This window comes from Microvirga tunisiensis (assembly GCF_009296175.1).
In the GTDB taxonomy this organism is placed as follows: domain Bacteria; phylum Pseudomonadota; class Alphaproteobacteria; order Rhizobiales; family Beijerinckiaceae; genus Microvirga; species Microvirga tunisiensis.
The window spans coordinates 1-56,090 of the sequence record NZ_VOSK01000016.1 but is presented as its reverse complement, the minus strand read 5'-3'; the positions used below and the strand labels follow the sequence as shown (position 1 = coordinate 56,090).

The 56,090-nt window shown below is 63.0% G+C and carries 52 protein-coding genes, 1 tRNA gene and 1 pseudogene; 28 read left to right on the top strand and 26 right to left on the bottom strand.

What is annotated here, in order from left to right:
- Positions 1-126: 126 nt before the first annotated feature.
- The 5 genes from FS320_RS07495 to FS320_RS07475 all read right to left on the bottom strand — a co-directional run bounded on the left by FS320_RS07495 (position 127) and on the right by FS320_RS07475 (position 2,496).
- A tRNA-Ser gene (locus FS320_RS07495) sits at positions 127-217 on the bottom strand.
- A gap of 385 nt (positions 218-602) precedes the next feature.
- The gene (locus FS320_RS07490) at positions 603-866 is read right to left on the bottom strand and encodes a hypothetical protein (RefSeq protein ID WP_338105304.1); all 264 of its coding nucleotides are present in this window, start codon (positions 864-866) and stop codon (positions 603-605) included.
- Between the two features lie 125 nt (positions 867-991).
- Positions 992-1,291: a hypothetical protein gene (locus FS320_RS07485; RefSeq protein WP_152710463.1), complete on the bottom strand. Its 300-nt coding sequence runs from the start codon at positions 1,289-1,291 to the stop codon at positions 992-994.
- Between the two features lie 268 nt (positions 1,292-1,559).
- Positions 1,560-1,802: a hypothetical protein gene (locus FS320_RS07480; protein WP_152710462.1), complete on the bottom strand. Its 243-nt coding sequence runs from the start codon at positions 1,800-1,802 to the stop codon at positions 1,560-1,562.
- 211 nt (positions 1,803-2,013) lie between these two features.
- Positions 2,014-2,496, bottom strand: a complete 483-nt coding sequence (locus FS320_RS07475) for a YidB family protein (protein WP_152710461.1) — start codon at positions 2,494-2,496, stop codon at positions 2,014-2,016.
- 446 nt (positions 2,497-2,942) lie between these two features.
- Between FS320_RS07475 and solA the strand changes: the two genes are divergently transcribed.
- Both solA and FS320_RS07465 read left to right on the top strand, forming a co-directional pair.
- Positions 2,943-4,082, top strand: a complete 1,140-nt coding sequence (gene solA, locus FS320_RS07470) for an N-methyl-L-tryptophan oxidase (RefSeq protein WP_152710460.1) — start codon at positions 2,943-2,945, stop codon at positions 4,080-4,082.
- A 31-nt stretch (positions 4,083-4,113) separates the two neighbouring features.
- Positions 4,114-5,232, top strand: a complete 1,119-nt coding sequence (locus FS320_RS07465; protein ID WP_152710459.1) for a branched-chain amino acid ABC transporter substrate-binding protein — start codon at positions 4,114-4,116, stop codon at positions 5,230-5,232.
- A gap of 69 nt (positions 5,233-5,301) precedes the next feature.
- Here FS320_RS07465 and FS320_RS07460 read toward each other — a convergent pair whose 3' ends face one another.
- From FS320_RS07460 to FS320_RS07450, 3 genes are all read right to left on the bottom strand, one after another.
- Positions 5,302-5,748, bottom strand: a complete 447-nt coding sequence (locus FS320_RS07460; RefSeq protein WP_152710458.1) for a hypothetical protein — start codon at positions 5,746-5,748, stop codon at positions 5,302-5,304.
- 151 nt (positions 5,749-5,899) lie between these two features.
- Entirely contained in the window at positions 5,900-6,184 is a 285-nt protein-coding gene (locus FS320_RS07455) for a hypothetical protein (RefSeq protein ID WP_152710457.1), read from the bottom strand.
- Positions 6,185-6,290: 106 nt separating this feature from the next.
- Positions 6,291-7,076: a Crp/Fnr family transcriptional regulator gene (locus tag FS320_RS07450; protein ID WP_152710456.1), complete on the bottom strand. Its 786-nt coding sequence runs from the start codon at positions 7,074-7,076 to the stop codon at positions 6,291-6,293.
- Positions 7,077-7,430: 354 nt separating this feature from the next.
- Here FS320_RS07450 and FS320_RS07445 point away from each other — a divergent pair, with 354 nt between their 5' ends.
- The 7 genes and pseudogenes from FS320_RS07445 to FS320_RS07420 all read left to right on the top strand — a co-directional run bounded on the left by FS320_RS07445 (position 7,431) and on the right by FS320_RS07420 (position 13,543).
- Positions 7,431-8,891 (top strand): amidase, encoded by a 1,461-nt coding sequence (locus FS320_RS07445; protein ID WP_152710455.1) that lies wholly within the window; start codon positions 7,431-7,433, stop codon positions 8,889-8,891.
- Between the two features lie 177 nt (positions 8,892-9,068).
- Positions 9,069-9,824 carry an oxygen-dependent tRNA uridine(34) hydroxylase TrhO gene (gene trhO, locus FS320_RS07440; protein WP_152710454.1) on the top strand — a complete coding sequence of 252 codons (756 nt, stop codon included), beginning with the start codon at positions 9,069-9,071 and terminating at the stop codon, positions 9,822-9,824.
- A complete protein-coding gene (locus tag FS320_RS07435; RefSeq protein ID WP_152710453.1) occupies positions 9,817-10,029 on the top strand; it encodes a SlyX family protein in 213 nt (70 codons plus the stop codon). Before trhO ends, FS320_RS07435 begins: the two co-directional genes overlap by 8 nt.
- Positions 10,030-10,365: 336 nt before the next feature.
- Complete coding sequence (groES, locus tag FS320_RS07430) at positions 10,366-10,680, top strand: co-chaperone GroES (RefSeq protein WP_152710452.1); 315 nt, start codon at positions 10,366-10,368, stop codon at positions 10,678-10,680.
- A gap of 54 nt (positions 10,681-10,734) precedes the next feature.
- Positions 10,735-12,360, top strand: coding sequence for a chaperonin GroEL (gene groL / locus FS320_RS07425; RefSeq protein WP_152710451.1), 1,626 nt, complete (start codon positions 10,735-10,737; stop codon positions 12,358-12,360).
- A gap of 107 nt (positions 12,361-12,467) precedes the next feature.
- Positions 12,468-12,829, top strand: a pseudogene (locus FS320_RS46995) (LD-carboxypeptidase); the annotation flags it as partial.
- A 69-nt stretch (positions 12,830-12,898) separates the two neighbouring features.
- Positions 12,899-13,543: a S66 peptidase family protein gene (locus FS320_RS07420; protein WP_420846711.1), complete on the top strand. Its 645-nt coding sequence runs from the start codon at positions 12,899-12,901 to the stop codon at positions 13,541-13,543.
- 14 nt (positions 13,544-13,557) lie between these two features.
- Here the strand turns inward: FS320_RS07420 and FS320_RS07415 are convergent, their stop codons facing one another.
- Positions 13,558-14,334: a hypothetical protein gene (locus FS320_RS07415; protein WP_152710450.1), complete on the bottom strand. Its 777-nt coding sequence runs from the start codon at positions 14,332-14,334 to the stop codon at positions 13,558-13,560.
- Positions 14,335-14,871: 537 nt separating this feature from the next.
- Between FS320_RS07415 and FS320_RS07410 the strand changes: the two genes are divergently transcribed.
- Together FS320_RS07410 and FS320_RS07405 are read left to right on the top strand one after the other, a co-directional pair.
- A complete protein-coding gene (locus FS320_RS07410; RefSeq protein ID WP_152710449.1) occupies positions 14,872-15,960 on the top strand; it encodes a TRAP transporter substrate-binding protein in 1,089 nt (362 codons plus the stop codon).
- A 168-nt stretch (positions 15,961-16,128) separates the two neighbouring features.
- Positions 16,129-17,127, top strand: coding sequence for an LLM class flavin-dependent oxidoreductase (locus FS320_RS07405; RefSeq protein WP_152710448.1), 999 nt, complete (start codon positions 16,129-16,131; stop codon positions 17,125-17,127).
- A gap of 148 nt (positions 17,128-17,275) precedes the next feature.
- Here the strand turns inward: FS320_RS07405 and FS320_RS07400 are convergent, their stop codons facing one another.
- From FS320_RS07400 to FS320_RS07390, 3 genes are all read right to left on the bottom strand, one after another.
- Positions 17,276-18,118, bottom strand: coding sequence for an ABC transporter permease (locus FS320_RS07400; RefSeq protein WP_152710447.1), 843 nt, complete (start codon positions 18,116-18,118; stop codon positions 17,276-17,278).
- Positions 18,115-19,062, bottom strand: a complete 948-nt coding sequence (locus FS320_RS07395; RefSeq protein WP_152710446.1) for an ABC transporter permease — start codon at positions 19,060-19,062, stop codon at positions 18,115-18,117. The genes FS320_RS07400 and FS320_RS07395 overlap by 4 nt, the downstream gene beginning before the upstream one ends.
- A gap of 302 nt (positions 19,063-19,364) precedes the next feature.
- Positions 19,365-20,846 carry an ABC transporter substrate-binding protein gene (locus FS320_RS07390; RefSeq protein WP_152710445.1) on the bottom strand — a complete coding sequence of 494 codons (1,482 nt, stop codon included), beginning with the start codon at positions 20,844-20,846 and terminating at the stop codon, positions 19,365-19,367.
- A gap of 200 nt (positions 20,847-21,046) precedes the next feature.
- Here FS320_RS07390 and FS320_RS07385 point away from each other — a divergent pair, with 200 nt between their 5' ends.
- Positions 21,047-21,334 carry a DUF2218 domain-containing protein gene (locus tag FS320_RS07385; RefSeq protein ID WP_152710444.1) on the top strand — a complete coding sequence of 96 codons (288 nt, stop codon included), beginning with the start codon at positions 21,047-21,049 and terminating at the stop codon, positions 21,332-21,334.
- 237 nt (positions 21,335-21,571) lie between these two features.
- Here the strand turns inward: FS320_RS07385 and FS320_RS07380 are convergent, their stop codons facing one another.
- The 3 genes from FS320_RS07380 to FS320_RS07370 all read right to left on the bottom strand — a co-directional run bounded on the left by FS320_RS07380 (position 21,572) and on the right by FS320_RS07370 (position 25,628).
- Entirely contained in the window at positions 21,572-22,321 is a 750-nt protein-coding gene (locus tag FS320_RS07380; protein ID WP_152710443.1) for an SDR family oxidoreductase, read from the bottom strand.
- 207 nt (positions 22,322-22,528) lie between these two features.
- Complete coding sequence (locus FS320_RS07375; protein WP_152710442.1) at positions 22,529-24,001, bottom strand: aldehyde dehydrogenase family protein; 1,473 nt, start codon at positions 23,999-24,001, stop codon at positions 22,529-22,531.
- 13 nt (positions 24,002-24,014) lie between these two features.
- On the bottom strand, positions 24,015-25,628 hold the full coding sequence (locus FS320_RS07370; RefSeq protein WP_152710466.1) for an ABC transporter ATP-binding protein: 1,614 nt from the start codon (positions 25,626-25,628) through the stop codon (positions 24,015-24,017).
- A 133-nt stretch (positions 25,629-25,761) separates the two neighbouring features.
- Between FS320_RS07370 and FS320_RS07365 the strand changes: the two genes are divergently transcribed.
- Entirely contained in the window at positions 25,762-27,189 is a 1,428-nt protein-coding gene (locus tag FS320_RS07365) for an aldehyde dehydrogenase family protein (protein ID WP_162002873.1), read from the top strand.
- A 72-nt stretch (positions 27,190-27,261) separates the two neighbouring features.
- Here FS320_RS07365 and FS320_RS07360 read toward each other — a convergent pair whose 3' ends face one another.
- Positions 27,262-29,370, bottom strand: a complete 2,109-nt coding sequence (locus FS320_RS07360) for a sensor histidine kinase (RefSeq protein ID WP_152710440.1) — start codon at positions 29,368-29,370, stop codon at positions 27,262-27,264.
- A 158-nt stretch (positions 29,371-29,528) separates the two neighbouring features.
- Here FS320_RS07360 and FS320_RS07355 point away from each other — a divergent pair, with 158 nt between their 5' ends.
- Both FS320_RS07355 and FS320_RS07350 read left to right on the top strand, forming a co-directional pair.
- On the top strand, positions 29,529-31,340 hold the full coding sequence (locus FS320_RS07355) for an ABC-F family ATP-binding cassette domain-containing protein (protein ID WP_152710439.1): 1,812 nt from the start codon (positions 29,529-29,531) through the stop codon (positions 31,338-31,340).
- A 639-nt stretch (positions 31,341-31,979) separates the two neighbouring features.
- Entirely contained in the window at positions 31,980-32,945 is a 966-nt protein-coding gene (locus tag FS320_RS07350) for a DUF6454 family protein (protein ID WP_152710438.1), read from the top strand.
- 402 nt (positions 32,946-33,347) lie between these two features.
- Here the strand turns inward: FS320_RS07350 and FS320_RS07345 are convergent, their stop codons facing one another.
- Positions 33,348-33,563 (bottom strand): dodecin, encoded by a 216-nt coding sequence (locus FS320_RS07345; RefSeq protein ID WP_152710437.1) that lies wholly within the window; start codon positions 33,561-33,563, stop codon positions 33,348-33,350.
- A 195-nt stretch (positions 33,564-33,758) separates the two neighbouring features.
- On the opposite strand from FS320_RS07345, the gene FS320_RS07340 reads away from it, so the two are divergent.
- Positions 33,759-34,289, top strand: coding sequence for a DUF4142 domain-containing protein (locus FS320_RS07340; RefSeq protein WP_152710436.1), 531 nt, complete (start codon positions 33,759-33,761; stop codon positions 34,287-34,289).
- A gap of 80 nt (positions 34,290-34,369) precedes the next feature.
- Here the strand turns inward: FS320_RS07340 and FS320_RS07335 are convergent, their stop codons facing one another.
- Positions 34,370-35,386, bottom strand: a complete 1,017-nt coding sequence (locus FS320_RS07335) for a fumarylacetoacetate hydrolase family protein (protein WP_152710435.1) — start codon at positions 35,384-35,386, stop codon at positions 34,370-34,372.
- Positions 35,387-35,459: 73 nt separating this feature from the next.
- Between FS320_RS07335 and FS320_RS07330 the strand changes: the two genes are divergently transcribed.
- The 5 genes from FS320_RS07330 (at position 35,460) to FS320_RS07310 (ending at position 40,882) form a co-directional block, all read left to right on the top strand.
- Positions 35,460-36,548 (top strand): TRAP transporter substrate-binding protein, encoded by a 1,089-nt coding sequence (locus FS320_RS07330; protein ID WP_162002874.1) that lies wholly within the window; start codon positions 35,460-35,462, stop codon positions 36,546-36,548.
- Between the two features lie 201 nt (positions 36,549-36,749).
- Positions 36,750-37,253 (top strand): MarR family winged helix-turn-helix transcriptional regulator, encoded by a 504-nt coding sequence (locus FS320_RS07325; protein ID WP_152710433.1) that lies wholly within the window; start codon positions 36,750-36,752, stop codon positions 37,251-37,253.
- A complete protein-coding gene (gene maiA / locus FS320_RS07320; protein ID WP_162002872.1) occupies positions 37,250-37,876 on the top strand; it encodes a maleylacetoacetate isomerase in 627 nt (208 codons plus the stop codon). The genes FS320_RS07325 and maiA overlap by 4 nt, the downstream gene beginning before the upstream one ends.
- A gap of 87 nt (positions 37,877-37,963) precedes the next feature.
- Positions 37,964-39,079: a 4-hydroxyphenylpyruvate dioxygenase gene (gene hppD, locus FS320_RS07315; RefSeq protein WP_152710432.1), complete on the top strand. Its 1,116-nt coding sequence runs from the start codon at positions 37,964-37,966 to the stop codon at positions 39,077-39,079.
- A gap of 501 nt (positions 39,080-39,580) precedes the next feature.
- Positions 39,581-40,882 carry a porin gene (locus FS320_RS07310; protein ID WP_152710431.1) on the top strand — a complete coding sequence of 434 codons (1,302 nt, stop codon included), beginning with the start codon at positions 39,581-39,583 and terminating at the stop codon, positions 40,880-40,882.
- Positions 40,883-41,122: 240 nt separating this feature from the next.
- Here the strand turns inward: FS320_RS07310 and FS320_RS07305 are convergent, their stop codons facing one another.
- Together FS320_RS07305 and FS320_RS07300 are read right to left on the bottom strand one after the other, a co-directional pair.
- Positions 41,123-42,004: an alpha/beta fold hydrolase gene (locus FS320_RS07305; protein WP_152710430.1), complete on the bottom strand. Its 882-nt coding sequence runs from the start codon at positions 42,002-42,004 to the stop codon at positions 41,123-41,125.
- Between the two features lie 46 nt (positions 42,005-42,050).
- Entirely contained in the window at positions 42,051-44,093 is a 2,043-nt protein-coding gene (locus FS320_RS07300; RefSeq protein ID WP_152710429.1) for a lytic transglycosylase domain-containing protein, read from the bottom strand.
- 191 nt (positions 44,094-44,284) lie between these two features.
- Here FS320_RS07300 and dapA point away from each other — a divergent pair, with 191 nt between their 5' ends.
- The 3 genes from dapA to FS320_RS07285 are packed head-to-tail and all read left to right on the top strand — an operon-like array spanning position 44,285 to position 46,230.
- A complete protein-coding gene (gene dapA, locus FS320_RS07295) occupies positions 44,285-45,169 on the top strand; it encodes a 4-hydroxy-tetrahydrodipicolinate synthase (RefSeq protein ID WP_152710428.1) in 885 nt (294 codons plus the stop codon).
- 6 nt (positions 45,170-45,175) lie between these two features.
- Positions 45,176-45,649, top strand: coding sequence for an SsrA-binding protein SmpB (gene smpB, locus FS320_RS07290; protein WP_152710427.1), 474 nt, complete (start codon positions 45,176-45,178; stop codon positions 45,647-45,649).
- Positions 45,650-45,699: 50 nt separating this feature from the next.
- The gene (locus FS320_RS07285) at positions 45,700-46,230 is read left to right on the top strand and encodes a glycine cleavage system transcriptional repressor (protein ID WP_152710426.1); all 531 of its coding nucleotides are present in this window, start codon (positions 45,700-45,702) and stop codon (positions 46,228-46,230) included.
- A 57-nt stretch (positions 46,231-46,287) separates the two neighbouring features.
- Here the strand turns inward: FS320_RS07285 and FS320_RS07280 are convergent, their stop codons facing one another.
- From FS320_RS07280 to rpoZ, 6 genes are all read right to left on the bottom strand, one after another.
- Positions 46,288-46,935, bottom strand: a complete 648-nt coding sequence (locus FS320_RS07280; protein ID WP_152710425.1) for a LabA-like NYN domain-containing protein — start codon at positions 46,933-46,935, stop codon at positions 46,288-46,290.
- 242 nt (positions 46,936-47,177) lie between these two features.
- Positions 47,178-47,762, bottom strand: a complete 585-nt coding sequence (gene pyrE, locus FS320_RS07275; protein WP_152710424.1) for an orotate phosphoribosyltransferase — start codon at positions 47,760-47,762, stop codon at positions 47,178-47,180.
- 70 nt (positions 47,763-47,832) lie between these two features.
- Entirely contained in the window at positions 47,833-48,540 is a 708-nt protein-coding gene (locus tag FS320_RS07270; RefSeq protein WP_152710423.1) for an HAD family hydrolase, read from the bottom strand.
- Positions 48,541-48,564: 24 nt separating this feature from the next.
- On the bottom strand, positions 48,565-49,266 hold the full coding sequence (locus FS320_RS07265) for a gamma-glutamyl-gamma-aminobutyrate hydrolase family protein (protein WP_152710422.1): 702 nt from the start codon (positions 49,264-49,266) through the stop codon (positions 48,565-48,567).
- 8 nt (positions 49,267-49,274) lie between these two features.
- Positions 49,275-51,446 (bottom strand): RelA/SpoT family protein, encoded by a 2,172-nt coding sequence (locus tag FS320_RS07260; protein ID WP_152710421.1) that lies wholly within the window; start codon positions 51,444-51,446, stop codon positions 49,275-49,277.
- Between the two features lie 183 nt (positions 51,447-51,629).
- Positions 51,630-52,037 carry a DNA-directed RNA polymerase subunit omega gene (gene rpoZ, locus FS320_RS07255; protein ID WP_152710420.1) on the bottom strand — a complete coding sequence of 136 codons (408 nt, stop codon included), beginning with the start codon at positions 52,035-52,037 and terminating at the stop codon, positions 51,630-51,632.
- A gap of 407 nt (positions 52,038-52,444) precedes the next feature.
- Between rpoZ and fabD the strand changes: the two genes are divergently transcribed.
- From fabD to fabF, 4 genes are all read left to right on the top strand, one after another.
- Entirely contained in the window at positions 52,445-53,392 is a 948-nt protein-coding gene (gene fabD / locus FS320_RS07250; RefSeq protein WP_152710419.1) for an ACP S-malonyltransferase, read from the top strand.
- A 12-nt stretch (positions 53,393-53,404) separates the two neighbouring features.
- On the top strand, positions 53,405-54,142 hold the full coding sequence (gene fabG, locus FS320_RS07245) for a 3-oxoacyl-[acyl-carrier-protein] reductase (RefSeq protein ID WP_152710418.1): 738 nt from the start codon (positions 53,405-53,407) through the stop codon (positions 54,140-54,142).
- A 234-nt stretch (positions 54,143-54,376) separates the two neighbouring features.
- Positions 54,377-54,613: an acyl carrier protein gene (locus tag FS320_RS07240; RefSeq protein ID WP_009764365.1), complete on the top strand. Its 237-nt coding sequence runs from the start codon at positions 54,377-54,379 to the stop codon at positions 54,611-54,613.
- Positions 54,614-54,681: 68 nt separating this feature from the next.
- On the top strand, positions 54,682-55,944 hold the full coding sequence (gene fabF, locus FS320_RS07235) for a beta-ketoacyl-ACP synthase II (RefSeq protein WP_152710417.1): 1,263 nt from the start codon (positions 54,682-54,684) through the stop codon (positions 55,942-55,944).
- Positions 55,945-56,090: the final 146 nt, after the last annotated feature.

The window sequence follows — 56,090 nt, the reverse complement described above, 5'->3', positions numbered from 1 at the left end:
TGAAGGCTCGCCGGAAAAGCACGGATCAGAAGGAGCAACCGAGAGCCCAAGGTGGGAAAAGCGGTGGGGACGGCCACCATGCAAACCAAAATACTCTAAAAGGTTCAAGTGCTTAGGCAAGGCAAATGGCGGAGACGGAGGGATTCGAACCCTCGATACCCTTTTGAGGTATGCTCATTTAGCAAACGAGTGCCTTCAGCCGCTCGGCCACGTCTCCAGGCGAAAAGACCGGATCTGAGATCCCGCTTCGCAGGTGGCGCAATAGACGCGAACAGGGTCTTTTCGTCAAGGTCCAAAATGGCCCGATCGCATCAGTAGCAGAGGGAAAAGCCGCCCCAGGCACGCGATGGGCGGGTTTCACCAGAACAGATGGGACACGGCGAGACTCGCAAGCCCGATGCCGGAAAGGAAGACCGGAAACCACTTCGGACATGAGCACTTTGCTTCGTTGAATTCCACCCCGTTCCTCCAATCGGTCGCTGAGCCGAGCCCATCAAAGCGGTTGCCGGCCCAGGAGGGAAGGGGGGTGGGTGGTGAAATATGAGCCGGTGAGCCCAAATGCAGGGCATCATGAGTGCCTAGGGAGCGTCACCCCGCTTCGCTCATGTCGCGGGCGCGATCTCGGCCGTCTCGTAGAGATGCCGGATCTCCTCGAAGCTGCGGATGGCCGGGGCCGACCGCCTGACGATGACGGCACTCAATTGCCTGAACTTGTCGTCGGCCCAATCTTCGACGACCAGGGTGATGGCATCCCGAAGCGGCAATGCCGCGATCTTGCACGCCATGGTCATGCCCGCCGATCGCTCGAAGGGTCGGCTTAGTGCGAGTAGATCCACCATCTCATCGAAATCGTGGGCTGCGGTCACGATGCTCTCCACTGCAAAGGCTCGAACAACCTCGGCCATTGGCAGCGAATTGTGGCAACCCAATGCCCAAGCTTGCCGAAGGCTTGCTTGAGGAGGGGAAGTTCAGCGGAAAAGAACCGTTCGGCCTAAGACAACGGCCTTCGCGCCGGATATTTGAAGTGCTTGAGCAACTCGTCGTTGTGACCGACAAGCAGTGCAGCCTCCGAGGGCAGTGCCTCCTCGGTCACGCATTCAAAGCCTGAAAAGGAGCCCAGAAACGTCGTATTCGGAAGGCTCATGAGGAAGATCGATTGGCCGGACGTCGGGTCGGACGCAGCGGCGAGCATCATCTGCTTCGGGCTTCCGAGCTTGACGAAAAGCTCTTCGAACTGGTCCTGAGTCGGGCCCCATTCAGCGGGACCGATTGCCTTCTTTGCCCAGAGCATCGCCGACATCCCGCTCCCAAGGAGCACATCCAGTATAATCCTAACCTAGAGCATCGGACCCGAAAGTGGAAACCACTTTTGGATCCATCCGATGCTTGAACCCTTGAGATGAGCATCGTCCCGCGCGGACAACCGGATCCACATTTCGCTGACGCGCACCTCCAGGTTCGCACGATGCGCTACTACCGGCACACAAGCGAGCGAATGCTCGAAGGCGAGGCTAAGGGATCGAGAGAGGGTGGGAGACCGCGTCGAAGCGAGGACGGCTCTAATTCAGGCTCTTCTTCCGGATGGATCTTTCCATGTGCGGATAGGGTTTGGAGACATTCTCCGAGACATCCGGAATGATGAGCACGGAAACGGCATGGCCATTGGATGCGAGCGTATCCGCCGCGTCGAAAGCCGACCGTTCCGCGTCCTGACGCGTTGCGAATGCCGTCTGTTCCCGGTCTGCGTAGGTTACCAGCCACTCGTCTTGAAACTTGAAGACGACAAAGCGGTCAGTATGCATCAGCCCCTCCCACGCTCCGCGTCGCAACAGAGCGCTGGAAGGCTACCTGATTACCGGCTTTCAGGAATGAGGCGATGGAGGTAGGAGGCAGGTCAAAAGGATAGAGCGCCCGGCCTTGCAAGAAAGCCGAGGCGCTCTGCCGTGGTCGGTATCAATGAGCGCCGTTGACCTTATGGGCGGCGCTCACCTTTCGAATGACCAAGCGGTTCGGTCAGGCGCTGGGGATCCGCCCTTCGGGCGTATACTGATCAACGGCCTGCGGAAGCTCCTTGGACAGTCGCGCGAGGATCTCCTCTCGCGACAAACCGGTTTGCTGCGTCAGAGCCGCCAAGACGTCAGGCCCGATCGCCTGCTCCAATTGCTGTGGAGCGACCTCCTTGTTCGGGCCGGTGCCAACCCAGGACTCGGCAACATCGCCCTGGCCATTCTGTCGGAAGCTGTCGACCAACTCACCCAAGCCGCCGCTCAGCAGACCGCCGGAGTTCTGTCCGCCTAGGCCGCCAAGCAAGCCGCCCAGGCCGCCTAAACCGCCTAGGCCACCTGCGCCGCCTTGTTGGTGTCCCGGGCCACCCGGAGCCCCGCCTGGGTTGGATGTAAGGCCGCCGAGCATCTCAGCAATCTTATCCCGGTTTTGGAAGCCAGCGACGGCAAGAAGCCCCAAAAGGGCCGTCATGGATGGAAAGCCTCGGCTCATGTGTTCCTCCTCGTCTGATCCACGAGAACAGCAGCCGCGTCAAAAGGGTTCCAATATCTGCGTCCCGCCGCAGCCTGCCGATCCATTATAGGTCGGAATGAATCACCGAGGAGGGCAGGGTCTATTCGCGATGCCTGGTGACAGAGGATTCTTCATCCCGATAGCGGACCGCGAGCGATATCAAATAAAGATGCGGAATGATATTCAGTTTTGTGTGGGGCTGCGCACGGCACGTGACACGGCGCTCAGCACCGGCGCGTCCATCAGCGAGAAGGATTTTTTCGCCATCTAAGGTGTGCTCGTCGGCCCCGCAGGAAACTGCGGGGCTTTCGCTTAAGGCCCGTAACCTATGCTCAGGACGGCTCTCAGGGGGCCGGATTGACGAACCATTGTTCGCTGCGGAATGTAGGCGCCCGTGTTCGGTAGGGTCTTGAAAGGTAAGGTCGATGACGACGTTCGATGTGGCGGTGATCGGGCTTGGCGCCATGGGGAGCGCCGCGCTCTTCAATCTTGCTCGTCAGGGACGGCGCGTCATCGGCATCGAACAATTCGAGCCGGGGCATGACAAGGGCTCTTCGCATGGAGAGAGCCGGATCATCCGGCTCTCCTATTTCGAGCACCCGTCCTATGTTCCGTTGGCGCGTCGCGCGATGGAGAAGTGGCGCGAGCTGGAGCAGCTCTGCCGCCACAACATTCTCACCGTCACCGGCGTCCTCGAGGCAGGCTATCCCGGCTGCCCCATCGTCGAGGGCTCCCTCGAAGCGTCCAGGTTGCATGGCCTCGACCATGAGGTCCTGAGCGCGGCCGAGATCAACCGGCGGTTTCCGGCTTTCAAGGTGCCGCCCCACTGGACCGGATTGTATCAGCCTGAAGGCGGTTTCCTGCGGCCGGAGCTCGCCATCCAGCAATTCGTCGGACTGGCGGAAAGACATGGCGCCGAAGTCAGGACGGGGACACGTGTCCTGGCCATCGAGCCGCTCGGCTCCGGCGTGCGTGTGAGGACGGAAGCCGGTGAGATCGAGGCCGGGTCCGTGATCGTTGCGGCGGGTGCCTGGATCGGCGATTTCGCGCCCGAGCTGAAGCCGCATCTCAAGCTGACGCGCCAGGTGCTCGGCTGGTTCGAGCCTCTGCAACCGGCCTATTACGCCCCGGATCGCTGCCCGGTCTTCATTCTCGAATCCGAGGACGATGCCTGCTACGGTTTTCCGGATTTCGCCGGCACGGGCGTCAAGACGGCGTCCCACCGCAAGGGGGCCTATCTCCCGTCGGCCGACGATTTGAGCCAGGACGGCGGAGCCGCCGACGAGGCGCAGATCCGGCGCATGCTCGCCCTGGCGATGCCGGAGGCGAACGGGCCGCTCCGGGCCATGCGGACCTGCATGTACACCCGTACCCCGGACGAGGATTTCGTGATCGATCGGTCTTCTGCCGATCCGCGGATTATCCTGGCCTCGCCGTGTTCGGGGCATGGCTTCAAGTTCGCCAGCGTGATCGGAGAGGTGCTGGCCGACCTCGCCCTTGGAAAAACGCCTGCGAACGACATCTCTCGTTTCAAGCTCGAACGCTTCCGGCGGCAATCGGCCTGAAGCGGCGAAGCAGAAAGCTGGAGGCACTGCCATGAAGAGAGGGTCCGCCTATCGTCTGTCCATCCTGGCCTTGCTGGCGGGAACCGGGGTTGCTCGCGCAGAGGATATCACCATCGCCGTGGCCGGACCGATGACCGGTGCGGTCGCCAGCATCGGCGAGCAGCTCAAGCACGGCGCCGAACTCGCGGCACAGGCCATCAACAAGAATGGCGGCGTCAACGGGAAGACCCTCAAGGTCGTCCTTTATGACGATGCCTGCGATCCCAAGCAGGCCGTCGCCATCGCCAACCGCATCATCGCCGACGGCATCAAGTTCGTCGACGGCCATGCCTGCTCCGGCTCCTCGATCCCGGCCTCCGAGGTCTATGCCGAGGCTGACGTTCTGATGATGAGCCCGGCATCCAGCAATCCGGCGATGACCGACAAGGCGGCCGAGCAGGGCTGGTCGACCATCATGCGCCTCTATGGCCGCGATGATGCGCAGGGCAAGTTCATCGGTCCGTGGATCAAGCAGAACTACGGAACCAAGAAGATCGCCATTCTTCATGACAAGAGCGCCTATGGCAAAGGACTCGCCGATGTGGTGAAGGCCTCCCTCAACGGCGCCGGTGTGAAGGAGGTGATGTACGAGGGTATCAACCCCGGCGAAAAGGACTACAAGGCCGTGGTCAATCGTCTCAAGAGCCAGGGTGTCGAGTTCCTCTATTTCGGCGGCTATCACACCGAGGCCGGCCTCATCATGCGTCAGGCCGCCGATCAGAATTACAAATTCCAGCTGATGATGGGCGACAGCATCGCGACGCCGGAATTCGGCGCCGTGGCAGGTCCCGCGGCTGACGGAACCCTGTTCACCTTCCCGCCCGACGGTCGCGACAGCGAGGCGGCCAAGGGGGCGCTGGCCCAGTTCCAGCAGATCGGTTTCGTGCCGGAGGGCTTTACCCTGTTCTCCTACGCGACCGTTCAGGCCATCGCCGGCGGAATCGGCAAGGCCGGGAGCACGGATCCGAAGGCCGTGGCAAAGACCCTGCGCAGTACGAATGTCGACACGGTGCTCGGGCCGGTGACCTTCGACGAGAAGGGCGACATCAAGGACCCGAAATACAACATCAATGTCTGGAAGGGCGGCACGTACAGCAAGCTGACCCAGTAAGGGGAGGCTTGGCCGGACAAAGCGAGGGCGGCCCCTGACAGAGCCGCCCTGACGGTCTTTGGAGATGCTTCAATCGCGGGCCGCAGCCTTGTCGGGTTCCTGCGCCGGGGCGAGGTGTTCGATGGAAACCCAGTCCGTGCAGGCCCGAAGGATGGGGGCAAGGTACGCACGGTTGCCCTCGATCTCGACGACTCGGCAGGAATAGGCCCTCCGATCCCCCGGAGGACGGTATATGACGGTCGTCCCAGGTCTGATCTCGTCATGAGTCGATGCATGCGTCTTGGCATGCGGCTTGCTGCTCGTCGAGAGTCTGTCGGCCTGTCCGTTGTCTTGCGAGAGAGACGCTTGCCGACCGGACCGGTAGCGATCAAGGGCTTCGATCGCCACCCTGGCCCTATCGCGGTAGCGGTCGCAGACGACCCTCATCAGGGTTCCCTTTTCACGTCCGGGATACCAAGTCACGCCACCGATCTTGGCCAGTTCCTCCGCAACGATTTCGATTTCTTCCTCAGTCATTGGCTACAATCCCTCGTGAGCAGGTGGTGTGTGCTCAGGTCTTGTGAACGCACTCATCTGACCTGACTCGTTGAGTGCTTATGCCCCAAAGAATATTGTTCTTGATCTCGACGCCTGGCGTTTCAATCGCGCCGAATAGTGAGACGTTTGACTACGCTCTTAATTCCATCATGCGTTTCTGCAGGATGGCGAGCTGCTGGATGTAAGGCTGCCGGCGCTCGTAGTGGCGGGCTTTCAGCTTCTCGAGGGCGCGGATCTTGATGTTGGTGTCCGGTGAGTTGATGCTCAGCTTCTCGCGTTCCTGCTCGTAGTCGAAATCGATATCGGCCAAGGTCGCGAGAAGGGACTGAAGCAACGGCTGGAAGGTGGGTGAATATATTCTGGGAAGGAGAGCCCCGTTGTTCGATTCATTGTTATGAAACTTAGTATCGTTCATCTCGTCCCTCGTATTAACTTTGCGTTAATAGAGTTCAAGAATACTAAGGTAGGGATACCCCCGTCTGTTGGGAACCCGACAAAACCAGAAGAAATCTTTCTTCCGATCACCTCGCCGTGTTGCGATTCTTTGCCGGAGCAGGGCGAGGCTTCGCCATTGGCTCAGCCCGCTCGGGGCCTCCCGGAAAGAGCCTCTCGAAACTTTGACGGATCGCGTGGTAGCACTCGCATGCCGTCTCCTCGAGTCCGGTCCGATCGGTAATCCTGACCGTCCCACGGCCCTGACTGATCAGGCCCATCCGCTGGAGCGCGCTCGTGACGCTGCTCACGGTCGAGCGCTGAACCCCGAGCATCTCTGCCAGGGTTTCATGGGTGAGGGGAATGTCGTCCTTGTCGGTTCGGTCGCGGGTGCTCAGGATGGCGCGGCAGCACCGGGCTTCCACGCTATGAACCGCATTGCAGGCGACGGTTTGCAGGGTCTGCGCCAAAAGGGCTTCCGTGTAACGGAACAGCACACGTCGAATTTTCGGGCGCTTTTCAAGGGCCTCGCTCAGGCGATCCAAAGCAACACGCGACGCTGTTCCGGAAATCAGAGTAACGTAACGTCCGAAGGATTGACGGGTGACGAGCGCACTCACGAAGCCGAATACGGATTCCCTCCCGAACACGGCCATTTCGACAGAGCCGCCATTCCGCAGAACAGTGACCAGGGAAACGACGGCGTCATGGGGAAAATAAGAATATCGGAGCGACTCGCCGGTCTGATAGACGACCTTGCCCCGAGGCAAGTCCACGACTTCGAGATGAGGTTCGAGCCACAAATAATCATCTGGCTCCAAAGCAGCGAGGAGCTGGTTTGTCCGATGAATGGCGGCCTTCGTACCATTCTTCATGGCAGGGTATCACCGCGTTGCAGATCCCCGGGAAAGAAGCCGGGCACCTCTATAGGATAATAGTTACACAACTTCAGAGTGTGCAATCTCGGCGTACCTTTATGAACAGGCGTTTCGCACCCGTTGATGAGGCCTCCTTGCAGGAAAAGGTCGGGATCGGGGCAACAACTCTTCGGTGACTGGGAAACGAGAAGGCTTCGGCTTTGTGCCATGATCCGGCGGGCATGCCTCCAAAGAGTATCATGCCGGAGGCTCTTTCTGTCACCTTCACACTCTGCCTCTGCGTTGGTGGCATAGGCCTATGCGCGCGAGCAAAGACAAAACCGGTTTACCGGTCTCATGGAAGGCTCCAGCATGGCTGCGGGCCGATTCCTTGAGGAGAATTACGCATTGAGTACGCAAACATCTTCGTATCAGACACGCGGCAGCTCATCGGCCGATCTGGCCGATTGGTCCGCTCCTGAGCTTCTCGAAGCTTTTGCCCGCAAGGCGGTGTCTCCCGTCGAAGTCACGAAGGCTGTGATTGCACGCATCGATACTTATGAGCCGCGGCTCCAGGCGCTCTATGCCTTCGACCCGGACGCGGCGCTTCGCGATGCGCGCGCCTCCGAGCAGCGCTGGATGAGTGGACAGGCGAAGGCGCTCGACGGCATTCCCGCGACTATCAAGGAAAACATTGCCACCAAGGGAACGCCGGTGCCGCTCGGCACGGCGGCGCGCCCGCTCATCCCGGCCGCCGAGGATGCGCCGTCGGCGGCACGCCTGCGCGAGGATGGCGTGGTCATTCTCGCCAAGACCACCATGCCGGATTACGGCATGCTTTCGTCCGGGTTGTCGAGCTTTCACCCGCTCGCGCGCAATCCATGGGACCTCTCGAAGAATCCAGGCGGCAGCTCGGCGGGAGCGGGCGCTGCCGCGGCGGCCGGCTATGGGCCGTTCCATATCGGCACCGATATCGGCGGCTCGATCCGCCTGCCGGCCTCCTGGTGCGGCGTGTTCGGCCTGAAACCGAGCTTCGGACGCATCCCCATCGATCCGACCTATTACGGCCGCGTCGCAGGACCGATGACGCGCACGGTGCGCGACGCGGCCCTCATGATGAAAAGCCTCACGCGTCCTGACGTGCGCGATCCCATGAGCCTGCCTTACCAGGATCTGCCCTGGCTCGATCTCGACATCGATATCAAGGGTTTGAAGATCGGCGTGATGATGCAGGCGGGCATCGGCATGCCGCTCGACCCGGAGGTCCGAGAGGCCGTGGAACGCGCCGCGAAAGCCCTTGCCGAGGCCGGCGCGATCGTCGAAGAGGTACCTGCCTTCATCACCCGCGAGATGCTCGACGGCCTCGACGATTTCTGGCGCCAGCGGGCGTGGATGGACATCGCTCCCTTGAGCGACGAGGATCGGGCGAAGATCCTGCCCTACATCCTGCAATGGGCCGAAGGCGGAAAGGCGCTGACGGGTGCCGAAGTCTACAGCGGCATGAACCAGATGATGGTGATGCGGCATGCGGCGGTCGCCGCCACGCATCGCTTCGACTTCGTGATCTCGCCGGTGGCGCCCTGCGTCGCCTATCCGGCGGAGCTGGCATCGCCCATCCACAATCCGGAGGAACCGTTCGAGCATATCGGCTACACGGTCGCCTTGAACATGTCGGACCAGCCGGCCTCCTCCGTCAATGGGGGCTTCACGACGGCGGGACTGCCCATCGGCCTCCAGATCATCGGCCGCCGCTTCGACGATGTCGGCGTGCTGCGGCTCTCGCACGCCTGGGAGTCGATGTGCCCGGACAGGCGGCCCTGGCCGAAGCTGTAGACGGTAAGAACGTGCGATCTCCGTCGTCATCACCGGCCTTATGCCGGTGATCCCGATCGGGTGAGGGGTCACAGTTCTCCGGATCAAGTCCGGGGACGACCATGGCAGGGCATGGGGTGACACCAAGGACGGGATGGGTGGGTTTCCCGCCTCGGCTCCTGCTGATAAACAGCGGCCATGACGTACGAAGTTGCCGCCCTCTACCAGTTCGTTCCGTTGCCGGACTTCCGGGAGCTGAAGGACCCGCTGCACAAGCTCTGCCTGGATCTTGGGGTCAGGGGCACGCTCCTGCTGGCCCACGAGGGCATCAACGGGACGGTCGCCGGAAGCCATGAGGCCATCGATGCGCTCATGACCGAGTTGCGCGAGAGTACGCTGTTCATGGGCCGTCTCGACAATCTCGAGCTCAAGTTCTCGACCGCGACGGAGATGCCGTTCCAGCGGATGAAGGTGCGGCTCAAGAAGGAGATCGTGACCCTCGGCGATCCGCAGACCGATCCGCTGCGCCGGGTCGGGACCTATGTGACACCGGCCGAGTGGAACCGGCTGCTGGACGAGGCCGGCATCGTCCTGCTCGACACCCGCAACGATTTCGAGGTCGAGATGGGCACCTTCGAAGGGGCGGTCGACCCGCGGATCAAGCGCTTCAGCGAGTTCAAGGATTTCGTGAAGAACGAGCTCGATCCGACGCAGCACAGGAAGGTCGCCATGTTCTGCACCGGCGGTATCCGCTGCGAGAAGGCCAGCTCCTACATGCTGGCGCAAGGATTCGAGGAAGTGTTCCATCTCAAGGGTGGGATCCTCAAATACCTGGAAGAGGTGCCGGAAACGGAGAGCCGCTGGAACGGCGGATGCTTCGTCTTCGACGAGCGGGTCGCGCTTGGCCACGGGCTTGTGGAGCAGGCGGGCGAGACGGGACAATCCGATGAGTGATCTTGAGGCCCGCATCGAAGCGCTCGAGGTGCGCGTCGCGTATCAGGACCAGATGATCGAGGATCTGAACCAGACCGTCATTGCCCAGTGGAAGCAGATCGACAGCCTGAAACGCCAGCTCAACGAGCTGCTCGACCGCGTCCAAGAGGTCGCTGACAACGCGGGCGGGCCGTCTGCGCCCGAGCCTCCGCCGCCGCATTACTGAGCCGGCCTGAATAGACGTGGACTGAGATTGCCCAGCAGAAGCCTGTGGTGTTCGCGCGAGCCTTCACGTCCCTTTACGTCATGGCCGTCCCCGGAGGTGATCCGGGGATCAGTCCCGGCCATCTCGGTTGTCTGGGGCGCAACGCGTTTCATCATCGGGATCACCGGCACGAGGCCGGTGATGACGGGGAGGGAAGCGCCCGGTTCCCAAGAGTGCCAAAATTTTTTCAGTCCTCCTCTTGAACGGTAAAGCTTGTTCAACCAAATCATCGACCGCGGGGGCCCGAAGAGGCTCCGCGTGGACAGTTAACATGCTGATATCATTGGAGGAAGCTTCATGAAGTTCCGTCCTTTGCACGACCGTATCGTGGTCAAGCGCATCAATGCCGAGGAGAAGACGACCGGCGGGATCATCATCCCGGACACCGCCAAGGAGAAGCCCCAGCAGGGCGAGGTGATCGCTGTCGGTCCCGGCGCCCGCAACGAGCAGGGCCAGCTCGTTCCCCTCGACGTCCGGGTCGGCGACACCGTGCTCTTCGGCAAGTGGTCCGGCACGGAAGTGAAGATCGATGGCGAGGATCTCCTGATCATGAAGGAGAGCGACATCATGGGCGTGCTGGAGCAGACCGCCGCCCAGAAGAAGGCCGCGTAAGGCCAATCCCATTCAGAGTCACACATCGTTACGTCTCATCAGGAGTGACGGACAATGGCTGCTAAGGAAGTCAAATTTGCCCTGGACGCCCGCGAGAAGATGCTCCGTGGCGTCGACATTCTCGCCGATGCCGTGAAGGTCACGCTCGGGCCCAAGGGCCGCAACGTGGTGATCGAGAAGTCCTTCGGCGCGCCGCGCATCACCAAGGACGGCGTCACCGTCGCCAAGGAGATCGAGCTCGCCGACAAGTTCGAGAACATGGGCGCCCAGATGGTGCGCGAAGTGGCCTCGAAGACCAACGACATCGCTGGTGACGGCACCACCACCGCGACGGTTCTGGCACAGGCGATCGTCCGCGAAGGTGCCAAGGCGGTTGCCGCCGGCATGAACCCGATGGACCTCAAGCGCGGCATCGACATGGCCGTCGAAGCCGTGGTGGCGGACCTCAAGGCGAACGCCAAGAAGGTGACCTCGAACGATGAGATCGCCCAGGTCGGCACCATCTCGGCCAACGGCGATGCCGAAGTCGGCCGCATGCTGGCGGAAGCCATGCAGAAGGTCGGCAACGAGGGCGTCATCACCGTCGAGGAAGCGAAGTCCCTCGAGACCGAGCTCGAGGTGGTGGAGGGCATGCAGTTCGACCGCGGCTATCTCTCGCCGTACTTCATCACCAATGCCGAGAAGATGCGCGTGGAGCTGGAGGATCCCTACATCCTCATCCACGAGAAGAAGCTCTCGGGCCTGCAGGCGATGTTGCCCGTGTTGGAGGCCGTCGTTCAGACCGGCAAGCCGCTCCTCATCATCGCCGAGGACGTGGAAGGCGAGGCTCTCGCCACCCTGGTGGTCAACAAGCTGCGCGGCGGCCTGAAGATCGCGGCCGTGAAGGCACCCGGCTTCGGCGACCGCCGCAAGGCCATGCTCGAGGACATCGCCGTTCTCACCGCCGGCCAGACGATCTCCGAAGATCTCGGCATCAAGCTCGAGACCGTTCAGCTCCCGATGCTCGGCCGCGCCAAGCGCGTCCGCATCGAGAAGGAGAACACCACGATCATCGACGGCGCCGGCCAGAAGGCCGACATTGAGGCCCGCGTTTCGCAGATCAAGGCGCAGATCGAGGAGACCACCTCGGACTACGACCGTGAGAAGCTGCAGGAGCGTCTGGCCAAGCTCGCAGGCGGCGTCGCGGTGATCCGCGTCGGCGGCGCGACCGAGGTCGAGGTGAAGGAGAAAAAGGATCGCGTCGACGACGCCATGCACGCCACCAAGGCGGCGGTCGAGGAGGGCATCCTGCCCGGCGGCGGCGTGGCCCTGCTGCGCTCCCTCAAGGCTCTTGAGACGGTGAAGCCTGCCAACGACGATCAGAAGACCGGCGTCGAAATCGTGCGCCGCGCGCTTCAGTCTCCGGCTCGTCAGATCGCTCTCAATGCCGGCGAAGACGGCTCCGTGATCGTCGGCAAGGTGGCCGAAGCCAAGGACTACTCCGCTGGCTGGAACGCTCAGACCGGTGAGTATGGCGACCTCTACAAGTTCGGCATCATCGATCCGGCGAAGGTCGTCCGTGTCGCCCTCGAGGACGCCGCTTCCGTCGCGGGCCTTCTCATCACCACCGAGGCCATGATCGCCGAGAAGCCGAAGAAGGAGACCGCTCCGGCGATGCCGGCCGGCGGCATGGACTTCTAAGCTCCGGCTTCATCGACACCATATGGACGGCGCCGTGCAAGCGGCGCCGTTTTCTTTGTACGTTCGATCTGCGAGAAGAGACAAACCCTCGCCGCGCGGGAGATGCCATGGCCGATCGTTGGTGGAAAAGACCTGTCGTCAAACCGCGGGCCCTCGAGGCCGGCGATCTTGTCGCCATCGTGTCGACGAGTTGGGGTGGGCCGGCCATCTTTCCGCATCGCTACGAGGCAGGCAAAAGGGTTCTGGCCGACGTCTTCGGGCTCGAGCCTGTCGCGATGCCCCATGCCCTCCGCGAGGCCGCATGGCTCGACCGGAACCCTCAGGCCCGCGCCGAGGATATCCATGCGGCCTTCGCGGATCCTTCGATCAAGGGAATCATTGCCAGTACGGCGGCGACGATGCGATCCGCCTGATCCCGCATATCGACCTGAACGTGATTGCGGACAATCCGAAGGTTTTCCTCGGCTACTCGGATCCGACAATCCTGCATTTCGGCTGCCTCAAGGCCGGCCTCGGCTCATTCTATGGCCCGACGATCATGGCAGGCTTTGCCGAGAACGGCGGCATGCATGCCCATGCCGAAAACTCCCTGCGCAAGGCCATCTTTCAAACGGACCCCATTGGCGAGATCGCGCCGAACCGGGACGGCTGGACTGTCGAACACCTGCCCTGGAAGGATCCCGAGAACCAGAACCGCCGCAGAAGGCTGACGCCCTCGACCGGGCCTCGTACCCTGCAGGGAACCGGCATCGCTCAGGGCCATCTCATCGGCGGGTGCGCCGAGGTCCTGGAGATGTTGAAAGGCTCGGACTGGTGGCCGCCGCTGGATTACTGGAACGGGGCGATCCTCTTCTACGAGACTTCAGAGGAAGCGCCGCCGCCGACCCTGGTTCTGCGCTGGCTGCGCAATTTCGCCGCCCAAGGCATTCTCGCGCGCCTCGCGGGCATCATTCTCGGACGCCCCGGCGGGCAGACGGACGAGGCTTACAGGAAGGCGCAGGAGGACGCGGTCGTGCGCGCCCTCGCCGAGGCGGGCCTGCCGCGCCTTCCGGTCCTGGCCGAATGCGAATTCGGGCACACCGATCCGATGGTCACATTACCCTATGGCGCAATGGCCGAGATCGATGCCAACCGGGCCCGGCTCTCAATTCTGGAGGCGGGCGTTACAGACGCCCATGGCTGAGGCGGTTCCGGAGATCACCGATGCCGGATCAGGGAGCCGTCGTCCGGCTCGGCCACGCTGGTTCTGATCGAGCCGGTCGCTTCCTCAGGCGCGCTCTTGCGCAGCTGGTTCACGAAGGCCGTCAGACTGTTCGCCTTTTCCGGTTCGGGAGCCAGGAAGACAAGAGCGCTGCTGTCGAACGGCTCCTCCTCGATCGTCCCGTCGATCATGATCGTCGCCTTGATGCCCGTCTGCATATCGAAGGAGACGGACTTCACCTTCGTCTGACGCTGCGGGGCGACCGGTTCTGCGATCACGAGGGACGCCGTCGACGCCGACATTCGGATTGGCTTGGCCGGCGCTCGGACCACGACGATGGGCTTCTGAGCATCCTTGGCGGTGGAAGCCTGACGAGGCTGCTTGTCCTGAGGCTTCTTGTCGGAATCGCCGACGCGGTCGGGGGCGGGTTGGGAAACCGCCATGTACTCCGTCGGGCCGGAAAGGATTTGCCGAAGCCGCTCATCCGCCTCTTTGGCCTCCTTCTGCGTGGAGGATCCGAAGGCTGCCGCGAGAGGGTTCTTGGATTTTTCCACATCGGCCTTTGCCTTTGCAGCCTCGGCCGTCTTTGCAGCCGCAATCCGCTTCTTGGCCTCGGCCGTCTGGGCGTGATTGTTGGTGCTGTAGGAATACTGTTTTCCGTTGATCTCGTAGCGGACCAACCGGGCTTCCGCCCCACCGAACATCATCCCTTGCGCGACGATGGAGGCACCAAGCAACATAAGCGTCTTGTTCATCGGCCTATAAGAGCGCATTGGCTCTTCCCCTTGCTCGAGTCAAACTCATTTAATAACTGTGGCTAATCTGTGGTCGACAGTAAGTAATGCGCTGACTCGTTGGAGGTATGCTTCCGTAACACTGATGCTTTTTAAGTAAATGCTACAGGATTCACATCGGTTACTAATGAGGATTATTTATCTTTGAGATGACTAAGTTCATCTACTTTATATTATTGTAATACAGATCCGGAGAGGTGGCAGAACGGCCTGTTTGCAACGTTTTTCCCTGTTTGCCATGCAAGCTTGGCGGGCTGGGGCTGCGCTGAGATCATGCCCAATGGCCCATCGCGGCGACACATGGACGGAATCCCATTCAGCGTCCGGAGCCACACCCTCGTCATATCAATGATTTGACGCCGAAGCGGCTCAAGGAACAGGGGGGAGGGAGATCCGGTTGCCATGGATGGAGCGATGCGACCTTCGTCTTTCGTCTAGCTTTACTCAGGGTCATCCATCGCTTGTTACCGAGCCTTCCTCAAAGCGCGACATGCCCTCGAACTGGAGTAGGCACCCATGAAACGCCGTCATTTTCTCGCCACGGCTGGCGCCGGCCTCGCCGCAGGCGCCGTCGCCAAGCCCGCCATCGCTCAGTCCAATCCGGAAATCCGCTGGCGTCTGACCTCGGGCTTCCCGAAGTCGCTCGACACCATCTATGGCGGCGCCGACTTCCTGGCGAAATTCGTTTCGGAGGCGACGGAAGGCAAGTTCCAGATCCAGCCGTTCTCGGCCGGTGAGATCGTCGGCACCTTCCAGGCAGCCGACGCCGTGTCTTCCGGCACGGTCGAGATGGCCCACACCGCCGCTTACTACTATGTCGGCAAGGACCCGACCTTCGCGGCTGCCGCGGCGGTGCCGTTCACGCTCAACGCCCGCCAGCTCAATGCCTGGCAGTATCACGGCGGCGGCATCGGTCTCGTGAACGAGTTCATGGCCAAGCACAACCTCTACGCTCTTCCCGGCGGCAACACCGGAACCCAGATGGGTGGCTGGTTCCGCAAGGAGATCAAGACGGTTCAGGATCTGCAGGGACTGAAGATGCGCATCGCCGGCATCGCCGGTCAGGTGATGGCGAAGCTCGGCGTCATTCCGCAGCAGGTGGCGGGTGGTGACATCTACCCGTCGCTGGAGCGCGGCACCATCGATGCCGCCGAGTGGATCGGCCCCTACGACGACGAGAAGCTCGGCTTCCAGAAAGTCGCCCCGTACTACTACTATCCGGGCTTCTGGGAGGGCGGCCTGACGCTCCACTTCATGTTCAACAAGGGAAAGTGGGAATCTCTGCCGAAGAACTATCAGGCGATCCTGCAGGCAGGCTGCATGGCCGCCAACATGGACATGCTCGCCAAATACGACGCCAAGAACCCGGCCGCCCTGCGCAGCCTGGTGGGTGCCGGCGCTCAGCTGCGTCCGTTCTCGCAGGAGATCCTCGACGCCGCCTACAAGGCGACGAACGAGGTCTATGCGGAGATCTCCGCCCAGAATGCGGACTTCAAGAAGCTGATCGACTCGCTGCGCGCCTTCCGCAACGAGGAATACCTCTGGTTCCAAGTGGCCGAATACGCCTTCGACACCTACATGATCCGCGCCCGCGCCCGCGGCTGATCTTCGTTCCATCGAGCCATCGAAAAAACCGGCGTCGAAAGCGCCGGGTTTTTCTTTGCAGGGCTGCCGTGCCCCGAGCGGGCGGCTTCACGGGTTGCATCCGGGGCTCTGAATGATGATCTCATGGCAACCCTCGTTCGGCTTTGAACCGCACCAGAAAGAATGTCCATGCCTCCCTTTTCCGTTCTCGATCTCGCGCCCGTTCCCGAAGGCTTCACGCCCTCCGATGCCCTGCGCAACACGCTCGATCTGGCGCAGCACGCCGAACGGTGGGGCTACAATCGCTACTGGCTGGCCGAGCACCACAACATGGTCGGCATCGCGAGTGCGGCAACGAGCGTGGTGATCGCCCATGTGGCCGGTGGCACCAGGACCATGCGCATCGGAGCGGGCGGCATCATGCTGCCGAACCACTCGCCCCTGGTCATCGCCGAGCAGTTCGGCACCCTGGACGCCCTGTTTCCCGGACGCATCGATCTCGGCGTCGGCCGCGCCCCAGGCACCGATCAGCGCACGCTCCGGGCTTTGCGACGCGATCCGACCTCCGCCGATACCTTCCCGCAGGATGTGCTCGAACTGCAGGCGCTCCTCGCGGCCGTGCAGCCCGATCAGGCGATCCAGGCGGTGCCGGGGGCGGGCTCGAACGTGCCGATTTGGATCCTCGGCTCCAGCCTGTTCGGCGCGCAGCTCGCGGCGATGCTCGGCCTGCCTCATGCCTTCGCGTCGCATTTCGCGCCTGGTGCCCTGATGCAGGCGCTGCAGGTCTATCGCGAGCGCTTCCAGCCCTCGGCCCAGCTCGACCGGCCCTATGCCATGGTCGGCGTCAACGTGATCGCTGCCGATACGGACGAGGAGGCGCGCCATCTCTTCACCTCGGCGCAGCAATCCTTCACGAATCTGTTCCGCGGCGCCCGCGGCAAGCTCCAGCCGCCCATCGACGACATCGAGAGCTATTGGTCGCCGCATGAGAAGGCGCAGGCCATGAACATGCTGTCCTGCTCCTTCGTCGGAGCCCCCAAGACGGTGCAGGACGGGCTGGAGACTTTCATCGCGCAGACCGGCGCCGACGAGGTGATGGTCGCGGCCGCGATCTACGACCATTCCAAGCGCCTGCGCTCCTACGAGATCCTCAGCGATGTGCGGGGGGCGATGACGACGGTGGCTTAGAGTGTTTCGTTAAAGACTGCCCTCATCCTGAGGAGGTCGCGAAGCGACCGTCTCGAAGGAGGATCCAGTGCTCGCTGGAAGCTCCTTCGAGACGCAGACTGCGTCTGCTCCTCAGGATGAGGGCGGCACATGATTTTGTTGGGTGCTCCTAAGCGGTGGCGCCTCTGCCTTTCAACGTCGGATCGAGGGCGTCGCGCAGTCCGTCCCCCAACAGGTTCAGGCCCAGCACCGAGAGCGCAATGGCGATGCCGGGCGCGATGGCGAGGTGAGGGGCCTGCGAGAGATAGGTCTGCGCATCGCTCAGCATGCGGCCCCAGCTCGGATTGGGCGGGCGCACGCCAAGGCCGAGATAGCTCAGGCCCGCTTCGGTCAGGATGGCGAGCGCGAGCTGGATCGTCACCTGGACGATGAGCGCGCCCGCGATGTTCGGCATCACGTCCTCCCAGGTGATCCGCAAGGGATGCTTGCCGATGGCGCGGGCTGCCGCGATGTAGTCGAGCGTCCAGACCTGGAGCGCGACGCCGCGCGTAACGCGGGCGAACACGGGGATGTTGAACACCGCAATCGCCAGGATCGCCGCGAGAGGGCCGGAGCCCACGAGCGCTCCGATCATGATCGCGGACAGCACGGCGGGGAAAGCGAAGACCACGTCCGACACGCGCATGGCGATCTCGTCGGCGATGCCCTTCCAGGCCGCCGCCGCGCAGCCGATGGCGGTGCCGATGGCCGCACCCAGCAGCACCGCAGGCCAGGCGATGGCGAGCGAATTCCAGGCACCTACCATGAGGAGCGAAGCGACGTCGCGGCCGAAATGATCTGTGCCGAGAAGGCCGACTTCGCCGGGGCCTTTCAGGCGCATGGCGACACGCACACGGGTCGGCACCTCCGGCGTCCAGACGAGCGACACGAGTGCGGTGACGATGAGCAGCGCGGTGAGAATGCCGCCGACGACGAGGGCGGTGTTCAAGGGAATGCGGGAGCGCTTGCTCATGACCGTCCCCTCAGGCGCGGATCGAGGATGGCATAGCCGATATCGACGATGAAATTCACCACGATGACGAGGCCGGAAAAGATCAGCACAATGTCCTTGATCACCACGAGGTCGCGCTGGTTGAGCGCCTGATAGGCGAGCCGTCCGAGGCCCGGCAGGTTGAACACGTTCTCCACGAGGATCGCACCGCCGAAGAAGAACGAGAGCTGCAAGCCGAGGATGGTGGTGACCGGAATGAGCGCGTTCGGAACCACGTGCCGGCGCAGCGTTCCTCCCCTGTCGACGCCTTTGGCGCGGGCGGTGCGCACGAAATCGGCGCCGATCACCTCCAATGTCGCCGAGCGCGTGACCCGCGTCAGCACGGCCGCCTGGGGCAGGGCGAGCGCCACGGCGGGCAGGAGAAGCGCCTGGAAGGCAGGCCAGATCCCCGCGCTCCAGCCGGGAAAGCCTCCGGCCGGAAACCAGCCGAGCCAGGTCGAGAAGAAGAGGATGAACAGAAGGCCGATCCAGAAATTCGGCACCGCCACGCCGAGCTGGCTGAACACGAGCACGGCGCGATCCACCGCTCCGTCGCGCCGCGCCGCGGCCGCGACGCCGAGCGGAAGCGCAAGCGCCGTCGAGATGAGAATGGCAAGCAGGCTCAGCGGCAGCGTCACGTTCATGCGCTCGGCCACGAGGGTTGAGACCGGCATCTTGTACGTGATCGATGTGCCGAGATCGCCGTGAAGAATGCCGCCGATCCATTGCAGGTAGCGCACGAGCGCCGGCTGATCGAGCCCGAGCTCCTGCCGCAAGGCCGCGAGCGTATCCTCACGCGCAGCCGTGCCGAGCATGATCGCGGCCGGATCGCCCGGCAGGACTTCCAGGATCAGGAAGATTGCGAGCGAGACGGCCAGAAGGGTGACTGCCAGCGAGACGAGACGTGAAATGGCAAGACGCAGCATGAGTTTACGAGCCCGGTTTTCCCATCCCCTCGCGGGAGGGGATTGAGGGTGGGGTGGCGCCAGTGTCATCCCCGGCGAGTGAAAGCAAGGGAAGGGGATCCACACCTCGGCATGTGTGAGTGGATTCCCTTCCCCTCCGCTGCGCTCCGGCCGGGAATGACACCCACCATGTCATGGCCGGGCCTGTCCCGGCCATCTCGATTGGAAGAGTGCCGCGCTTCTCATGGTCGGGATCACCGGCACGAGGCCGGTGATGACGTGGAGAATCCTCCTGGAGGACAGCGCGAGAATGCGTCCCGGTTTCACTCCGTCCAGGACACTTCCGTCACGTCGTTCGATGGGATCGGCGAGTTTTCCCACAGGCCCTGCACCTTCGCGTTCCACACGCCGAGCTTCGGCAGTTGGAACAGGAAGAGGGCAGGGACATCCTCGGCCAGGATCTTCTGCGCCTCCGCGTATTTGGCGTAGCGCGCCTTCTCGTCCGTGGTCCTGGCGGCTTCCGCCAGAACGGCTTTGAACTTGTCGTTCTTGTAATTGAAGTAATAGCTGTCGCGGGCGAAGATATCGATGTCGAGCGGCTCCGTATGGGACACGATGGTGACGTCGTAATCCTTGTTCTTGAAGACCTCCTCGATCCACTTCGCCGGGAATTCCGTCGGAATGATCTTCAGGTCCACGCCGACCTCGGCCATCATGGCGGAGAGCAGCTCCGCCGAGCGGCTGGCATAGGCCATCTGGGGCGACTTGATGGTGATCGACAGGCCGTTGCCGTAGCCCGCCTCCTTCAGCAGGGCCTTCGCCTTTTCCACGTCGTAGGGAACGATATTGGTCGTATCCACGAAGGCCGGATGGTTCGGCGAGAAGAAGCTGCCGATGGGCTGGCCGAAGCCCGAATAGGCGCCCTCGACCAGCGCCTTGCGATCGACCGCATGCATGAGCGCGCGGCGCACGCGCACGTCGTCGAAGGGCTTCTTGGCGCTGTTGAGGCCGGCGACGGTCTCGCCTTCCGTGTTGCCGGCCACCGCCTTGAAGCGCGAATCCTTCTGGAACTCGGCGAAGAGTTCGGGTGCTGCGAGATTCGGGAAGGCGTCCACATCGCCCGCTTTCACAGCGGCGACCTGGGCCTGCGAGTCGCTGATGAAGCGGAAGGTGACGTTGTCGAGCTTGATCTTGTCCTTCTGCCAGTAATCCGGATTGCGCACGAGCTCGACCCGGTCGCCGCGCGTCCAGGACTTGAACTTGAACGGCCCTGTGCCGACCGGATTCGCGGCATTGCTCGCCGCCGTCTCGGGCGCCACGATCACCGCGTCGCCCCAGCCGAGATAGTAGAGGAAGTTGCCCGAGGTCTCCTTCAACTTGATCACCATGGTCGCCGGGTCGGGCGTCTCGATGGAGGCGATGGGCGCGAAGATCTGCTTCTGGGCGTTGGTGGATTTCGGATCGCGGGCGCGGTCGAAGGCGAATTTCACATCGGCCGAATCGAAGGTCGAGCCGTCATGGAACTTCACGCCCTCCTGCAGGCGGAACGTGTAGGTCAGGCCATCGGGGGAGACCTCCCAGCTCTTTGCCAGGAGCGGCTGAACCTTGCCGGTCCGATCGATGCGCACGAGGCCTTCGTAGAGGTTGACCCAGGTGACTTCGCGGATGGCCACGGGAGCCGCAACCGTCGGATCGAGGCCCGGCGGCTCGATGGGCATGCCCACCACGAGGGAGGTCTTGGCCGCAAAGGCCGGGATGACGCTGACGGAGAGGAGCAGGGCGGCAGTCAGGAGGCGCTTCGTCATCAGGTCTTGAACTCCATCAGGTCATGGGCTGCGACAGGTCGCGGTGGGCCTAAGCTTACGCAGGACCACGCCGGATGGAAGATGCTCATTACCGATTCTTCACTTAACTTCAGCGTGACCGAAGCCTAAGCATCGGGGTGAACGGATCCGCCGGACGCCGGCCTGTTCAAGGCCGCAGGCGGAATGAAAGGCTTGAAACGATGGCTCTTGAGACCGCACGGGTGCCCACCGCCAACGGCGCCAGATACCTCCAGCAGCTCTGCAAACACTGGAGCCACAAGCTGGACGTCCAGCTCTCGGAAAACGAAGGCATCGTCCGCTTCCCGGCCGCCGTCGCGACCATGAAGGCAGACCCGGAGGCGCTGACCGTGAGCGTGGAAGCGCAGGACGACGAGACGCTCCAGCGGATGAAGGGCGTCGTGGCCTCCCATCTCGACCGGTTTGCCTTCAAGGAGGCTCCGCTGCCGTTCGAGTGGTCGAAGGGATGATAAGATAGCTTCGTGTCATCCCCGGCGGCCGCAGGCTGGGAAAGGGATCCATAGCGTAAGCGTACGGGTGGATTCCCTTCCCCTCCGCTGACGCTCCGGCCGGGAATGACACCCGGGCACTAGTCTGCTTGGCGTCGTGGCCGGGCTTGTCCCGGCCATCTCGATGGGAAGAGCGATGCGCTTTTCAAATCGGGATCACCGGCACAAGGCCGGTGATGACGTCGGAGGGAACTCGTCCTAAATGCATCGCCCGCCGTCGACCTCCAGCACAACGCCGGTGATCATGCTGGCTTCGTCGGACGCGAGATAGAGCGCCGCGTTGGCGATGTCCTGCGGGGTGGAGAAGCGGCCGAGCGGGATCGAGTTGACGAACAGCTCGCGCTTCTGGGGCGTGTCTTCGCCCATGAAGGTAGCGAGCAGCGGCGTCTCGCCGGCCACGGGGGCCAGCGCGCAGACGCGGATCTTGTTGGGAGCCAGTTCCACGGCCATGGACTTGGTCATGGTGTGCACGGCGCCCTTGGTGCTGTTGTACCAGGTGAGGCCGGGACGCGGGCGCAGGCCTGCCGTCGAGCCGACGTTGATGATCGCGCCGCCGCCCTGGTTCTGCATCAGCGGAACCGCCGCCTTGGCGAAGAGATAGATCGACTTCACGTTGACCGCGAAAACCCGGTCGAATTCGTCTTCCTCCACCTCCAGCATCGGCCGGTTGCGATGGCTGATGCCCGCGTTGTTGACGACGATGTCGAGCTTGCCGAAGGCGGCAACGGTCTTCTCGACCGCGGCATTCACATCGGCGGCTTTCGACACGTCGGCGGCAAGGCCGATGGCGGAAGAACCGATCTTCTCCGCGGCGCTCTTGGCGGCTGCTTCGTTGATGTCGATGATGGCGACTTTCGCACCCTCGCGAGCGAACGTTTCCGCGATGCCCAGACCGAATCCGGAGCCAGCGCCCGTGACCAGCGCGACCTTGCCTTCAAGGCGATTCATGTTTCTTCCCTTTCAACGTGTGCTTTCCCCTCCTCACAAGGGTGGAGGGGTACCTGGGCTTTCTGAATCAGCTCAGACTTGCCGTACATTACCTCCTTCGTCATCACCGGCCTTGTGCCGGTGATCTCGATTCGTGAGGCGCAGCGCCCTTCCGATCGGGATGGCCGGGACACGCCCGGCCATGACGTGCGGAGGTATGATCCTCGCCTATCCGTGCGCGATGACGAGGGTCTTCGTCGTGGTGAACTCGATCAGACCCTCGAAGCCCTTTTCGCGGCCGTGGCCCGAGCGGCCGAAGCCGCCGAAAGGCAGCTCGATGCCGCCGCCCGCGCCGTAGCAGTTCACGAAGACCTGGCCCGCGCGCATGGAACGGCCGACGCGGGTGGAGCGCATGGCGTCGCGGGTCCACACGCCAGCGGCAAGCCCGAAGGGCGTGCCGTTCGCCAGCCGGATCGCCTCCGCTTCGTCATCGAAGGGTGTCGCCACCAGAACCGGGCCGAAGACCTCTTCCTGGGACAGGATGCTCTCGTGCGGGACCGGCGCGAGAAAGGCCGGAGCCACGTAATAGCCGCCCGCAGGCGCATCGGGCGCCACCGCGCCTTCGCCGATGACGTTCAGCCCCTCGTTGCGGCCACGCTCCAGGTAGCCGAGGACGCGGCGCTGCTGGGCCTGATTGATCATCGGCCCCAGATCGGGCTCGTGCTCGGGATGTCCGGCGCGAAGTGCGCGGAAGCGTTCCGCCACCGCATCGACCACGTCCTGGAAGATCCCGCGCTGGATCAGAAGGCGGCTGCCCGCCGAGCAGGTCTGGCCGCCGTTCTGGATGATGGCGTTGACGAGGGTCGGCAGCGCGCGCTCGAGATCGGCATCGTCGAACACGACCTGGGCCGATTTGCCGCCGAGTTCGAGGGTGACGCCCACATGATTCTTCGCCGCCGCCGTCTGGACCGCCGTGCCGGTCTCCGGGCTGCCGGTGAAGGACAGGAAATCAATGCCGGGATGGGCGGAGAGCGCAGACCCCGCCGTGCGGCCGAGACCCGTCACGACATTGAGAGCGCCATCGGGGAAGCCGACCTCGCGGGCGAGCGCAGAGACGCGCAGGATCGTCAAAGACGCATCCTCCGCAGGCTTCACCACGGTGGCGTTGCCGGCGGCCAGAGCCGCGCCGACCGAGCGGCCGAAGATTTGCATCGGGTAATTCCAGGGCACGATATGTCCGGTCACCCCGTGCGGCACCCGCTCGACGCCGATGAAATGGGTATTGAGATAGGGGATCACGTCCCCGTGCAGCTTGTCGGCGGCGCTGCCGTAGAACTCGAAATAGCGGGCGAGCGCGATGGCGTCGGCGCGCGACTGGCGCAGGGGCTTGCCGTTGTCGCGGCTCTCCAGGATGGCGAGTTCGTCGGCATGGGCCTCGACCACTGCCGCGAGCTTCATGAGCAGGCGTCCGCGCTCGGTCGCCGTCAGCTTGCCCCAGGCGCCCTCGAGGGCGGTACGGGCGGCCTTCACGGCCTCGTCGATGTCCTGGGCCGTTCCGGCGGCGATCCGGGCGAGGAGCGAGCCGTCGATCGGCGAGAGCACGTCGAGATTCATGCCATCCGAAGCGGGGCGGTCGCGCCCGCCGATGAGGTTCTGGAACACCATGTTGGGCGCGAGCGTCGCGCTGACCTGATCGTTCATGGTCGTCGTCTCCCTAAATCATCTTGTTCATGCCCGGCACGGCGGCCAGGAGCTGGCGCGTATATGCGTCCCGCGGGTGGGCGAAGAGTTGCGCGGTTTCCGCCATCTCCACAATCCGCCCTTTTTGCATGACTGCCACGCGGTCGCAGATCTGGGCTGCCACCCGCAGATCGTGGGTGATGAACAGAATGGCAAGACCGAGCTCCTCCTGAAGCCCCCGGATCAGCTTGAGAATCTCGGCCTGGACCGACACGTCGAGGGCCGAGACGGCCTCGTCCGCCACCAGCACGTCCGGCTTCATGGCGAGCGCCCGCGCGATGCCGATGCGCTGACGCTGGCCGCCGGAGAACTCGTGCGGATAGCGCTCGATGGCCCGGGCGGGCAGGCCGACCTTTTCCAGGAGGATGCGGGCCTCGTCCAGGGCCTTGGCCGGATCTTCCCCCTGCGTGATCGGCCCCTCGGCGATGATGCGCCCGACGGTGCGTCGCGGGTTGAGGGAGGCGAAGGGGTCCTGGAACACCATCTGGATCCGGCGCCGGTGGGGACGCAGCTCGCGCTGGGACAGGGCGCCGAAGTTCAGGTCTCCGATCTCGATGGCGCCTCCGTCGGGTTCGATCAGACGCAGCACGCAGCGCCCGACCGTCGATTTGCCGGAACCGGATTCGCCCACGAGGCCCAGGGTCTCGCCGCGCCGGATGTCGAAGCTCACCGCGTCGGCAGCCTGGACCTCGCGGCTTTTGCGGAAGAAGCCGCGCCCGCCATAGGATTTGGTCAGGGCATCGACCTTCAGGGTGATGGGCTGTCCGGCGAGCTGCTTCGGGGCCGGAGGGGTCAGCGAGGGCACCGCCGCCAGGAGGCGCTTGGTGTAGGGGTGCTGCGGGCGTGTCAGCACATCCTCGGCCGTTCCCTGCTCGACGAGTTCGCCATGCTGCAGCACCGCGACCCGGTCGGCGATCTCGGCCACCACGCCGAAATCGTGGGTGATGAAGAGCACCGCCGTGCCCATCTTGCGGCGCAGGTTGTCGATCAGCTTGAGCACCTGGGCCTGGGTCGTCACGTCGAGCGCGGTCGTCGGCTCGTCGGCAATCAGGAGCTTCGGCTCCAGGGCAAGCGCCATGGCGATCATCACCCGCTGGCGCTGGCCGCCGGAGAGCTCGTCCGGATAGGCCTTCGCGATCAGCTCGGGGTTCGGCAGGTTGACCTCGGTGAGGAGGTCGAGCACCCGGCGGTCGCGCTCGGCGGGCTTCAGCAGATTGTGGGCGCGAAAGGTTTCCGAGATCTGGTCCGCCACCCGCATCACCGGGTTGAGCGAGGTCATCGGCGCCTGGAACACGGTGCCGACCTCCCGGCCGCGAACGTCGCACCAGCCCGCCTCGTCCAGGCTCAAGAGATCCCGGTCGCCGAGCCTGATCGAGCCGGACAGGACCTCGACGCCGCCCGGCAGGAGACCGATGACCGCCATCGCGGTCATCGACTTGCCGGAGCCGGATTCGCCCACGACGCAAAGGGTTTCGCCCGGATTGATGGAAAGCGACAGGTCCTTGATCGCGTGCCGACGGTCGGCCAGGGCGGGGAGGCCGATGGAGAGGTTCTGGATCGACAGCACGGGGGAGGGGCTGCTCAACATCATGCTCCTGCTGGAGGGAAAGGCTCATCCTTGCGATCTCTGCCGCTTCGTCAATCCGTCTTGGCCGATGCCATGTTGAGAATGGTTTCAGCTCCGCCATATCATGACGTTCATCAGGCGGAGACCCGACCCCGTGCACGATGCCGTTCCCAATCCGGTGAGAGACCGGCTGCAGGCCTGCCTGAACGCGCAGCGAGCCGCCCTGGCCGAGCGCGGGCCTCTCTCGCCCGAGCGGCGGGCCGAGTGTCTCGATGGACTGGCGAACGCCCTCATCCGTCATGCGGACGATATCGCGACCGCCATCGCGGCGGATTTCGGGCATCGCTCCGTGCACGAGACGAAGCTGGCCGACGTCTATTCCGTCGTTGCGGCCCTGCGCCATGCCCGCAAGCATTTCCGCACATGGATGAAGCCGCGGCGCCGGCCGATCGAATGGATGTTCCAGCCCGGAACGGGGCGCATTCTCTATCAGCCTCTCGGCGTCGTCGGTCTCATCGGCCCGTGGAATTATCCGGTCCAGCTCACGCTCTCGCCGCTCGCCGGAGCGGTGGCGGCCGGCAACCGGGTCATGATCAAGCCGTCCGAGATCACGCCGCGCACATCCGCCTTGTTGGAGCAGGTCGTCGGCGAGGTGTTCGATCCGGCCGAGGTCGCGGTGGTGCAGGGCGGGCCCGATGTGGCGAAGGCTTTCTCAAGGTTGACGTTCGATCACCTGTTCTTCACCGGCTCCACGTCGGTCGGGCGTCAGGTCATGCAGGCGGCGGCCGACCATCTGGTGCCTGTGACGCTGGAGCTCGGAGGAAAGTCTCCCGCGCTCCTGATGGCGGACTATCCCATCGAAAAGGCGGCGGAGCGCATTGCCGTGGGCAAGCTGTTCAATGCCGGGCAGACCTGCATCGCGCCCGATTACGTGCTGGTGCCGCGTGACAGGAAAGAGGCTTTCATTGCGGCTTTTCGAGATGCCGTGGCACGGCTTTATCCGACGCTTGCAGTCAATCCCGATTACACCGCCATCATCAACGAGCGGCATTACGAGCGCCTTCACCATCTCGTGGCGGATGCCCGGTCCTGTGGCGCCTGCCTGCACGAGATCAATCCAGGCCATGAAACGTTCGATCCGGCGCAAGGAAAGATCGCTCCCGTCATCGTGACCGATGCGCCGGATCATGCGCTCGTCATGAGCGAGGAAATCTTCGGTCCGGTGCTGCCCGTGGTGGTCTATGACGATGTCGATGAGGCCTGCCGCTTCATCGCCGCGCGGCCGCATCCGCTGGCGCTCTATCCGTTCAGCCACGACCGGAAGACGATCGATCGCGTTCTCGAGCGAACTCGGTCGGGCGGCGTTGCCGTCAACGATACGCTCCTCCATTGCGTGCAGGAGGAATTGCCCTTCGGCGGCGTGGGAGCGAGCGGCATGGGAGCCTATCATGGCGAGGCAGGCTTTAGAACCTTCAGCCATGCGAGGTCCGTTTTCCACCAGGCCCGTCTCAACGGAGCCGGCATGACGAGGCCGCCTTATGGCAGCCGCATGAACCGTCTCCTGTCTATGCTGCTGCGCTAGCGCAGCGTGCGGACCTAAGGGGGCCGCGTCAGCGAAAAGTGGAGCCGGTTTTCCGCTTTGACGACGCGCGCATCAGGAAGGAAGTACCGGATTGATCTCAAACGTGGAATCGACTTTTGAATCCGATGCTTTAGACGCGTGGGCGAGCGGCACCGAAATGTCGTAGGAGACACCGCCTTCCGCGAAGTTGAGCACCATGTAGCCGCCCAGCTCCCCCTCGATGCTGCGGCGGATCAGGCGCGAGCCGAAGCCCTGGCGTTTCGGCGGCGCGACGGGCGGCCCGCCGCTCTCCGTCCAGTGGATGCGTAATTGATCCGGACGATCCTCGTTCTGGACAACGGTCCAGTTCATGTCGAGATGCCCCGCATTGGTCGAGAGCGCCCCGTACTTGGCGGCATTCGTCACCAGTTCGTGCAGCACGAGGCCGAGGTTGATGGCGTATCGCGCCGGCAGCCTGACATTCGGCCCGTTGAGAACGACCCGCTCGTCGCCCTGCTTGCGATAAGGCGCCAGTTCCTGCTCGGCCACGTCGCGCAGTTCCGCCTCGCGCCAGGACTTGCGGGTCAGCAGGTTGTGCGTTTTCGAGAGGGCGAGCAGGCGGCCCTCGAAGGCTTCCTTGAACTGCGCCGAGGTCTCCGTCGTGCGCAGGGTCTGGGACGCGATGGACTGCACGGTGGTCAGGGTGTTCTTCACCCGGTGGTTCAGCTCGTCGAGGAAGAAGCGCTGCTGCTCCTCGGCGTGCTTCTGTTCGGTGATGTCCTGGAAGATACCGATGAAATAGACCGGCCGTTTCTGAATATCGAAGAAGACGCGCCCCCTGGAGTTGATCCATCGAAGATCGCCGTTCGGGAGCCGGATCCGATACTCGTCCTGGTAGTCGCCCTGGTTCTTGACGGAATCGTGCCATTTCCGAACGACCCGATCCAAGTCCTCGGGATGGAGGATGTCCAGCCAATGTTGGTGATCCATGACCTCGCTGGCATGCGGAAACCCGAGCATGGCGGTCGCCTGGGTGGACCAGCCGCCGACACCCTTGTTGGGGTCGTACCACCAGGTCCCCATATGGCCTGCTTCCAGGGCGAGGCGCGCGCGCTCCTCGCTGGCCTGCAACGCGTGCTGCCGCTCGGCCACGTCGTCCATCAGATCGTTGAACGCTCGCCCCAGGATGCCGAATTCTCCGGACTTTCCCGGAAGGTCGATGCGCGCCTGGTAATCGCCCTGGCGCCAGGCCCGGATGCCGTCCGTGACGATCTCGAAGGGCTTGGTGATGAAGGCGCGGCTGAGCAGGGCGGAGAGGGAAAGAGCGAGGATCAGTGCGGCCGCGATGAGCATGAAGCCGCGTCTCGCCGCCTGGTTGATCGACGCGAAGGCAGCCTTCGTGGAGAGGCCCACGTTGACGTAGATGTCGCGCGGCGGAACCGCGAGCGGGATGTAGCCGACGATACGCTTGAGGCCGTCTGCGCTGATGGTTTCGGCGGTCCCGATGGTCTTTGCGCTGGCCTGAGCCAAATATTCCTGAGGGAGCAGCTTTCCGAGCATGCGCTCCGGATGAGGATGCTGCACGATCATGATGCCTCTTCGGTCGGCGACCGTTACCGAGCCGTTCTCCGGCACGGTGCGCTCCTTCACCTTTTGGTTGAGCCATGCCAGATCCAGGGCCGCCGCCAGGACGCCGACCACGTCGCCTCTGTCGTTCCAGATCGGCAGCGCGAGAGGCAGCACGGGCTGGGGAGCAAGCCCGCCCTCTTCGAAGACCGGGGTGTAATCCCCGACGACGAAGCCCAGCCTGCTCAGGGCTTCGTGAAAATAGGCGCGGTCGGCGAAATAGTGCTGCGTATCGATGGTCCCGAGCGGGCGGCAGCGGATATGCCCGCTGATGTCCATCGCCACGAAGGAGAGGATATAGGGAACCTTTTCCTGAATGGCCTTCAGATAGGGGCTGCACGCAGCCGTGTCGAAGGCGCGGATGGAGGGGGTCTCGTCCACGGCGAGCAGCAGGCTGTGGATGCCGTCGCAGACCCTCTCGAGCTCCGCGCCCACCAGCTGCGCCTGCCTGATGGCGAGGTCGTTCACCTCAGCCTCCCGGGCACGGCGCAATGAGACTTCCGTGTAGGTCCAGATGACGATCGCCGGCAGAACCGAGATCAAAGCAAGAAGAAGCAGACGCCTCGTCAGTGTCATTCAAACGCTCAGCTTAACATCGGAAGGGGATCACAAACTTCGGAGACCGTCCACCCTTCTCACGCATCGACAGGAAGAATGGTCCGGTTTTCCGGACAATGCCTTAACCGAGGCGAGCGGTCTTGCATCTGCGACTGAGAGGTGTCAGGTGAGCGGGAATGGCGCTTCCTCCTCTTCTTCTCCTCCAAGATATCGCGCTCACCTTCGGCGGCACGCCGTTGGTCGAGAGCGCCGAGCTTTCCGTTTCGCCGGGCGAGCGGGCCTGCCTTGTCGGCCGCAATGGCTCGGGCAAGTCCACCCTGCTTAAAATCGCCGCAGGGCTCATCGAGGCGGACCGTGGCAAGCGCTTCGTGCAGCCGGGAGCAACCGTGCGCTATCTGGCGCAGGAGCCGGATCTCTCCGCCTATCCCACGACGCTCGCCTATGTGGAGGCGGGGCTTGGACCGGGCGACGATCACTACCGGGCGCGCTATCTGCTGGAGCAGCTGGGTCTGACCGGAGACGAGAAGTCCGCCGACCTTTCCGGCGGCGAGGCCCGCCGCGCGGCGCTTGCCCACGTGCTGGCGCCTCAGCCCGACATCCTGCTGCTCGACGAGCCGACGAACCATCTCGACCTGCCGGTGATCGAGTGGCTCGAAGGCGAGCTGAAGAGCCTCCGCTCGGCGATGGTGCTCATCAGCCACGATCGCCGTTTCCTGGAAAGCCTCTCCCAGGCCACGATCTGGCTCGACCGGGGCAGGACCCGCCGCATGGATCGGGGCTTTGCCCATTTCGAGGAATGGCGCGATCAGGTCCTGGAGCAGGAGGAGGCCGAGCACCACAAGCTCGGGCGCAAGCTCGTGGCCGAAGCGGACTGGCTGCGCTACGGAGTGACGGCGCGGCGCAAGCGCAACGTGCGGCGCCTCGGCAACCTCCACGCCATGCGCCAGCAATACCGCGAGCGCACGCGCGCCGTTGGCACGGTCAACGTGAGTTTGGCCGAGGCGGAGCAGTCCGGCACCCTCGTGGTCGAGGCGGAGGGCATCTCGAAGACCTACGGCGACCGCGCAATCGTGTCGAACCTTTCCTTACGCGTCCTGCGCGGCGACCGCCTCGGCATCATCGGTCCGAACGGCGCCGGCAAGACGACCCTCATCAATATGCTCACCGGTGTCCTGGATCCGGACGGGGGCCGGGTTCGTCTCGGCTCCAACCTGCAGATGGTCACCCTCGACCAGCGCCGCGCGAGTCTCGATCCCGACGCCACCGTGGTCGAGACCCTGACCGGCGGGCGCGGCGACACGGTCACCATCGGCGGGCAGACCAAGCACGTCATCGGCTACATGAAGGATTTCCTGTTCTCGCCCGAGCAGGCCCGCACCCCTGTGGGCGTGCTCTCGGGTGGCGAGCGCAACCGCCTCATGCTGGCCCGCGCCCTGGCCCAACCGTCCAACCTGCTCGTGCTCGACGAGCCGACCAACGATCTCGATCTGGAAACCCTCGACCTCCTCGAAGAGATGATCCAGGACTATTCCGGCACTGTGATCCTGGTCAGCCACGACCGCGACTTTCTCGACCGCACGGTGAGCTCCGTCCTGGTGTCGGAAGGTGAGGGGCGCTGGCTCGAATATGCGGGCGGTTACACCGACATGGTGGCTCAGCGCGGGCGCGGCGTTCAGGCCCGTGTCGTCGAAAAGGAATCGAAGCCGAAGAGCGCCGACAGGCCGGCGGCCTCGGCTCCGGCTCAAGGCAAGCGCAAGCTCTCCTTCAACGAGCAGCACGACCTCAAGACGCTGCCCAAGCGCATGGGCGAGATGGAAGCCAGGATCGCCAAGGTGCAGGAGATCCTCGCCGATCCCGAACTCTATTCCCGCGATCCGGCCCGGTTCCAGAAGGCCATGGATGCGCTCACGCAGCTTCAGACGGAGCTGCACGCGGCCGAGGAGCGGTGGCTGGAGCTGGAGATGCTGCGCGAGGAGCTGGAGGGGTAGGGCCGGGCAGGCCATGTACGGCGCTATGGACCTCTTCTCCGCTGTGCGTCCTTCGAGGAATGTCAGTCACGACGTGATGGCCGGCCCTGTGCCGGTCATCCATGCTTTAAGACACACTGCCCTCATCCTGAGGAGGTCGCGGAAGCGACTGTCTCGAAGGAGGATTCAGTGCTCTCTGGATCCTCCTTCGAGACGCGGACTGCGTCTGCTCCTCAGGATGAGGTGTGAGAGAGTTGAAAGCGAGATCATCGGCACAAGGCCGGCCATCACGTGAGAGGATGGGGAAGGCGTTCAGCCCTCATGGAGATTGCTGGCGCTATCATTCCATCTGCCGTCATCCCCGGCGGTCCAAAGGACCGGGAAGGGGATCCACTCACGGGCTCTATCGCTATGAATTCCCTTCCCCTCCAGCGGCTTTCGCCGCTTCCGGCCGGGAATGACACCGTTGCACCCCCCCTCCACGTCATGGCCGGGCCCGTCCCGACCATCCCGATCGTTTGGAGCGCAGCGCCTTTCCAGCCGAGATCACCGGCACAAGGCCGGTGATGACGTGAAGAGAGAAGCTGACAAGATCCTCTGCTTCACTAAAGTGACGTCACCCGCTCGCTAGAAGCGGATCGTCACTGACGGAGGAACGCGATGAACTGCTTTTCGAGACGTTGCCTGACCACGATTCTGACGATGCTCTGCCTCGGGGTCGCGCCCGCGGCTCTCATGGCGGCGGAACCCGACCGGGACGCTTTGGCCGAGCGTGTGACGAAGCTGTCGCGCGGCACCCAGTGGAAGCCCGTTTCGGCCGTTCCGATCAATTTCCTGACCCATCACCCGCAGGGCATGGTGAAGATCGGCGACACGCTGTTCGTGTCCTCGGTCGAGATCAAGGAGCCGACCAAGCGGTTCCCGCAGCCGGTCGACGGATACGACCGCGATACGGGTGCCGGCGTCGGGCACCTGTTCAAGATCGACATGAAAGGCAACCTGATTGCCGACATCACCCTCGGCGAGGGCACGGTCTATCATCCGGGCGGGATCGACTACGACGGGAAGCATATCTGGGTTCCCGTGGCCGAGTACCGGCCGAACAGCCGCTCCATCGTCTATCGCGTCGATCCGGAGACCATGAAGGCCGAGGAGATGTTCCGCTTTCCCGATCATGTCGGCGGGGTGGTGCACAACACCGACGACAAGACCCTGCATGGGGTGAGCTGGGGCTCGCGCCGCTTCTACCGCTGGTCTCTCGACGCGAACGGAAAGCCCACGAACGCGAGCGAAAGCCCTGAGAAGCTGAGGGCGCTGAACACGTCGCATTATCTCGATTACCAGGACTGCAAATATGCCGGCAAAAGCCGCATGCTGTGCTCGGGCGTGACCGAGATGCGCATCACGCCCGAGGCGGCCCCGTTCCGGCTCGGCGGGCTCGATCTCGTCAGCCTCGCCGACGGCCGCCCGATCTTCCAGACGCCGGTGCTGCTCTGGTCCGCCTCAGGCTTCGACATGACCCACAATCCGGTCTGGATGGAGGCGAGCGATGCGGGGATCCGCGGCTATTTCATGCCCGAGGACGACAAGTCCACGCTCTACATCTACGACGCCGAGGTGAAGTAGCGCTCCGGTCGCGCTGCAAATCTCACGTCATCACCGGGCTTGTCCCGGTGATCCCGATTATGACGAGCGCTGCGCTCACAGCAATCGAGATGGCCGGGACAAGCCCGGCCATGATGGGGAAAGGTCGTGCGGGCCTTGTGTTCGGTCTCACGTCATCACCGGCCTTGTGCCGGTGATCTCGATTGGAAAAGCGCATCGCTTCACAGGATCGGGATGGCCGGCACGAGGCCGGCCATGACGTGGTCGTGTGTCACCCCCGGCGCACGAAATGCGGGAAGGGGGTCCATCGTGCCGAGGGTACGAGTGAATTCACTTCCCCTCCGATGGCTTTCGCCATCTCCGGGCGGGAATGACAGTGGAGTGTCCGGTGCCGCCGTTCGAGTCGAACGAGCAAACGGCGGATTACTCCCCTGCCTCCAGGGTGAACCCGGCCTTGAGCACCACCTGATAGTGGCGTACCTCGCCATCCGCGACGTGGCCGCGGGTTTGGACGACCTCGAACCAGCGCAGGTTTCTCAAGCTCTGGCTCGCGCGGCGGACCGCCGTCTGGATGGCATCCTCGATGCTGGTTTCGGACGAGCCGACGAGCTCGACGATCTTGTAGACATGGTCATCCATGAGGCGCTCCATGCTGGGCCGAAAAGAGTGAGCTAGAGCGCTGCCGGCATTTGCCTACAGGGTTCGGATCTTTGCGAAGGTTTATGTGCGTCGCCGAAGGAAAAAGTCCGGGCGCCAGGAACTTACGACGGTGACTCGTCGTTTGGAGCCGTCAGCTCGACCATACGGGGTCGGGCGGAGGAAGGACTTTCTGCGATGAACCTCAAGATATTGTTTGTTTCGAGCGCCCTGGCGCTTGGGGTTGCCGGCTGCATGACCCCGATGGCCTCGGCTCCTGCACCCGTTGCGGTCACCAGTGCGGCCGAATTCGTGCCTACGGCGACGTCCTCGAACCTGTTCGAGATCGAGTCGAGCCGCCTGGCCCTGCAGCGTTCGCGCGACCCCGAGGTTCGTCGCTTCGCCCAGCAGATGATCCGTGATCACAACGCAGCCTCGCGCCGCATGACATCGGTGGTGCGTCGCGCCGGCCTGCCGACGCCGCCGCCCGCCATGAACGCCAAGCACCAGCAGATGCTGGCGACCGTCCAAGCCGCCCCCAACTTCGATGCGGCCTATGTGAACGCCCAGCTCATGGCGCACCAGGAGGCCGTGGCCCTGTTCACGTCCTACTCGCAGAACGGCGACGTGCCGCAGCTTGCGCAGTTCGCCGGCGCGACCCTGCCCGTCCTGGAAATGCATCTGGAACATGTCCAGAGCCTCAGCGGCGGCGCAGCCCGCGCCATGTAAGAGTTTCCGCTGTTCCTAAGTCAGGCCGCCGGGAGATTTCCGGCGGCGCTTTTTTGGTTGAGGCTGAACCGCTCGAGGCTTCAGCCTTCCTTCCGATAGGCTTGGACCTCCTGCTCGATGGCGCCGAAGATCGAGTGGCCCGCCTTGTCCTTCATCTCGATGCGGATCGTGTCGCCGAAGCGCATGAAGGGGGTGCGCGGCTCGCCGTGGAGAAGTGTTTCCACCGTGCGCAGCTCCGCGAGGCAGGAATAGCCGAGGCCGCCCTGATCGATGGGTTTGCCCGGTCCGCCGGCCTCGTCCTTGTTGGAGACCGTGCCGGAGCCGATGATCGTGCCGGCTCCGAGCGGCCGGGTCTTGGCCGCGTGGGCGATCAGGGTCGGGAAGTCGAAGGTCATGTCGACGCCCGCATCGGGCTTGCCGAAAGGCTTGCCGTTGAGGCTGGAGAGCAGGGGCAGGTGGAGCTTGCCGCCGTCCCAGGCGTCGCCCAGCTCGTCGGGCGTAACGGCCACGGGCGAGAGGGTCGAGGAAGGCTTGGCGTGGAAGAAGCCGAAACCCTTCGCCAGCTCGGCGGGGATCAGGTTTCTCATGGAGACGTCGTTGACCAGAACGATCAGCCGGATGGCTCGGGCTGCATCCTCCCGTGTCGCGCCCATCCGGACGTCGTCGGTGATCACCGCGACTTCGGCCTCGAAGTCGATTCCATGGGCCTCGTCGGTGACCTGGATCGGGTCCCGCGGCGCGAGAAAGGAATCGGAGCCGCCCTGGTACATGAGTGGGTCGGTCCAGGAGGCCGGCATCTCGGCGCCGCGAGCCCTCCGCACCAGCTCGACATGGTTCACGTAGGCCGAGCCGTCCGCCCATTGATAGGAGCGGGGCAGGGGCGAGGCGCAGTCGTGCTCGTGAAAGCGGAAGGCCGGGACCGAGCCGTGCTCCAGCTGTTCCGCGAGATCCCGCAATTGAGGCTCGACTTTTTCCCAATTGTCCAAGGCTTGCTGTAGCGTCGGAACAATGAAAAAAGCATCCGTCGCGCGGGTCAGGTCTTTCGACACGATGACGAGGCGGCCGTCACGGCCTTGGTTGAGGGAAGAGAGCTTCATTGCCACCGACCAGGTTGTTATGGTCCATTCAACTTGCAACAGAATGCTTTCCGGGGAAACGCCAATGACGACGATGAAGAGAAGAAACTTCCTGAAAGGGGCAGGGCTCGCGGCTGCGGCCGGTACGGTGGCCGCCCCGGCGATCGCCCAGAGCATGCCGGAGATCCGCTGGCGTCTGACCTCGAGCTTCCCGAAATCCCTGGACACGATCTTCGGCACCGCCCAGACCTTCGCCAAGTACATGGCGGAGGCAACCGACAACAAGTTTCAGATCCAGGTCTTCGCCCCCGGCGAGATCGTCGGTGGCCTGCAGGCCATGGACGCGGTGCAGAACGGTTCCGTGGAATGCGCCCACACCCCGCTCTACTACTACATCGGCAAGGAGCCGGCTCTGGGCATGGGCACGGGCCTGCCCTTCAGCCTCAACGCGCGCCAGCTCCATTCCTGGTGGCACTTCGCCGGCGGCAAGGAGATCATCAACGAGGTGATGGGCAAGTATAACTGCACCTCCCTCGTGTGCGGCAATTCCGGCACCCAGATGGGCGGCTTCTTCCGCAAGGAAATCAACACGGTCGACGACCTGAAGGGCCTCAAGTTCCGCATCGGCGGCCTGGGCGGTCAGGTCCTGGCCAAGCTCGGCGTCGTGCCGCAGCAACTCGCTCCCGGCGACGTCTATCCGGCCCTGGAGCGCGGCACCCTCGACGCGGCCGAGTTCGTCGGTCCCTACGACGACGAGAAGCTCGGCTTCCTGAAAGTTGCCAAATACTATTACGCGCCCGGCTGGTGGGAGGGCGGCGCCATGCTACACCTCGTGGTCAACCAGCAGAAGTGGAACGAGCTGCCAAAGCAGTACCAAGCCATCATGAACCAGGCGACGGAAGCGGCGAACAACTGGATGCTGGCCAAATATGATGCGGTGAACGGCCAAGCTCTGCGCCGCATGGTCGGCGCCGGCGCGGAGCTGCGCACCTTCTCTCCGGCCATCATGGAGGCCTCGCTCAAGGCGGCCAACGAGCTCTATGCCGAGCTCTCGGCCAAGAACGCGGATTTCAAGAAGGCCTACGATTCCATGGTGGCCTATCGCAACGATGTTCTGCCCTGGTGGCAGCTCAACGAATACGCCTTCGACACCTTCATGATCCGCACCCGCGGGCGGGCGTAGGCCGGGAGCGGCTATGCTCCGAGGGCCTTAGGTTTCGTCAGCACTCACGGCTCGGCATAATCGCAAGATTCCAAAAACGGCGCGGTCGGTTGATCCGACCGCGCCGTTTTTGTTTGATCACACTTGACCTAAGGTCGGAAAATCTAGTTGCCCGTGCAACGAACTCTGCTACTAGTTGCTTCTGCAACGATTGGCGGGACGATGGCAACTGGATCTGCAGCGAAGAAGAGAGAGCCCGAGCCGCTGGTGGTTCTGGAGCAGTTTCTGCCGTACAGGCTCAATGTTCTGGCCGGACTGACGTCGAGTGCGCTCGCCCAGATCTACGCCGAGCGCTTCGGTCTCTCGATCCCGGCCTGGCGGGTCATCGTGACCCTTGGGCAATATGAGGCCCGCACGGCGCGGGACATGGCACCCGACGGCGTCATGCATAAGTCCACCGTTTCACGGGCCGTCTCGGCGCTCGAGAAGCGCGGCCTCATTGTTCGTCGCCCCAATCTCGAGGACCGCCGGGAGGAGTGGCTGGCCCTGACACCGGAAGGGCGGGCGATCTACGAGGCGGTGGCTCCTGAGGCTCTTGCCGTTGAGGAACGTCTCCTGTCGGTCTTGACGCCTCAGGAACAGAAGACGCTTGCCGCCTTGATCGACAAGCTCACCCAGCAGGCCCGGTCGCTGGCGCCTGAAACGATCGAGGAGGGTGACGCGTGAAGCTCTATACCTATTTCCGTTCGTCTGCGGCCTACAGGGTCAGGATCGCCCTCAACCTGAAGGGCGTGACGTACGAATCCGTGTCGATCAATCTGTTGAAAGGGGAGCAGCGCGAGGAGGGCTACAAGGCCGTCAATCCTCAGAAGCGCGTGCCATCCCTCGATATCGGCGCCACGACCCTGATCCAGTCTCCAGCCATCCTCGAATATCTCGACGAGGTTTATCCGGAGCCTCCCTTGCTGCCGGTCGGTGCCGTCAACCGCGCCAAGGTGCGGGCGATTGCCAGCTTGATCGCCTGCGATATCCATCCGCTCAATAATTCCGGAACGCTGGCCTATCTCAAGAACCGACTCGGGCACGACAAGGCCGCTGCCGACGAATGGTATGCCCATTGGGTGCGGGAGGGTTTCGAGGTTATCGAAACCCTGCTCGGGCCAGGACCCTATGCTTTCGGTCCCCGGATCACGCTGGCCGACGTTTATCTCGTACCGCAAGTCTTCAACGCCCGGCGCTTCGACGTCCCGCTCGATCCCTATCCCAAGATCGCCGCGGTGGATGCGGCTTGCGCCGCGCACAAAGCCTTTCAGGACGCCGCTCCGGCCAATCAGCCTGACGCAACCTGAAGAAGAATCGCATCCGTTACCGGGCGAATGCGTTGTTTTCACAAGCAGAGGCCTCTCGATCGGCAGAGGCACGACAGGAGGATAATCATGGGACCATTCCCGCACGATGCGCCGCCAGCCGCCATTTCCGAAGAGAACCCCATGGGCACCGACGGCTTCGAATTCGTGGAATTCTGCCATCCCGACCCGCAGGCTCTGGATCGTCTCTTCAAGACGATGGGCTTCAGCGCCGTCGCCAGGCACCGTTCGAAGAACGTCATTCTCTATCGCCAGGGCGATATCAATTTCATCGTCAATGCGCAGCCGGGCTCCTTTGCCGAGCGTTTCGCCAGCCAGCACGGCCCGTCGGCTCCGGCCATGGCCTTTCGGGTCGCCGATGCGAAATACGCCTATGACCGCGCGCTTTCCATGGGCGCCAAGCCGGTGCAAACCCAGGTCGGCCCCAATGAGCTCGAGATCCCGGCTATCGAGGGAATCGGCGGCCTGCAGATCTATTTCGTCGACCGCTATGGCGCGAAAGGCTCCATCTACGACGTCGACTTCGAGTGGCTAGGCGAGCCCGATCCGAAGCCGAAGGGCGTCGGCCTCTATTACATCGATCACCTGACCCATAACGTCTATCGCGGGCGCCTGAACGAATGGGCGGGCTTCTACGAGCGTCTCTTCAACTTCCGCCAGATCCGCTACTTCGACATCGAAGGCAAGCTGACAGGTCTGCACTCCCGCGCCATGACGAGCCCTGACGGCAAGATTCGCATCCCGATCAACGAGGACGCGGGCGAGACGGGGCAGATCGAGGAATATCTGCAGGAATACAAGGGCGAGGGCATCCAGCACGTGGCTCTCGGCTCGCACGATCTCTACGAATCCATCGAGACGCTCATCGAGGGCGGGCTTGAGTTCATGCCCGCCCCGAACGAGATCTATTACGGCCGTATCGACAAGCGCCTGCCCAGCCACGAGGAGCCTCTCGAGCGCCTCAAGAGAAACGGAATTCTGATCGACGGCGAGGGCGTAGTCGAGGGCGGCTTCACGAAAGTGCTGCTCCAGCGCTTCGGCAAGACCGCCATCGGGCCGATCTTCTTCGAGTACATCCAGCGCAAGGGCGATGACGGATTCGGCGAGGGCAACTTCAAGGCCCTCTTCGAATCGATCGAAGAAGACCAGATTCGCCGAGGCGTGATCGGTCCGAAGGTTGCCTAAGCTCTGACAGGCCGACGATTCGAGAGAGGCCGGGCTCGCTCGGCCTTTTTTATTGGCTCTGGGAGAGCGAACTATCGAAACTGTGACGGGCGTTATTCACAGGGGCCGGTTTATCCTCTGCCTCCGCAAAACTTCCATTCGAGCCACCTGAGTGGTGATCAGACAAAGTCCAAACCCTTTTTCCTTAAGGATTTGTCAACTCCAGGGTCAGAGTCTTAACGAAAAGTAAAGAACTCAGCTTTGAACGTTGCGTTTGTGCAACATGCCCCTGAAAAGCCCCGGCTCTTGCCCGTTTTGCGCCTTCATTCAGTTGCTTGCGGTCCAGTCCTGGATAATGTGGCTGCAGCGACGGGGGCACCCCAGTCGTCTTCCTGGTGAGTTCGACCGAAAAGGCGGGCCGCCGGGTACTTAGGGGAAAAGGGACGTGTTTAGGGCTTCGTTGAAGCATTCGAAGCACAAAAACCCGGCCCCCCAGGGTCTCGAAACTTTGGAGGTTTAACCATGAAGCTCGCTAAGAGCCTCTTTCTCGGATCGGTCGCGGGTCTCGCGGCTGTTGCCGGAGCTCAAGCCGCCGACCTTCCCGCGAAGAAGGCCGCTGCTGTCGAATACGTTCGCGTCTGCTCCACCTACGGCGCAGGCTTCTTCTACATCCCCGGCACCGAAACCTGCCTCCGCGTCGGCGGCCGTGTTCGCGCCGAGTTCCGCTATGTCGAGCCGCTCGACCGCTCGCAGGATGCCATCGGCTTCCGTACTCGTGGTCGTCTGAACATCGACGCCCGCACCGCCACCGCTTATGGTCTGCTCCGCACCTTCGTGCGCTTCGAGATGACCCGCGACACCGGCGTGTACGGCTTCAGCGCCACGACGGCCAACGTCGACCAGGCCTTCATTCAGTTCGGCGGCCTCACCGCCGGTCGTACGGTGTCGTTCTACGACAACAGCGACCTGCCCACGGGCCACTTCGGCACGCTCCGCTTCTCGGACGCTCCGACCGTGAACGTGTTCGCCTACACCTTCTCCTTCGGCAACGGCTTCTCGGCCACGCTGGCGGCTGAAGAAGGCCGCTTCGCTGGCACCTTCCTTGGCAACCGCCAGGTCACCACCAACGGTGTTGTCAGCATTGTCCCGAACACGTTGTTCAACGAAGCCGGTCAGACCTATCCTGACCTCGTCGGTAACGTGAAGTACGCCGGCACCTGGGGTTCGGCTCAGCTCTCCGGTGCTCTGCACCAGCTGCGCAGCGACGACCTTGTTGCCGTTGGTCCGGGCGCCTTCGACTATCCTGACTCCGAACTCGGCTGGTCGGTGTCGTTCCAGGGCTCGCTCAACCTGCCGTCTCTCGCGGCTGGCGACGCCCTCTGGTTCGCAGCGTCCTACGCTGACGGCGCTCTCGGCTACCTCGGCTTCGGCAGCAGCGCGACCGTTGGCTCGCTCAACGTCTCTATTGCTGATGCCGTTGTCGGCATTGATGGCGACATCGAGACCGGCACAGGCTGGTCGCTTGCCGGTGGTCTGCGTCACTACTGGACCCCGACCATCCGCCAGAACGTGTTCGGTTCGTATGCTCGCGTCGAGTACGGCAACGACCTGATTCGGGGCTTCCTCCCGGGCAGCGTGATCAACGCAAGCGCGTTCGATTTCGACGAGTGGCGCGCTGGCACGAACGTGATCTGGTCGCCGGTGTCTGGCCTGGACCTCGGTGTTGAGGTTCTCTACGCCAACGTCGATCCGCGTGGTCCGGATCCGGTTGGCTCGGACAACGACGTTTGGGAAGGCCGCCTGCGCGTTCAGCGCGACTTCTAATCGGCTTATCCTGATTGGATAGAGGAACCCCGGTGGCAACACCGGGGTTTTTCGTTTTGGCCGGCAACCGATACAAATGGTTCGCTGACGCAGTTGAACCGTTGGGGCGAAGAGGACTCCGGTAATCGCGACGGTAGCTGCAGATCAAGAAAGCTGCAGATCAAGAAAGCGGAATAGGTCCCGGCTGCGAACTAGCTCCGCAAGCCTTTCCGTTCGACCCGAGGGGGAAGACGCTGCCTTTCAGTCCCGGAGATCAACGCCAGCGACAAAATCTCTGATGATTGGGATGAGATTGCCTTCAAGTGAGGGGGCGTGGCCCTGCTCCGGCACCGTGATAGCCGTGAGGTGCGGATGCCGTTCCTGCATCACCTGCAAGGTCTCAGTTGTCAGCAGATCGGAATGGCTGCCCCGGATGGCGAGGACGGGGAATGGCTTCATGGTCTCGAAAAGGGGCCACAGATCCGGCAGGGGCGCTTCGAGATCGAGACCCTCGAGCGTTTTCATCAGATTGGGATCGTAATTCAGAACGAGCCCATCTTCAGTCTCTCGCCAGGTCCCCCGCGCCATCTTCTCCCATTGCCCGTCCGTATAGCCGGGAAACTGGGCCTCCGACCTCTGACGCAGGATGTCAGCGGCCTCACTCATGGTCCGAGGCGTGGGGAGTTTGCCGACATAGCTCCGGATCCGCATCAATCCCTTGGCTTCAAGGACTGGTCCGATATCGTTCAAGACCGCGCCTGCGATGATTTCAGGTCGCGCCGCGCTGAGGGCCATCGTGATCAAGCCGCCGCGGGAGGTGCCGATGAAGATCGCCTTCCCGATTCCGGCAGCCGTTAGGACCTGCAGGGTATCATTCAGTTCGACCTTGAGGTCGTAGTTGCGCCAGTCCCTGTCCCATTCGGAGCGCCCACGCCCGCGGTAATCAAGGCACAGCACGCGGCGCGGCCATGAAGGATCATGACTCAGGGCTTCTGCCAGGTCATGAAAATCCTTGGACGTTCTGGCAAGTCCGGGCAGGCATACGACAGGGAGCGCATCGCCCGTCTGCGGGCGATAATCACGGGCGTAGAGCCGTAATCCGTTTGCGGCGGATACGAAAAGGTCGCGGTAGGAGCAACTCATCTCCGTCCGTTTTCGGTAAATCTTCGACGATCCGGATCCTGCATCATCAATTGGTGCTTGTCGCATCCGCCGTTGCTGGAACGAGCGGCGCGGGCTTCTCGTTCAGACGCTGCCGGTAGACCCTCAGGTTCTCCAGCACCCGTTGGACGTAGTTACGCGTCTCATAGAACGGGATCCGTTCGACCCAGTCGACCTCATCCACATCGGGCTTGCGAGGATCGCCATAGGTCCTGATCCACTTGATCACGTTGCCGCCGCCCGCATTGTAGGACGCGAAGGCGAGAATATAGGAGCCCTTCCAATCCTCCATCAGCTCGCCGAGATGTGCCGAGCCGATCTTCGCATTGTAGGATGGGTCCTCGATCAGCCGCTTCAGGTCGAAGCCGACGCCGAACCGCTGCGCCGTTCTCTTCGCGGTGGCGGGCATGAGTTGCATGAGTCCGCGCGCGCCCGCACTCGAGATGGCGCGCGGATTGAAAGCACTCTCCTGCCGGGCGATGGCATAGACCATGGCAGGCTCGACCTCGTCGCCGACAGGCTGGAAATCGGGAATGGCCGCAAGCGGATAGGCATGCTGATCGAGCGGGAAGCCCCGTTGCAGAGCCATCTTGCCGATGGAGAGCACCGCGCGAGGATTCTGCTGGGATGTGGCCAGACTGGCCAGTGCATCGAGCTGCCCCGGATCGCTCAGGGATTGGGCGAGATCGGTGTACAGGCTGAGGGCGAGATCCTGCTCGCCGATCTGCTGCAGCAGTTTCACCGCATGGACGGGAACGAGGGCATCGAATCCCTTGCGCTCCTCCTCCGAGAGCGGATCGACTTTTCGTAGCGAGATGGCGTGACCCAGCTTCGCCTGGGCCAGTTGCCCGTAATAGGTCGTGGGCTGCTCGGCTGCGCGTTCATAGTAGATTCTGGCGTCCTGCCCTTGGCCGACCTCCTCCGCCGCGCGTCCCTGCCAATAGGCGACGCGGGAGATGGAGATCGGCGTCGAGGCTGTTTTGGCGACTGTCGCGAAGTGTTTGGAGGCCGTCGCCGGATCGCTCAGGAAGCGGAGAGCAATCCACCCTGCGTGAAACTCCGCCTCGATCTGCTGCACCGGCGATTCGGCGGCATGATGACTTGCCACGTCATAGGCCAACTTGGGATTGCCCTTGTCGAGCAGGGCGCGGGTGATCAGGCGCTGCTCGGCCCACCATTCGTCGCCGTCGACCCGCATTTCGGGATCTCGCGGCGCCTCCATGATGATCGCAGCCGCCTCCATCAGGTTGTTGCTCCGGCGCTGGAGCAGCGCCCTGGAGAACAGATAGGAGGCGTCGCTGCGCAGGGAGACAGGCACGGCGGCAAAGGCTTTCTCGGCCTTCTTCTTGCCCTGGAAGACAGCCATTCGCGCCTTCACGAGCAACTCATACTCCTTGCCCGCATAGCCGGCCGCGCGCTGGGCTCCACCCCAATTCTCCTTCAGGAGAAGCCGCTCCATGCGGAAGCGATGGTCGGATTTTGCGAGAACATCCGGAAAGCGGTCGAGGATGCGGCGCTCCGCGTCGGCGCCGAAGGTGTCCTCCCGCCAGATATGGCGGATCTTCTCGATCGCATCCTGCCCGAGGCCTTCCGCCTGAAGAGCGAAGGCGAGGGCGATCCGCCCGGCGGGGGTTCCAGGAGGTTGCTTTGCGAAAAAGGCACGAATCTGGGAAGGAGGCCTGCGCTCGGCCAGCAGCGCATCCTCACTCCGTCTCCGAAGCTGGCTCGTGACCGGCCAGTCCGGGTAATCCTTCTGAAAGGCGAGGATGCGATCGAGGCCCATGGTGAGGCCGCTGCGGATCGCAAACCATTCGACGGTGGCGTGGGCAGCGGGCTGGGTGAGCTTGGTCCTGAGGATCTGAGCCTCGGTCAGATCGTTGTCCCGATAGGCCTTGAAGATCCCGGCCAAGTGATCCAGGTCTCCCGGCACCGGCGCGGCGGGCACGAAGTTTTCCAGCGTGGTGGATTGTGCCGGTCCCGGCGTGTCGGGAGGAGTTTCGGTTGCGTGGACGGTGAGAACGAGGAATGGGACAAGCGCGACGGATGTCACAAGACATATGAGAGGACGCATGTTGAGGCTCATCCGCTAACCCTCTTGCCGCCGCCTTTTATCTCATTGTGACGACGTTTCTCTTGAGGAAACACTAAGAGCCGAGCTAGGACAACTCCCTGAACGAACGTTTGCGCGCATGCGCCGCACCCCCTATGTGTAAAACCCTTGTGGCCCAAGAGAAGGCCCGGCGGACCATCGAGGATAACCCCATGACCCAATTCAAAGGCTCCATCACGGCTCTGGTGACCCCCTTCAAGGATGGAGCCGTGGATGAGGCGGCGTTCCGGTCCTTCATCAACTGGCAGATCCAGGAAGGGACGAACGGCCTCGTTCCCGTGGGAACGACGGGTGAGAGCCCCACGCTGAGCCATAAGGAACACGAGCGGGTCGTCGAGATCTGCGTCGAGGAGGCGAAGGGCAGGGTACCGGTGATTGCGGGTGCCGGCTCCAACAGCACGGCGGAGGCGGTCGCGTTCTCCAAGCATGCGGAAAAGGTCGGCGCCGACGCGGTGCTGATCGTGACGCCCTATTACAACAAGCCGACGCAGGAAGGCCTCTACCAGCACTTCAAGGCCATCAACGATGCCGTCGGGATCCCGATCATCATCTACAATATCCCAGGCCGTTCGATCATCGACATGTCGGTGGAGACGATGGCGCGGCTCTATGAGCTCAAGAACATCGCCGGCGTGAAGGATGCGACCGCCAACATGGCGCGCGCGAGCCAGCAGCGGCAGGTGCTGGGGCCCGATTTCATCCAGCTCTCGGGCGAGGACGCGACCGCGCTCGGCTTCATGGCCCATGGCGGACATGGCTGTATTTCGGTCACCTCGAACGTCGCGCCCCGGCTCTGCGCGGAGATGCAGAACGCCTGCCTGAACGGCGACTACGCCTCGGCGCTGAAGGTGCAGGACCGCCTCATGCCCCTGCACACCAACCTGTTCATCGAAACCAACCCGACGCCCGTGAAATATGCCGCGTCCCTGCTCGGCCTCATGGAGGATACGGTGCGCCTGCCACTGGTGCCCGCCTCCGAGGGCGCCAGGCAGGCCGTTCGTTCGGCCATGGTCCATGCGGGCCTGATCAACGCTTAAGAGCTCATGTCAAAAGATCCAAAGAGTGCCAACCGCGTCGTCGCCGACAACAGGAAGGCGCGGTTCAATTACGAGATCCTCGATACCTACGAGGCGGGGATCGCGCTGACCGGCACGGAAGTGAAATCGCTGCGCCAGGGGAAGGCGACCATCGGCGAGGCCTTTGCCGGTCCGTCGGGAGAGGAGTTCTTCCTCTTCAACGCCTATATTCCGGAATACCTTCAGGCGAACCGCTTCAACCACGAGACGAAGCGTCCGCGCCGTCTGCTGCTGCACAAGCGCCAGATCGACAAGCTGATCGGCGCGACCCAGCGCGAAGGGTTCACCGTGATCCCGCTCAAGATCTATTTCAACGATCGCGGGCGGGCGAAGGTGGAGCTCGGCGTCGGCCGCGGCAAGAAGCTACACGACAAGCGCGAGACGGAGAAAGAGCGCTCCTGGAATCGGGAGAAGGCGCGTCTCATGCGCGAGAAGGGCTGACGGAGCGTTCTTCCGCGCTAGATTTCTCCTCTCGGCTTGGGAGGGAAGACATGGCGTCCGTTGCTCTGGTCTCGGTTCTTGGCCCCGATCGGGTCGGTCTCGTCGCGGCGATTGCGGAGCACCTCTTTGACGTGGGCGTGAACCTGAGGGACACGACCTTTGCTGCGCTGGGCTCCGGCGCCGAATTCGTCGCGCTCTGCGAGCTTCCAGCGGATCTGACGGCCGCTGACATCGAGGCAGGCCTGAAGCTGCTTCCCGAGCTGGACGGGGCCGAGATCCGGGCCGTTCCCTATGCCTTCGACCCGAGCCCCGGTCCTGCGGGAAATATCACCCACCGCATCACCATCAGCGGCGGCGATCAGCTCGGCCTCGTGGCCCGCCTCTCGGAGGTTTTCAAGCAATACGAGGCCAATATCGTGCGCCTCGAGGCGCGCAAGCTCCCGGATAGCGAGGGAGGCCTTTATGTGACCCGATTCGCCGTTTCCATTCCCGCCGGGCAGACGGATCTCTGCTTGGCGACTGTCAGCAATACGGCCGGATCTCTCAGCCTCAGCTGTCAGGTCGAAGAGAGTTCGCTTTAACAGCAAATGGCCGGGACAGGCCCAGCCATCATGTGCATTCAGCCAGAGGCTGAAATCTCAGATATCGACGTCGCCGTCCTGCGGCTGCCGGATGCCGTACCGGCTCTCGAGCGCGCCGTTGCGCGGCTGTTGCGGGCGTGAGCGCTCGCCGTTCTCGTTCCCGACGCGCTGCGGACGGTCCGAAGGGTCGCGTCCGATGCGGGACGCCAGCTGCGACAGGTCGAGGAACTCGTCGGCTTGGCGGCGCAGCTCGTCGGCCACCATCGGCGGCTGAGTCGTGACCGTGGAGGCGACGGAAACCCGAACGCCACGGCGCTGCATGGCCTCAACCAGGGAGCGGAAATCGCCATCGCCGGAGAACAGGACCATGTGGTCGATGTAAGGGGAGAGCTCGAGCGCGTCGATGGCGAGCTCGATGTCCATATTGCCCTTCACCTTGCGGCGACCGGCGGAATCGACGAATTCCTTGGTCGGTTTCGTCACCACCCGGTAGCCATTGTAATCGAGCCAGTCGATCAGCGGACGGATGGAAGAATATTCCTGATCTTCTACAAGCGCGGTGTAGTAAAAAGCCCGGACCAGAGTGCCCCGACCTTGAAACTCCTTCAGGAGCCGCTTGTAATCGATATCGAAGCCAAGGGTTTTGGTGGTCGCGTAAAGGTTGGCGCCATCAATGAAAAGCGCAATCCGCTGCTGGGCTGACATAAGTATTCTCTATTAGTGTCTGCCGGAGCGGCGTAACAACCTTCATTATTCAAGCGGCATCTTTTATTTACGCAGGCAATTAAATTGCGTGGAAAAATTATGACGCGCCTTAAACTAGGCTGCTATTAACCCTTCGGACGAGTAAAAACGACAATGGCAATTACTTAATGGCGTGTAAATTCCAAGAGTCAAGTTGTCAGAACCAAGGCAGTCAAGCCTGTGTGGGACAAATAAACAGTTTTTTATGATTTAAGATTGCGACTGCCCGGCTTGATGGCCGGAAGGGCGGCCAAATCCGGCGGCAACTGGCCCGGTGCATAGGCCGGAATGTCGAGCTGAACGAGGGACACCAGGGGAGCGCCGAGATCGGCTTTGCCACCGGAGCGATCGATGAGGCAGGCGGCGCCGAGAATCGTGCCGGGATGCTCCCGCAGGGCCGCCAGACATTCCCGAGAGGAAAGTCCCGTCGTAACGATGTCCTCCACCATGACGACGCGGGCTCCCTCCGGAATCGTGAAGCCGCGGCGCAGGACGAACACCCCGTTCTCGCGCTCGACGAAGATCGCCTTGCATCCCAGATGCCGGGCCGTCTCGTAGCCTGGAACGATGCCGCCGACAGCCGGCGAAACCACATAATCGACGGCCCCGAAAGTCTCCCTGACCTTCTCCGCCAGCGCCCGGCAGACCCGTTCGGTGCGTGCCGGATCCTGGAACACGAACATCTTCTGCAGGAAGACCGGGCTGTGCAGCCCGGACGAGAGGATGAAGTGTCCCTCCAGCAACGCGCCTGCGGAGCGGAATTCGTCGAGAGCTTCGTTCGGGGTCATGGCTTCGAGTCTCCTGCGTCGGCGCTCTTTGGCAGGCAGACCGGCGCGAGGCAAGGGGAAACAGGATGCCTTATCGTGAAGAATCCGCAACCTCAACCAGCCATCTGGGCAGGTCTGCAAGCGACGGCAGTTCCGCGAAGCGAGGATGTTCTGTCGGGAGTGGGGCATCCTCGTGGGCCCAGACGAGATGGTAAGGAATGAGGACGGCATAGCTGCCGGCCTCGAGAGCGGGCAGGACGTCCGAGCGCACGGAGTTTCCGGCCATCGCGGCATGTTCCGGGCCTGCGCCATGCCGCGAGAAAATTCGCGTGTAGGTCTGCGCCTTCTTTTCGCTCACGATCTCGACGCCTGAGAAGAAGTTGCCGAGACCCGATGCGGCGAGCTTCGATTCCTGGTGAAAGAGGTCGCCCTTGGTGATCAGGATCAGCTTGTATTGCGCGGAGAGTTCTTCGAGTGCCTCATGGACGCCGGGGAAGGGCTCTACCGGATGCCTCATCATCTCCCGTCCGGCCGCCAGGATTTCGGTAATGACCTGAGTGGGCACTTGGCCCTTGCTGACCGCGAGCGCCGTCTCCAGCATCGAGAGCGTAAAGCCCTTGGCGCCGTAGCCGTAGAGGCCGAGATTGCGCTTCTCCGTCGCCTCGATCTCCGCTTCGAGCGTCTCGGCATCGACAAAATCGGCGAGGAGTTCGTTGAAGCGCTGACGCGTCAGGCGATAGAAAGTTTCGTTATGCCAGAGCGTATCATCGGCATCGAGGCCTAGAACGGAGATGGGCATCTGGAGTCCCTGCCGTGACCTTTTTCAGGGGCTGTTTTGCGTCGCCTGCACGAAGGCGCCGAACAGGCTGTTACAGGGATGATCTTGCATGGCAAAGGCCTCCGGATGCCACTGAACGCCAATGGCGAAGCGCCGGCCTGGAATCTCGATGGCTTCGATCACGCCGTCATCCGCTCGGGCCGACGTGACGGCTCGATCAGACGTCTCGACAACCGCCTCCTGATGGCGGCTGTTCACATCGAGCCGTGTCGTGCCCAGGATGCGCGACAGCATCGTGCCCGGCACGATCTCGACGGAATGTATGGCATTCCGATTGTCATGGTCGAGGATATGCGAGCCGGCTTTTCGGACCTCATGCACCATGCGCCCGCCGTGAAGGCAGGCGAGCATCTGCATGCCGTTGCAGATGCCGAGCACTGGCTTGTCACGCTCGAGAAAGCCCTGCATGAGCGCCTGCTCGACCTCGAGGCGCTCCGACGACGGATACCGCGATCCGTCACCAGCGATGTACCATTCATGGGGAAACCGGATGCGTCCGCCGACGCTGACGAATCCGTCGAATTCTGCGATGACGCTTTCGACCATATCGGGGAGATAGGGAATCCCAAATGGCATCCCGCCCGCGCGATGCACGGCCGTGAAATAGGTCTTGGGCATCTCGTATCCGCTGCCGCCTGCGGTGGTGTTTTCATCCATGATGACGGCGATGCGGGGCTTACGCGACATTGAGGGTCCTATCCGGTGACGCGGTCGACGCGGCTCACGACACGCTTGGCGCGCAGCTCCGCGATGATGGCGTTGAGGTGCTTCAGGTCCCACACCGTCAGATCGATGGTCATGTCGGTGAAGTCCTGGGTGCGCCGCTTCATGGAGACATTGTCGATATTGCCGTCATGATCGGCGATCACCTGGGTAATTTGGGCGAGCGATCCGGGCTCGTTGATCGATTGCAGCTTGATCCGCGCGGGGAAGCGCTGCGTGGAGCCCGATTCGAGATCCCAGCGCACATCGATCCAGCGATCAGGCTCGTTGTCGAACGCGGCCAGCGACGGGGATTGAATCGGGTAGATCGTGACACCCTCACCGGGAGTGAGAATGCCGACGATGCGGTCTCCCGGCACGGCGCCGCCATCTGAAGCGAAGCGGATCGGCATGTCTTTGTTGAGTCCACGGACCGGAATGCCGTCCGGATGCTCGCTCGCCCCTTTCTTGCCCGCCCCGTCAGGCTGCCCGCTGCCCTTGCCGTCGGAGCTGGCTCGCCGCTCGTCCAGATAATCGGGATAAACCGCCCGCACCACGTCGCCGGAGAACATTTCGCCTCGGCCCACCGCCGCCAGCACGTCTTCGACGGACACCCGCGCCAGACGGGGCAGGGCGCCTTTCAGCTTCTCGTCGGAGAAGGGACGAACGGCCCGCTCAAAGGCGCGCTCCAGGATTTGATGGCCGAGTCCGGTGTATTGCCGGCGCACAGCGGCGCGGGTCGCGCGGCGGATCGAGGCGCGCGCCTTGCCGGTGACCACGAGGGATTCCCAGGCCGCCGGGGGCGTCTGACCCTCGGCGCGGACGATCTCTACCTCGTCGCCATTCTGCAATTCGGTCAGAAGGGGCGACATGCGGCCGTTGATCTTGCAGCCCACCGCCGTGTTGCCGACATCGGTGTGCACCGCATAGGCGAAGTCGATGGGCGTCGCGCCGCGCGGCAGGGCGATGAGGCGCCCCTTGGGCGTGAAGCAGAAGACCTGATCGTGGAAGAGTTCGAGCTTCGTGTGCTCGAGAAACTCTTCCGGATTGTCACCCTCGGCCAGGAGGTCGATGGTGCGTCGCAGCCATTGATAGGCGCGGCTTTCCGTGGCGAGGCGCGAGTTGTCGTTGACGCCTTCCTTGTAGAGGGCATGGGCGGCGATGCCGTATTCCGCTACCTCATCCATGTCGTCGGTGCGGATCTGCAGTTCCACGCGCTGGCTTCCGGGGCCGATCACCGTGGTGTGGATCGAGCGGTAATCGTTCTGCTTCGGCGTCGAGATGTAGTCCTTGTAGCGCCCCGGCACCATCGGCCAGCTGGTATGGACGACGCCGAGCGCCCGGTAGCACTCATCGATGGTGTTCACGATGATCCGGAAGGCGAAGATATCGGACAACTGCTCGAAGGAGACGGATTTTCGCTCCATCTTGCGCCAGATGGAGTAGGGCCGCTTCTGGCGCCCCGTCACCGTCGCCTCGATTCCTTGGGCGCGCAGCTTGGTCGTCAGCGTCCGTTCGATCTCGTCGACGAGCTTCTCGCTCTTGGTGGAGAGTTCGTGCAGGTGACGCTTGATGGCCTCGTAGGCTTCCGGATCGAGGTTCTGGAAGGACAGCTCCTCCAGTTCCTCGCGCATCTCCTGGATACCCATGCGTCCGGCGAGCGGGGCATAGATGTCGAGGGTCTCCTCGGCGATGCGCTTGCGCTTGTCCGGCGGCATGAACTGGAGGGTGCGCATGTTATGCAGGCGGTCGGCGAGCTTGACCAGCAGCACCCGCACGTCGTCCGCAACGGCCAGAAGGAGCTTGCGAAAGTTTTCCCCTTGGGCCGCCCGCTTGGAGACGAGATCGAGCCGCTTGATTTTCGTCAGCCCATCGACGAGAGCACCGATCTGAGGGCCGAAGGTCTTGTTGATCTCCTCCAGCGTCGCCTGCGTGTCTTCCACCGTGTCGTGGAGAACCGCCGCCGCGATGGTCGCCTCGTCGAGCTTGAGGTCGGTGAGGATGGCAGCCACTTCGAGGGGATGGCCGAAGAACAGGTCGCCGGATGCGCGCTTCTGGTTGCCATGGGCCATCATGGCGTACACGTAAGCACGGTTGAGAAGCGCCTCATTGGCCGAGGGGTTGTAGCGCTTGACCCGCTCGACGAGTTCATATTGGCGCATCATGCGGCCGCATTCTCCTTTTGGTCCGTTATCTGGCTGAAATCACGAAGTTATCGAAGATATTGTACAACGTCCTCCAACCGCAAGGCGAATAGCTTGCCGCAGGCGGCCTATGCGGGGGTGTGGTTAAGCCGGCCAACAAAAAAGCCCGGCATCGAGCCGGGCTTTTGAAACCGTAGCGGGTGCTTATTCGCGGTCGTCGTCGTCCGCGCTGCTGCTCGGGGGCACGAGGCCTTCGAGGCCGCGGAGCAGGTCGTCTTCGCTCATGCGGTCGAACTGGACGTCCGCATCGTTGTCGCCGCCGGTCGAGGGCGCGGCAGCCGTGTTGCTGAGCATGGGAACGGCTTCGGCCTCGGGCTCGTCCACCTCGACGTATTTCTGCATCGAGTGGATGAGCTGCTCCTTCAGATCATCGGGAGCGATCGTCTCGTCCGCGATCTCGCGGAGAGCCACGACCGGGTTCTTGTCGCGGTCACGATCGATCGTCAGCGGCGAGCCCGACGAAATGAGGCGGGCCCGGTGGCTGGCCAGCAGAACGAGCTCAAACCGGTTGTCGACCTTGTCGATGCAGTCTTCGACGGTCACGCGAGCCATGCGGGGCTCCTTCTTGAGTCATTGAGAATATCGGAAGAGGGACCGGATACACCGGTTGGCAGGAGAAAACAAGAGGAAGCGTTCTCCGGCAGGGACTTAACCTGAAGTGCGTTTGCACACTCCGACCTTACCCCAAGCTATAGATTATAACATAATATAGCATGAGCTGGCGGGCGCTCCTTGATGATCTTACGTAAGGGCCTACACACGCCGGGACATTCCTTCGGATGGCTCTTGGCCAGGTTGGGTTTTCGCCAGAGCGGTGTTGACAGACGTCTCCTGACTGGTTGGCGGCGTCTCATCTGATAAACAGGTCAAGTGCGGGGCCGCGTGCTCTCCGCCTTGACTCATCGGCTCCCCGGTGCGAGTCCCGCGCGGAATTCGATCAATTGAGGGTTCCATTCCTGATGAAGCGCGCATTCATTTTTCCCGGTCAGGGGAGCCAGGCGGTCGGGATGGGCAAGGCCCTTGCCGATGCCTTTCCGCAGGCCAAAGCCGTTTTCGACGAGGTTGACGCGGCTCTCTCCCAGAAACTTTCCATCATCATGTGGGAAGGACCGGCGGAGGAATTGACCCTGACGGCCAACGCACAGCCGGCCCTGATGGCGGTAAGCCTGGCGGCGATCCGGGTCCTGGAGGCCGAGGCGGGCCTTGACCTCGAGAAGCATGCCGCCTTTGTCGCCGGCCACTCGCTGGGCGAATATTCGGCGCTCGCCGCAGCCGGCAGCCTTTCCATCTCCGATACGGCCCGCCTGCTGCGGATTCGTGGCAATGCCATGCAGAACGCCGTTCCGGTGGGGCAGGGCGCCATGGCGGCGCTTCTCGGCCTGGAATACGACGCCGCCCTCGAAGTGGCCCGCGAGGCCGCGCAGGGCGAGGTCTGCGATGCGGCCAACGACAATGGCGGTGCCCAGGTCGTCGTATCGGGCCATAAGACTGCCGTGGAAAGGGCCGTGGCGATTGCCCAGACCAAGGGCGCCAAGCGCGCCGTGATGCTGGCCGTGTCCGCCCCCTTCCATTGCGCGCTCATGCAACCTGCGGCCGATGCCATGCGCGAGGCCTTGGGCACCGTGACCGTCAATGCCCCCGCCGTCCCGGTCGTCGCGAACGTGGAAGCTGCGCCCATTACCGACCCGGCGGCGATCCGCGATGCCTTGGTTCGCCAAGTCACCGGCACCGTTCGCTGGCGCGAGAGCGTGGCCCATATGGCCGCCCAGGGCGTTGAAGCATTTTATGAAATCGGCTCCGGTAAGGTCCTGACCGGACTCGTGAAACGCATTGCGTCCGGCGCCTCGGCCACGGCCATCGGTACCCCTGAGGATGTCGCCGCTTTCAAAGCCTCCCTGAACGGATAAGAGGAGCCCTGCATGTTCGATCTCACTGGCCGCAAGGCTCTCGTCACCGGCGCCACGGGCGGCATCGGCGGCGCCATCGCCCGCGCTCTCCATGCCCAGGGCGCCACCGTCACCCTGTCCGGAACCCGGCGGGCAGCCCTCGACGAACTGGCTTCGTCCCTGGGCGAGCGGGTCCATGTGGTCGAGGCGAATCTGGCGGACAAGGATTCGGTCGAGGCCCTCGTTCCGGCGGCCGAGGCCGCCATGGGTGGGCTCGACATCCTGGTCAACAACGCCGGCGTGACGAAGGACAACCTCTTCATGCGCATGAAGGACGAGGAGTGGGATACGGTCATTGCCGTGAATCTGAGCGCCTCCTTCCGCCTGTCGCGGGCCGCCGTGAAGGGCATGATGCGCCGCCGCTATGGCCGTATCGTCAACATCGGCTCGGTCGTGGGTTCCACCGGCAATCCGGGGCAGGGCAACTATGCCGCCTCCAAGGCGGGCCTGATCGGCATGACCAAGGCGCTCGCCGCCGAGGTGGCGAGCCGCAACATCACGGTTAACTGCGTCGCTCCAGGCTTTATCGCCTCACCCATGACCGACGTGCTGAACGAGAAGCAGCGCGAGGGGATCCTGGGCACGATCCCCATGGGGCGGCTCGGCCTGGGCGAGGAAATCGCTTCCTCCGTGGTTTATCTTGCGTCCGGCGAAGCCGCCTACGTGACGGGCCAGACCCTGCACGTAAACGGCGGAATGGCTATGTTCTAAAGGAACTTATCGCCCATTCGGGAATCTGTTTGCAGGTGTCGTTCACCCCTCGCCAGATAGGATAAGCTTGTGTTAAGCATGATCCCGATCAGGTCAAAGGGGTTGACCGGCGCTTAAAAATGCGGCTTTGCACGGCGCAGGGTAGCCGTTTCAGCGTTGTCAGCTGAACAGCTGATCTAATTTGATTTCTTAACCCGCCCAATTCCTGAGGCGGCAGCCACTGAGGAAAATACGATGAGTGACGTCGCTGATCGCGTGAAGAAGATTGTTGTCGAGCACCTCGGCGTCGAAGCCGACAAGGTGACCGACAATGCCAACTTCATCGACGACCTGGGCGCCGACAGCCTGGATACGGTCGAGCTGGTGATGGCGTTCGAGGAAGAGTTCAACGTCGAGATCCCGGACGACGCGGCTGAGACCATCGTGACGGTCGGCGACGCGATCCGCTTCCTCGAGAAGAACGCAGCCTAAAGCGCTGAAAAGGGCGTCGGATGACTCATTCGACGCCCGAATTTTATTGATCGATAGGGCAGGAAATCATGCGCCGGGTAGTTGTTACAGGTCTTGGCATGGTCACCCCGCTGGGAAGCGGGGTCGATGCCACATGGTCCCGCCTCGTCGAGGGGCAAAGCGGCGCCAACAGGATCACGGATTTCCGGGCCGATGACCTGGCCTGCCAGATCGCCTGTCAGATCCCACGCGGCGACGGCTCCAACGGCACCTTCAATGCCGATGAATGGATGGAGCCCAAGGAGCAGCGCAAGGTCGATCCCTTCATCGTCTATGCGATGGCCGCCTCCACCATGGCGCTGCGGGATTCGGGCTGGGAGCCCAAATCCTATGAGGACCAGTGCGCGACCGGCGTTCTGATCGGCTCCGGCATCGGCGGCATCGGGGGCATCTACGAGGCCTCCGCGACCCTGATCGAGCGCGGCCCGCGCCGCATCTCGCCCTTTTTCATCCCCGGCCGTCTCATCAATCTGGCCGGCGGCTACGTGTCCATCGAACATGGCCTGAAGGGTCCCAATCACGCCGTGGTGACCGCCTGCTCCACCGGTTCGCACGCCATCGGTGATGCGGCCCGTCTGATCGCGTTCGGCGATGCGGACGTGATGGTCGCGGGCGGAACGGAATCGCCGATCAACCGGCTGTCCATCGCCGGCTTCGCCGCCTGCCGCGCCCTGTCTACGAATTTCAACGACGACCCGACGCGTGCCTCGCGCCCCTACGACAAGGACCGTGACGGCTTCGTCATGGGCGAGGGCGCCGGTGTCGTCGTGCTCGAAGAGTACGAACATGCCAAGGCGCGCGGCGCCAAGATCTATGCCGAGGTCATCGGCTACGGCCTGTCGGGCGATGCCTACCACATCACCTTGCCGTCTGAGGATGGCGACGGTGCCTATCGCTGCATGGCCGCGGCCCTCAAGCGCGCCGGCATCGACGTCTCCGAGATCGACTACGTCAACGCCCACGGAACCTCGACGCCGCTCGGCGACGAGCTGGAGTTGAAGGCCGTCGAGCGCATCATGGGCAATGCGGCGGGCAAGCTCTCCATGTCCTCCACCAAGTCGGCGATCGGCCACCTTCTGGGTGCTGCGGGCGCCGTCGAGGCGATCTTCTCGATTCTGGCCATGCGCGACGGCATCATTCCGCCGACCATCAACCTCGACAATCCGTCGATGGAAACGGCTATCGATCTCGTGCCCAAGCAGGCCAAGCGCAAGGAGATCAACGTGGTTCTGTCGAACTCCTTCGGGTTCGGCGGGACTAACGCTTCGATCATTCTTCGTCGTGTATCCTAGAGCGCGTTGACATTCAGGCTTTCGACGGACTCGCAAATCTGATTCAAGCTCCTTTTGGGCGCGGAGGCTTGGGTGAGCGGAGTTCGTCTGATGTTGAAAGATCACCAGTGGGATCGGATGGAGCCGCATTTGCCGGGCAAACGCAT

Coding starts and splice junctions, on each gene's coding strand:
- FS320_RS07485 (WP_152710463.1), bottom strand. CDS start 1,291: ATGCTCTGGGCAAAGAAGGCAATCGGTCCCGCTGAATGGGGCCCGACT.
- FS320_RS07480 (WP_152710462.1), bottom strand. CDS start 1,802: ATGCATACTGACCGCTTTGTCGTCTTCAAGTTTCAAGACGAGTGGCTG.
- FS320_RS07475 (WP_152710461.1), bottom strand. CDS start 2,496: ATGAGCCGAGGCTTTCCATCCATGACGGCCCTTTTGGGGCTTCTTGCC.
- solA (WP_152710460.1), top strand. CDS start 2,943: ATGACGACGTTCGATGTGGCGGTGATCGGGCTTGGCGCCATGGGGAGC.
- FS320_RS07465 (WP_152710459.1), top strand. CDS start 4,114: ATGAAGAGAGGGTCCGCCTATCGTCTGTCCATCCTGGCCTTGCTGGCG.
- FS320_RS07460 (WP_152710458.1), bottom strand. CDS start 5,748: ATGACTGAGGAAGAAATCGAAATCGTTGCGGAGGAACTGGCCAAGATC.
- FS320_RS07455 (WP_152710457.1), bottom strand. CDS start 6,184: ATGAACGATACTAAGTTTCATAACAATGAATCGAACAACGGGGCTCTC.
- FS320_RS07450 (WP_152710456.1), bottom strand. CDS start 7,076: ATGAAGAATGGTACGAAGGCCGCCATTCATCGGACAAACCAGCTCCTC.
- FS320_RS07445 (WP_152710455.1), top strand. CDS start 7,431: ATGGCTGCGGGCCGATTCCTTGAGGAGAATTACGCATTGAGTACGCAA.
- trhO (WP_152710454.1), top strand. CDS start 9,069: ATGACGTACGAAGTTGCCGCCCTCTACCAGTTCGTTCCGTTGCCGGAC.
- FS320_RS07435 (WP_152710453.1), top strand. CDS start 9,817: ATGAGTGATCTTGAGGCCCGCATCGAAGCGCTCGAGGTGCGCGTCGCG.
- groES (WP_152710452.1), top strand. CDS start 10,366: ATGAAGTTCCGTCCTTTGCACGACCGTATCGTGGTCAAGCGCATCAAT.
- groL (WP_152710451.1), top strand. CDS start 10,735: ATGGCTGCTAAGGAAGTCAAATTTGCCCTGGACGCCCGCGAGAAGATG.
- FS320_RS07420 (WP_420846711.1), top strand. CDS start 12,899: ATGGCAGGCTTTGCCGAGAACGGCGGCATGCATGCCCATGCCGAAAAC.
- FS320_RS07415 (WP_152710450.1), bottom strand. CDS start 14,334: ATGCGCTCTTATAGGCCGATGAACAAGACGCTTATGTTGCTTGGTGCC.
- FS320_RS07410 (WP_152710449.1), top strand. CDS start 14,872: ATGAAACGCCGTCATTTTCTCGCCACGGCTGGCGCCGGCCTCGCCGCA.
- FS320_RS07405 (WP_152710448.1), top strand. CDS start 16,129: ATGCCTCCCTTTTCCGTTCTCGATCTCGCGCCCGTTCCCGAAGGCTTC.
- FS320_RS07400 (WP_152710447.1), bottom strand. CDS start 18,118: ATGAGCAAGCGCTCCCGCATTCCCTTGAACACCGCCCTCGTCGTCGGC.
- FS320_RS07395 (WP_152710446.1), bottom strand. CDS start 19,062: ATGCTGCGTCTTGCCATTTCACGTCTCGTCTCGCTGGCAGTCACCCTT.
- FS320_RS07390 (WP_152710445.1), bottom strand. CDS start 20,846: ATGACGAAGCGCCTCCTGACTGCCGCCCTGCTCCTCTCCGTCAGCGTC.
- FS320_RS07385 (WP_152710444.1), top strand. CDS start 21,047: ATGGCTCTTGAGACCGCACGGGTGCCCACCGCCAACGGCGCCAGATAC.
- FS320_RS07380 (WP_152710443.1), bottom strand. CDS start 22,321: ATGAATCGCCTTGAAGGCAAGGTCGCGCTGGTCACGGGCGCTGGCTCC.
- FS320_RS07375 (WP_152710442.1), bottom strand. CDS start 24,001: ATGAACGATCAGGTCAGCGCGACGCTCGCGCCCAACATGGTGTTCCAG.
- FS320_RS07370 (WP_152710466.1), bottom strand. CDS start 25,628: ATGTTGAGCAGCCCCTCCCCCGTGCTGTCGATCCAGAACCTCTCCATC.
- FS320_RS07360 (WP_152710440.1), bottom strand. CDS start 29,370: ATGACACTGACGAGGCGTCTGCTTCTTCTTGCTTTGATCTCGGTTCTG.
- FS320_RS07355 (WP_152710439.1), top strand. CDS start 29,529: ATGGCGCTTCCTCCTCTTCTTCTCCTCCAAGATATCGCGCTCACCTTC.
- FS320_RS07350 (WP_152710438.1), top strand. CDS start 31,980: ATGAACTGCTTTTCGAGACGTTGCCTGACCACGATTCTGACGATGCTC.
- FS320_RS07345 (WP_152710437.1), bottom strand. CDS start 33,563: ATGGATGACCATGTCTACAAGATCGTCGAGCTCGTCGGCTCGTCCGAA.
- FS320_RS07340 (WP_152710436.1), top strand. CDS start 33,759: ATGAACCTCAAGATATTGTTTGTTTCGAGCGCCCTGGCGCTTGGGGTT.
- FS320_RS07335 (WP_152710435.1), bottom strand. CDS start 35,386: ATGAAGCTCTCTTCCCTCAACCAAGGCCGTGACGGCCGCCTCGTCATC.
- FS320_RS07330 (WP_162002874.1), top strand. CDS start 35,460: ATGAAGAGAAGAAACTTCCTGAAAGGGGCAGGGCTCGCGGCTGCGGCC.
- FS320_RS07325 (WP_152710433.1), top strand. CDS start 36,750: ATGGCAACTGGATCTGCAGCGAAGAAGAGAGAGCCCGAGCCGCTGGTG.
- hppD (WP_152710432.1), top strand. CDS start 37,964: ATGGGACCATTCCCGCACGATGCGCCGCCAGCCGCCATTTCCGAAGAG.
- FS320_RS07310 (WP_152710431.1), top strand. CDS start 39,581: ATGAAGCTCGCTAAGAGCCTCTTTCTCGGATCGGTCGCGGGTCTCGCG.
- FS320_RS07305 (WP_152710430.1), bottom strand. CDS start 42,004: ATGAGTTGCTCCTACCGCGACCTTTTCGTATCCGCCGCAAACGGATTA.
- FS320_RS07300 (WP_152710429.1), bottom strand. CDS start 44,093: ATGCGTCCTCTCATATGTCTTGTGACATCCGTCGCGCTTGTCCCATTC.
- dapA (WP_152710428.1), top strand. CDS start 44,285: ATGACCCAATTCAAAGGCTCCATCACGGCTCTGGTGACCCCCTTCAAG.
- smpB (WP_152710427.1), top strand. CDS start 45,176: ATGTCAAAAGATCCAAAGAGTGCCAACCGCGTCGTCGCCGACAACAGG.
- FS320_RS07285 (WP_152710426.1), top strand. CDS start 45,700: ATGGCGTCCGTTGCTCTGGTCTCGGTTCTTGGCCCCGATCGGGTCGGT.
- FS320_RS07280 (WP_152710425.1), bottom strand. CDS start 46,935: ATGTCAGCCCAGCAGCGGATTGCGCTTTTCATTGATGGCGCCAACCTT.
- pyrE (WP_152710424.1), bottom strand. CDS start 47,762: ATGACCCCGAACGAAGCTCTCGACGAATTCCGCTCCGCAGGCGCGTTG.
- FS320_RS07270 (WP_152710423.1), bottom strand. CDS start 48,540: ATGCCCATCTCCGTTCTAGGCCTCGATGCCGATGATACGCTCTGGCAT.
- FS320_RS07265 (WP_152710422.1), bottom strand. CDS start 49,266: ATGTCGCGTAAGCCCCGCATCGCCGTCATCATGGATGAAAACACCACC.
- FS320_RS07260 (WP_152710421.1), bottom strand. CDS start 51,446: ATGATGCGCCAATATGAACTCGTCGAGCGGGTCAAGCGCTACAACCCC.
- rpoZ (WP_152710420.1), bottom strand. CDS start 52,037: ATGGCTCGCGTGACCGTCGAAGACTGCATCGACAAGGTCGACAACCGG.
- fabD (WP_152710419.1), top strand. CDS start 52,445: ATGAAGCGCGCATTCATTTTTCCCGGTCAGGGGAGCCAGGCGGTCGGG.
- fabG (WP_152710418.1), top strand. CDS start 53,405: ATGTTCGATCTCACTGGCCGCAAGGCTCTCGTCACCGGCGCCACGGGC.
- FS320_RS07240 (WP_009764365.1), top strand. CDS start 54,377: ATGAGTGACGTCGCTGATCGCGTGAAGAAGATTGTTGTCGAGCACCTC.
- fabF (WP_152710417.1), top strand. CDS start 54,682: ATGCGCCGGGTAGTTGTTACAGGTCTTGGCATGGTCACCCCGCTGGGA.